Consider the following 57,671-nt stretch of genomic DNA (forward strand, 5'->3'; position numbering starts at 1 on the left):
GACCGCATCGATCAGCTCCGGCACCTCGTCCGGCAGCCGGAGCCTGGGACGGTCGCGCAGCAGCGCCCAGGTGCGCAGCAGGATCGCGTCCGCGTAGATGTTGACGGTGTATTTGGTCCACGTCGGTCCCGCCCGTTTCTCGGTCACCCCGAGCATGGCCAGCGTCAACGGTGAGTCGGGGTCGGCCCGACGGAAGCGGTGCAGACGGCCGGCCCGCTGCACAATGCTGTCCACCGGCGCCATGTCGCTGGCCATCGCGTCGAAGTCCAGGTCGAGGCTCTGCTCGAGTACCTGGGTACCGACCACGACGTACCCAGCCTTCGGCGCGCGGGTGCCGTTCTCGCCGAAGAGCTGCCTGAGTTCGGCCTCGACCCGGGCGCGCTCACCTGCGGTGAGGTGGCTGGTCAGTGTGACGACCTTCGGCTGTTGGCCCTTCGGCAGTGACGCCGCCGCTTTGGTTAACGCTGCAGCGGTGCGCTCCGCCCGCTTCACCAGGTTGTGGATGATCGCCACACCCCAGCCACGTGCCGCCTGTTCCAGCGCCCACCCGATCAGGTCCTCGTCGGAAACGGTGACGAGCCGGACTGGGCGGCCGGTGTTAATGGGGGAGGCTTCGGCGTGTACCTCGATCGGGATGCCGTGGTGGTCGAGCCAGAGCGCCCGGGGGTAGCCCGGCGGCGGCAACGCCAGGTCAAGCTGGCCGGGACGGCCGCGGCGGGCGCCCGCATACCAGCTTTTGACGAGCTCGGCCCGGCGCGTGGCCGGCAGCGTCGCCGAGAGGACGATCACCGGTACGCCGAGCCAGCCCAGCCACGCGAGCACCCGGTCCAAAATCGTGGACATGTGCAGGTCATAGCTGTGTACCTCGTCCAGGATCACCACCCGGTTGGAGAGCCCCACCAGCGGTACGGGCGCCCAGGGCCGGCGGATTCCGGCCTGGAGGATGCGGTCGATGGTGCCGACCGCCAGCGGCGCGAGCAGCCCCCGGAGCCAGGTGAACCATTCCCGAACGTGTGCGTCCTGCACCCCGCCGGGCTCGTCGCCACCAACGTCCGCCGCACCGATCGGATCGACCCGTGCCTCCTGCGCCCGCCTGCCGACGAGGTACTCAGCCGCCGTACCGTGCAGCAGCTTCGCGGTCAGACCGCGGCCGAGCTGTTTCAGTAGCTTCGTGACCACCTCGAACGCTTGGTTGCTGGTGGCCCGGGTCGGCATGGCGAGGAAGAAGCCGGCCAGCCCGAGCTGCGGGATCAGGCTCACAGTGGCCTGCAGGGCGGCCTTGGTCTTGCCCTCCCCGGTCGGCGCCTCGATCACCAGGATGCCAGACACGGTTCGGCCCGCGATGAGCTGTTCAATCGCAGCCTGGAGCGGCCGGGGTTCCTGCCCGAAGAGTTGAGCAAAGCCGGTGCCGGCCGGTGAAGACGACCAGGCGGTCCAGCCGAGCCGATCGGTCAACTGCTCCCGGGCGCGGTCGCGAGAGAGCTTGACGTACTCGGTCAGGTCGACGTCGACTCCGGCGTGGGTCTTCTTGTCGATCGAGCCGGAGGCGATCCAGTCGCTGACCGTGGTCAGGCCGGCGAGGGCGACCGTGGCGGCGGTGCTCATCCGTACGTCGGACCAGGGCAGCGAGCGCGGGTCGGGCAGTTCCAGCAGCTCCGCCGTACGGCAGACCAGCTCCTCTACCCACGGCTCCCACCGCTCGCCGCCGCTGTCGAAGGTGGCCGTTCGAGCGGCCCTGATTACCTCGGAGGAGAAGTATCGGCCGTGGTGTCCGCCGAGCGCTTGCGCTATGGCAAGAGCGGTGTCGCGCGGCGCGCCCCAGGCTTTGAGCAGGCGGAGAAAGTGGTACGCCGTCAGCACGCCGTGCAGTGTGTCGGTACGGTCGCGGCCGGTGCGCTTCGCGGCCAGTCGCGTGATTGCGGCCGAGACCTCAATGGGCAGATGGGCGCCCGCGACGTCGGCCCGGAGCGCCTGGAACGCGGGGGATAGCTTGCCAAGGTCGTGTAGCCCGCAGAAGAGAGCGACCCAGGCCCGGGCCGTACCCCCGAGCGGCGTGAACGCCTCCTCCAGATCGGCGCGGGAGACCGGCCCGACCAGCACCTCGTAGAGCAGTTCGGACACGGCGGCGGTGTCGATGGCGTGGCAGATCAGCGGATGCGGGACGATCACCTCGTCCTGTGTGTCCTGGCCAGCCTTGCCCCAGAAAGCCCGAACATCAGGCTGTACCTGCTGTACCTGCTCGGAGACCACACCTACCAGCCGGGGCTGCCGACCTTGTCCTGTTGATCCGGCTGCGCCAGCGTGACTGTACGTCGATCGGGCGGGCACGATCGTTGAGCATGCATGACTCGGCGCCATTTATACACGTGCCTGTCGAATAGATGACATAGCGTCTAGCGGTGACTTCAAGATTCATACCGATCAGGGCGGCAAGCCACCTATGGCTACGTCGCGGACCGGACCAAGCACCCGGTCAAGGCCAAGGCCCACGAGGGCAAGTTCAAGCACCGGCTCGTTCTCGACCCGATCCGGGGGCCGTCACGCAGATCTTCCAATGGCGGTCCCTCGAACGGCTCAGCCACAATGACATCGCGGACCGGCTCGACCTCGACCCTGAGTGATATCCACCGCCCGACCAGATCCCCGGCGAGGGCCGACGGCGTATCGGGGGCCTGGACCGGCGACAGCGTCCGCGAGGTGCTCGACAATCCCAAGCACACCGGATACATAGTCTGGAACCGCAGGAAGGACCCCCGCCCAAAGCGGGGCGTCAAGGGCAGAGTGAACCCGCCCAGCGCCTGGATCTGGTCCAGCCGCCCCACCCACGAGCCGCTGATAACCCGGGAAATCTTCAACACGGCGAGTGCGGTCAACCGCTTCCGGAAAAGTCACGCTCCAGCGCGACGGCCGATGTGCAACCCGAGACCGCTCGCACCTACACGCTGCGGTCCTACCTGCGCTGTGGCACATGCAACCGGCTCCGTACGGCACCAAGAGGTCGTACATCTACTACCACCGCCAGCCCGGCGACGGCGACACCGGTCGCGACCAGCAACCCCCGGTCGAAGCGGCTCCTCACTGGCCACCTCCCCGGCGTCGAGCGCGGTCGCAACCAGCGCCGACAACGCGGCCAAGATTGGCGCTGCCGACTCGACCGGCATCGACAACTCGGTGTCCTGATCGACGGTGATCCGCAGGTAAGTCGAGCACCGCCACGGCGCGATAGACTCCGACAGCCACGCCACCGCTTGCGGTGGGCTGGGCCAGTTCCCGGCGCGCAGGTTGAGCCGGAGTTCGGCCGAGCAGTGCTCACCGCCGACGAGCGCTCGATATCCGCTGATTTGGCTCCCCGGGTCGGTGGTACACCGCGACCGGTCGCACCAGCCGGGATGTGCCTGGTCAGGCACGGCAATGAACGGTTCCGGGTTTCCTTGGCTTTTCAGCCATTGACTACAGTTCCGGACCATGCTGGAGTACAAGGCCACCTGGTACGGCCGTGAGGTGATCGCGGTCGACCGCTGGTTCCCGTCTTCCAGGCTGTGCTCGGCCTGCGGAGTCCTGGCTGAACAGCTGCCGCTGCACGTGCGGAAGTGGACGTGCCGGTGCGGCACCACCCACGACCGCGACGTGAACGCGGCGCGCAACATCCTGGCCGCCGGGCTGGCGGTGTCTGCCTGTGGAGCTGGTGTAAGACCTCGACGGGAGTCTTCCCGGACGGGGCGGTCGGCGGTGAAGCAGGAACCCCCTGGGGCGATCCAGGGACTCCCTCCCGTTAGGGAGGGGAGGATGTCAACCGAACGAACTGACGCATAGGTACCGCAGCGCCGGGTCGTAGTCGGCGAGCACCACCGGACCCTCGAGCGACGCCAGCGCCTCCCAGACGCCGGTCATCGGCTGCGCGGGGTCGGCGAGCACGATCCTGTCGGCCTTCGCGTCCAGATCGGCAAGGTGGCCGCCGAGCACCAGCGTCGCCGGGCCGACGTCGCCCAGCAGCCCGGCGACGTCCTCCAGCTCGACGCCGGGGAGGATCCGCGGCACCGCGGCCTGCAGGGTGGACGGTCCGAGGTGGACGGCGACGGCGCAGTGCGCGGCCGGCACCTCCACCGGCACGCCCGGGTCGTACGGCAGCGACGCCTGCTCCACGACGACCAGCAGCCCGCGCGGATACGTGCCGGAGCGGGCGTAGTCGTGCAGCAGCCGCAGCGCCGTGTGCGCACCGGCGCGGCCCTGGTCCGACACCGCGAACGCCATCGGGCCGCCCGGGCAGAGGTGGCTGAGATACGTCGCCGTCGCCCGCCCGGGCGCGATGTCGGGGATGTCGTAGGCGAGGATCAGCGCGTCCACCGGCTCGTCCGGCAGCAGCGCGGCCGCCATCTCGCCGTACGACTGCCCGTCGTCCATCCCGCCGGCGGGGCCCAGGCCGTACGGCTCCAGCAGGTCGGTCAGGTACGTCGCCAGCCGCGCGGTGTGCGCGGCGTCGGCGGCCTGCGCGGCCGGCCCCTCGAACCGCCGCGTCACCGCGCCGCGCAGGCCCCATGGCGCCCCCGGCACCGTCACTCCTCCGGCAGCAGGTTGCCGGCGACGTAGCTGGCGAGGGTGCCGACCGTCTCGAAGTCGTCGCGGCCCAGGTCCTCGACGCTGATCTCCCGCTCCAGGCGGTCCTCCAGCTCCAGCACCAGCTCCAGGCCGGTGGTCGAGCTCATCCCGAGGTCGTCCATCAGCGTCGTGCTCTCGGAAGCGTCGGGCACCTCCCGCTTGAGCACGCGGGGGAGCAGGGCGCAGATCGTCTCCACGACGTGCTCGCGCAGCGCCGGGTCGATGGTCACGGTGTCGGACACGATAGATCCTCCGGATTTCAGTGCTGAGTCAGTGCTCGAAGACCATGGCGGAGAACGTGGCGCCGCGCCCGGCTCCGGCGGCGGCGATGACGTAGCGGTCCCCGGGCCGCAGCAGCCCGCGCTCGATCGCGGTCCGGTGGTTGATGAACGCGTCGGCGCAGAAGACGTGGCCGAAGTCGGCGACGTGGTCGAGCAGCACCCGTTCGAGCGGGAAGCCGATCCGCTTGCAGGTGCGCTGCCACGCGATGGTGTTGACGTTGTGCGGCAGGATCACCGCGATGTCCTCCAGCGCGATCCCGGCCTCGGCGACCGCGGCGGTGACCGCCTCGCCGAGCGCGTCGTGGTAGATGCGTTGGAACTCCGAGGCCACCTCCTCCTGGTCGCCGTCGAACTCGCCGCGCAGCCGCGCCACGTAGGACAGCAGTCGGTCGCGCCCGCCCGTGGCGGACACGAGGCAGGCCGCGGCGCCCTCGCCGAACATCGAGGTCTCCGGCACGAACCGCGTCTCGCCGGTGAACGCCTTCTCCCCGGCAAGCACCACGGCGAGGCCGTCGTCGCCGTCCGCGGCGAGCAGCCGCCCGGCCAGGTCGATCGCCATCAGCCCGGACGCGCACGCCTGCTGCCCGATCGCGAAGGCCTGCGCGTGCCCGAGCCCGGCTTCGGCCAGCACCTCGTGCAGCGGGTTGTGCGGATACGGCACGACCACCGGGAAGCTTCGCGCGTACAGCACGTACCGCACCCGCGCCGCCAGTTCCGGTGTCAGGGCCAGGTCGGCGAGCGCCAGGCGCAGCAGGCCGGTCAGCGGCTGCTCGGACCACGCCGCCGAGCCGATCTTGTGGTAGCGGCGGAACACGCGCACCTGCATCGGGCTCAGGTCGAACGCGTCCGCGTAGGACTCGATCGGCACCCGGTCGGCAGGCACGAACGTGCCCACCGCAGCCATTGAGGTCATACGTCCTCGCTCTCCAGAAGCCGGATCGCCTCTTGTACCGCACGTGCCTCCACCGAGCGCGCCAGCGCCTCGGCGCCCGGCGGGGCGAGCCGGCCCGCGTCGGTGAAGACGGTCAGCAGAAACCCCTCCGGCACGTCGTCCACGTCGACGCTGAGCGGGTCGAACGGGTCGTCCTGCGCCACCGTCCAGCGGAAGACTCCCGGCGGCGCGGCGCGCAGCTCGCCGGCCGTGGGCAGCGGCCCGGCGAAGCCCTGCCGAGTGCCGACGCGGCGGTCATTGAACCACACGCCGGCATCCGGGTCGACACCCGCGCGCGCGAAGAGCCCGGCCACCGCGTCCGGGTCGAGGTACGCGTACTTGTAGGCGGCCATCGCGCTCGCGCCGACCCGCCGCAGGGCCTCGGCGAACGGCTCCCCGGCCACGTCCACCGCGCAGATCCCGCGCTGGGCGACCATCGCCACCACCGTGGCGAACCCGAGCCGGAACCGGTTGCTCACCATGGGCCGCAGCACCGCGTCCCCGTCGCCGGCGCAGGCCGCCAGGGCGAGCAGCGTCATGAGCACCTGCGAGGAGTCCGCGTCGGCGCGCTCGGACAGCACGTGCAGGGCCGCCGGCAGCGCCCGGGACACCAGCTCGCCCCGGTAGAACCGCGGACCGTCCACATCGGACGACGGTCGGGCCGCCGGCAGCCGGCGCAGGGTCCGCTCCCAGTGCCGCAGCGCGGACGCGCTCTGCCGCAGCCCGTCCGGGCCGCCCTGCCAGCGGGCCTGCTCCAGCGGCGGCGTGCCGGGGTCCGCCGCCGCGGCGCCCCGGTCGGCGATCTCGGCCAGGAAGATCCGCCCGCCCAGCCCGTCGGTGACCAGGTGGGTCATCACCGTGGACAGGTGCGTCGGCGCGCCGCGGTGCCGGACCACGCCCATGCGCACCGGCCACTCCTCGACGAAGTCGTACGCGCGGGCCCGGTCCCGGGCGTCGATCGCGACGACGAACGCCTCCGGGTCGGCGTCGTCCGGGCAGTCGTACACGTCCAGGCCGATCGTGCCGCGGTCGGCGACGCTCTGCAGCGGCCGGCCGTCGTCGGTGAAGCGCAGCCGGGTGCGCATCGGCGGGTACCGCGTCATGATCCAGCGCAGCTCGTCGGCCACGCCGGCGAGGGTGGTGCCCGGGGCCAGCCGCGACCAGCCGCCGATGGGCAGCCAGGAGCGCTGCCGCAGCATCGTCAGCCAGATCTCGCGCTGGCCCCAGGAAAGCTCCCCGAGCCCCGCACCCTCGCCGGCGAAGCGCACCGGGATGCGCGCGACCGGCCGGAGCTCGAGGGGCGACGCCTTGAGGCTAGGCATTCGCCATCGCGGCGAGGTGCCGCTGGCGCATGAGGAACTTGCGCACCTTGCCCGTCGGGCCGAGCACGATGTCGTCGTCGGAGAAGACGACGACCCGCCGCAGCGTCGCCCCGGCGGCCGGGGTGAGCGCGCCGCGGACCTCCTCGGTGTGGTCCACCGACGGGTCGGAGCCCGCGTGCAGGGACAGCAGCACGTCCGTGACGACCTTGCCCTCGGCGGTGCGCGCCGACACGACCGTGCAGTCGCGCACGTCGGGCACCGCCCGCAGGATTCGCTCCTCCGACATGGCGGTGTAGAGCCACTCGCCGCCGCCGAGGTCGACGGAGTCCACGGCCCGGTCGACGTGGTAGTAGTAGCCCTCCTCGTCGCGGTACATGAGGTCGCCCGTGAGGTAGTAGCCGGCGAGCCGGTTGCGGTAGGTGTTGCCGTGGTCGTTCCAGTAGCCGGGGGCGAGCGTCGGCGACTTGAGGCCGAAGTGCCCGACGGCGCCGACCGGCACCTGCTCGCCGGTCTCGGTGTCCAGCAGCGCGACGTCGGCGAAGACGTGCGGGACGCCGACGCAGCGGCCGTAGCGCTCGGTGTCGCTGCGGTGCGTGATGTGGAAGGCGGAGTGGCCCATCTCGGTGGAGCCGAGCCCGTCGACGAAGCTGGAGCCCTTGATCCGGGTCACGCCGTCGCGGGTGACCACGTTGCGGCTGCCCGCGTTCACCAGGTGCCGGATGTGCGGCTCGTGCGCGCAGTCGCCGGTGTTGAACCACAGCGACACCGAGTCCAGCTCGTGCGCGTCGAGGTCGAAGCGGGCCAGCTCCGCCCAGGTGACCGCGAAGCCGAAGACGCCGGTGGGCTTCCACCGCTCGATCGCGTCCAGCACCGCCGCGCCGTCGTTCTGCTGGGACAGGAACAGCAGCTCCGAGCGGTTGCTCAGGGCGTGGTTGATGGTCATGATGCCGGCCGCGTGCGGCGCGGGCAGCGCGCTGAGGATGCGCTCGGTGCCCTGCGCGCGCGGGCCGCTGAGCCGGATCCGCCGGGTGGCGTGGAAGAGGCTGGCGTGCGAGTGCACGACCGCGGTCGGCATGCGGGTGGTGCCCGAGGAGTGGGTGATGGCGATCGGGTCGTCGGGGTGGTGCCGGAACGCGACCGGGGCCGCGGCCGGGTCGCCGGAGCCGGTCTCGGCCACGTCGTGCACGGCGATGCCGTCGAGGTCCTGCCCGGCCAGCCGGTCGCGGTGCTCGGCGTCGGTGAGCAGGGCGACCCCGCGCAGCTTGCGGATGTACTCGGCGGCGATCTCGCCCGGGATGTTCGGGTTCATCAGCGCCGGGATGGCGCCGAGCCAGGTCAGGCCCATCCAGTTGAGGAAGCAGTCCGCGGCGTTGGTGACGTAGATGGCGACCGGGTCGCGGCGGCGGATGCCGGCGGCGTGCAGCCACGCGGCCCGCGCGGCGGCGCGGGTGTAGAGCTCGCCGAGCGTCAGGCCCTGCCATGCCGGGATGCCGTCGACCGGGGTGTCGAACGTCATGCCGGGACCGTCCAGCGGCGCGCCGTGCTCGATGAGCTTGTGCAGCACGTTGCCGGCACCGACGCTCGGGTCGCCGGCCAGCGCCGCCCGGATGTTCGTGGACGCCATGGTCTGTCTCCTCATTTCGCCGACATGAAGGGCTTCAAGACGATCTCGGTGCCGTCGGCGCGCAGGCCGGCGGGCAGGTCCGGAAACTCGTAGCGCTGCGCGGGCCGTCCGGGCACCAGCGTCCAGGCCTCGCCGGTGCCGGAGCCGGTGACGACCGTCTGGACGGCGGCGGCGACCTCGTCCGGGCTCAGCATCGGGATCTTCTGCTTGCGCAGCAGGCGGCCGGTGATGCCGAGGAACGGGGTGTCGGTGAAGCCGGGGCAGAGCGCGTTGATGCGCACGCCGCGCGGGGTCAGCGACGTCGACATCGCCCGCACGTAGGCGACGGCGGCGGCCTTGGTCAGCGCGTACACCGGGTTGGCCTGTTCCGGTCCGAGCGCGGCGAGCGAGGCGACCACGACGACCTGACCGCCGGCCGGCAGGGCCGGCAGCGCGGCGTCGACGCCGAACACCACCCCGTCGAGGTTCACCCCGAGGGCGCGGCGGTACCGGGCGGGGTCGATGCCGGGATCGGGCGGCACGTCGGACTGAATGCCGGCGCCGCGCACGACGATGTCCAGCGACCCGTGCGCGGCGACCGCGTGCGCCACCATGGTGGCGTTGTCCGCCGGGTCGGCGACGTCGGCGCGCACCGCGGTGCCGCCGACCTCCTTCGCGACCCGCTCGGCGCCCTCGGCGTCGAGGTCGGCGACGACGACGGCGTGCCCGAGCGCGGCGAGCCGCGCGCAGATCGCCGCGCCGATCCCGCCGCCGCCCCCGGTGACCAGTGCGACGCCCATCTCAGCCCTCCTGACCCAGCTTGGCGACGTCCTCGACGGCGGCGCGGATCTGGGCGCGGCTGGGTTGCAGCGCCAGGTCCAGCTCGCGGGCGAAGGGCAGCACCGCGGCGTCCGGGCGGGTGACCCGCCGCGGCGGCGCGACGAGCCGCATGCCCTCCGCGGCGGAGGCGAGGATCTCCCCGGCGATGCCACAGGAGCGGTTCGAGTCGTCGACGACCACGAGCCGGCCGGTGCGCTCCAGCGACGCGGCCAGCCCGGCCCAGTCGAAGGGGTGCAGGGTCCGCGGGTCGAAGACCTCTACGGAGACGGTGCCGGCGAGCTCCTCGGCGACGGCGAGCGCGTCGTGGACGAGGTGGCCGACGGCGACCACGGTCACGTCGTCGCCGCTGCGGTGCACCCGGCCGACGCCGAGCGGGATCGGGGCGAGCGCGGCGAGGTCGACGTCGGCGCGCACCCCCACCGCGCCGGCCGGGGCGAACACCACGACCGGGTCGTCGTCGCGGATCGCGGAGACCAGCAGCCCGTAGGCGTCGGCGGGGGTCGACGGCACGACGGTCTTCACGCCGACGTGGGCGAAGAGGCTGTACGGGTGGTCGGAGTGCTGGCCGGCCCAGCCGCCCCGGGAGCCGGAGCTGGGCAGCAGGTAGGTGACCGGCACGGTGGCCTGCCCGCCGGTCATCAGCGAGAACTTGTGCGCCTGGTTGGCGATCTGCTCGAAGGCCAGGAACAGCAGCGCCGGGATCTGGAACTCGATCAGCGGCCGCTGCCCGCACAGCGCCGCGCCGGTGGCGAAGCTCGTGAACGCCTGCTCTGAGATCGGCATGTCCACAACCCGTTCGGGACCGAACTTCTTGTGCAGTCCGGTGGTCACGTTGCTGACCGCGACGCGCACGTCCTCGCCGAACACGCACACCGCGGGGTCGCGCTCCATCTCCGCGGCGATGGCCCGGTTGAGCGCCTTGAGGTACGACAGGATCGTCATCTCACGCCCCCGCTCTGGCCCGCAGGCCGTCCGCGTACAGGTGGTCGAGCGCACCGGCCGGGTCCGGGTGCGGGCTCTGCCGGGCGAAGTCGACCGCCAGGTCGAGCGTCGACTCGACCTCGGCGTCGATGCGGGCCCGCTCGTCCGGTGCGACCCGCGCGCCCTGGATCTCCACCGGGTCCCGGGCCGTGCCGGCCGCCAACTCCTCGTCGGTGCGGTAGCGCGGCCGGGCCGCGTGCTCCCAGGTGTGGTGGGCGTCGAAGCGGTACGCGACGCACTCCAGCAGCGACGGCCCGCCGCCGGACCGGGCGCGCTCGACGGCGGTCGCCGCCTCGTGCAGTACCGCCTCCGGGTCCGAACCGTCCACGGTGGACGCGGGAATGCCGAACGCGTGCGCGCGCCCGGTGATGGTGCCGGCGACCGCCTCCGACACCCGGGTGGTGGTGGCGAACCCGTTGTTCTCGCACACGAACACGACCGGGAGCCGCCACAGCGCCGCCAGGTTGAACGTCTCGAGCACCACGCCCTGGCTGACCGCGCCGTCGCCGAAGTAGGTGACGGCGACGCGGTCCAGGCCGGCCCGGCGCGCGGCCCAGGCCGCGCCCGTGGCGATCGGCGCGGCGGCGCCGACAATCGCGTTGGCGCCGAGGATGCCCTGCGAGAAGTCCGCGGCGTGCATCGAGCCGCCGCGGCCGCGGTTGAGCCCGGTCGCCCGGCCGGCCAGCTCGGCCATCGCGCGGGCCGGGTCCGCGCCCTTGGCCAGCACGTGGCCGTGGCCGCGGTGGGTGCTGGTGATGACGTCGCCGGGCCGCAGCGCGGCGCAGGTGCCGGCCGCGATGGCCTCCTGCCCGACGTACGGATGGATGCCGCCGACGATCGTGCCGTCGCGGACGAGCTCGATGGCCCGCTCCTCGAAGCGGCGGATCAGGCGGACCGTCCGGTACAGCCCGGCGGCGTCCATCCGTACCTGTGTCACGTCAGGTCTCCCTTACGCCGCAACGGTGTCGCGCCACACGACGGGGCAGAACTCGGGGTCCGCGTAGTCCGGCCGGCCGTCGGCCGTACGGCGCACGAGCACGTCGTGGTTGTAGGTCACGACGTCCCCGGTGGACAGCTCGAAGCGGCGGTACTCGTTCGTGCCCGGCTGGAGGTGGAACGAGATCGCCCGGCGCGGGCCGTCGCTGACGTTGGCGCCGCTGCCGTGGTACGTGCGGCAGTGGTGGAAGCTCATGTGCCCCTTGGGGATGAGCATCGGGATCTTGTTGATCTCGACCCCGTTGTGCGCCGCGTTCTGCTCGAGCATGACCTCCAGGTCGTCCCGGCTGCGCTGGGCGAAGTGCCGGGTGGTCGTGTCGTCGGCGCCGATCTCGGCCCAGCGGTTGCTGCCGTCGACCATCGTGATGGTGCCCAGGTCGACGCCGCAGTCGTGGAACGGGATGAACGCGGTGAGCATGTCGTCGGACGTGCACGTCTGCCAGTAGTGGCGGTCGAAGTGCCAGGGCACGAGGTTGGAGGGCTCGCCGGCGATCGGCGGCTTGTAGATGAGCGTCGACTGGAAGACGCGGATCTCCGCCGCCCGCGCCAGCCGGGCCGCGACCGCGCCGATGAGCGGCTTGCGCAGGATGCGCGCGATGTCGTCGCTCTCGTAGTGGACGTAGTCGTTGTGCCGCTGCACCGGCCCGTGTTCCGGCTGCCAGTAGGCCAGCCGCGCCGGGCGCGCGGGTAAGGTCCGCGAACGCTCGCCGGCGTAGAAGCGCTCACTGGCCGCGGTCAGCTCGTCGACCTCGTCGTCGGTGAAGAGCTTGCGGGTGAGGTACCACCCGTTGCGCGCGTACGCCTCGACCTCCTCGTCGGTGGGCAGCAACGCCAGTTCCTGCTCCGACAGCACGAAGTCCTGGGTCACCGGGATGCTCACAGTGCGGTCCCTTCAGAATGAGTGATGTCGCGCACCGCCGCCAGCTCTCGCTCCTTCGCCGCGTACAGCGCGGGGATGTTGCTCGTGCCGAACGTCCGCGCGCCGTGGCGGTCGATGAGCTCGTTGAAGTACGTGCGCCGGATGTGCGTCGACTTCGCGAAGATCTGGTACATCTGGCCCCAGTGGTCGCGGTCCACGAGGATGCCGAGCGGCCGCAGCTCGTCGACGGGCACGTCCACGTCGCCGAGGCGGGCCGAGAGCATGTCGTAGTAGCTGCCGGGGGTCTGCGCGAACTCGACGCCCCGGGCGCTGAGCTCCCGCACCGCGGCGACGATGTCGTGGGTGCTGAAGGCGACGTGCTGCACTCCGGCGCCCTCGTGCCAGGCGAGGAAGTCGTCGATCTGCCCGGCGCGGCGGCTGATGTCCGGCTGGATGAGCGTGAACGTCACGCCGCCGGACGGGCTCTGCACCACCTTGGACTGCATGCCCTGGTCGCCGACCTCGATGTACTCCTGGAAGATCATTGCAAAGCCGAACGCCCGCTGGTAGTAGGCGACGGCCGCGTCGAGCTCCCCGGCCGGCAGGCACACCGCGGCGTGGTCGATCGTGTGCAGCAGGTCCCCGGCGTCCGGCCCGTCCGGCGCCATCGACGTGTCGAGCAGGCCCGGCAGGAACTGCGCGCCGCCGTCGCGCTGCACGAGCCGGTGCGTCACGTCGCCGAAGCCGGACACCTCCGCCACGACGACCGACGCGCCGCCGTGCGCGATGCGCCGCGGCGCCTCGACCGCGGTCGCGCCGGCCGCGACCGCCTCGGCGAAGGCCGTCTCCACGTCGGTGCAGCCGAACGCGACGACCGCGATGCCGTCGCCGTGCTGCGCCACGTACCGGCTGGCCCGGTGCCCGCTGCTGAGGCCGGAGGTGAGCAGGATCCGGATGTCGCGCTGCCCCAGCAGCACGCTGCGCTGGCCGGTCAGGCCGGTCTCCGGGCCGCCCTGCCCGTAGACGTGGAAGCCGTACGACGCGCACAGCTGTTCGGCCACCACGCGCGCGTCGCCGACGTACAACTCGATGTGGTCCGTGTCAAGGATCTGCATTGCCTGCTTCCCTTTCGGGGTTTGTGGTTCGGGCGGATCAGGCCTTGGCCCACGGCGAGCTCGGCGGGCCGAGCACGAGGCTCACGTTGTGGCCACCGAAGCCGAAGGAGTTCGACAGCGCGTGGGTCACCGACGCGGGCCGGGGCACGCGCAGGTGGTCCAGTTCGCAGGCCGGGTCGGGCTCGTCGAGGTTGCGCGTCGGCGGCAGCACCCCGCGGCGCAGCGCCTCCACCGTCACCGCGGCCTCGGCCACCCCGGAGGCGCCGAGCATGTGCCCGGTGACGCCCTTGGTGGAGCTGACCGGCGGCGACTGGGGCCCGAACACGGAGCGGATCGCGAGCGCCTCGGCGACGTCGCCGAGCTTGGTCGAGGTGCCGTGCGCGTTGACGTAGCCGATGTCGGCCGGGTCGAGCCCGGCGTCGGCGACGGCGCGGCGCATGCACTCGGCGGCGGCGGAGCCGTCGGGGCGGGGCGTCGTCGGGTGGTGCGCGTCGTTGGTGGCGCCCCAGCCGAGCAAGTCGGCGTAGCGGGCGGCGCGGCGGGCGTCGGCGTGCTCGGGCCGCTCCAGGACGAACACGCCGGCGCCCTCGCCGAGCACCAGGCCGTTGCGGCGCCGGTCGAACGGCCGGCTCGCCTCGGTCGGGTCGGCCCAGCCACGGGCCAGCGCGCGAGCGTTGCCGAACGTGTTGGCGAGCGTGGGGAACAGCGGCGCCTCGCTGCACCCGCAGACCACGACGTCGGCCTCGCCGGCGCGCAGCAGCCGCAGCCCCTCGCCGATCGACTGGGCGCCGGCGGCGCAGGCGGTGCCGACCGAGGAGCTGTAGCCCTGCAGGCCGTACTTCATGGCGACCCGGGCCGCGCCCATGTTCGGCAGCATCCCGGGCAGCAGGTAGGGGCTGACGCCGGCCCGGCCCTTCTTGTCGCGCTGCACCGCCTGGGCGTCGAGCGTGGCGAGGCCGCCGGTGCCGGACAGGATCACCGCGACCCGGTACGGGTCCACGTCGCGGCCGACCTCGATCCCGGCGTCGGCGAGCGCGATCTCGGCGGCCCGCAGCGCCATCACGATGTACCGGTCGACGAGGCGCGCGTCCGGCCCGGGCAGCACCTCGAGCGGGTCGATCGGCGGGCCGAACGCGGCCACGTCGACCGAGCCCGCGAGGGGGTGGTCCGCCGGCGGGCTGGACAGCCCGGAACGGCCCTCGCACATGGCGTCGAAGACCTCGGCACCGGTACTCCCGACCGGCGTCACCAGACCGATGCCGGTGACCGCCGCGTGAGCGTTCATGATGCGCCTCCGTCCGCGACGAGCACCGCGGCCGCGGTCTCGCCGGTCTCGTCGTGGTCGAGTTCGATGAGCAGCACCCGGCCGGCGTCGCCGTCGGCGAGCAGCCCGCGGGCCACGTCCAGCCCGGACGCGGCGTCGCACACGCAGGCGACCGGCCCGGTCAGCGCGTGGCGCGCCGCGACGTGGCCGAGCACGGCGTTGGGTACGGACTGGAAGAAGAACAGCGGCCCGACCCGGGCGCCGGTGTCGACGGCCCGTGCGACGTGCGCCGCGCTCTCGACGTCGCCGAGGTCGCTGACCAGCACGAGGGCGGTGCCCGCGTCATCGCCGTCCGGGGGAGCGCTCTCCGGCAGCTCGGCGAGACAGCGGCCGGCGACGGCCGCGACGATCGGGTTGAAGTTCGAGTGGACGAAGCCGGCCAGCCGCGGCGGTTCGGCGTCGGCGGGACCGGGCCATCCCGCGGCGGCGAGCACCCGCAGGCCCGCCTCCGCTGCGCGCCCCCTTAACCCGTTCATGCCTCTGCGCCCAGCAGCAGCGCGGTGTTGGCGCCGCCGAAGGCGGCGTTCAGCGTGAGCGCGTAGGCGGGTGTGGCGGGCCGCGCGCCGTCGAGCACGAGGTTGAGCGGGCACTGCTCGTCGGGGGCGAGATAGCCGGCGTTGACCGGCAGCCGCCCGCCGCGCAGCGCGTGCAGCGTCACCGCGAGCTCCAGCACGCCCGAGGCCTCCAGGGCCTGGCCGTGCAGGGCCTTCGTGGACGACACCGGCACGGCGGCGGCGTGCCCGCCCAGCGCCGTGCGCAGCGCCTCGGCCTCCGCCGCGTCGCTCTGCGCGGTGCCGGAGCCGTGCGCGTTGACGTAGCCGACCTCGTCCGGACCGACCCCGCCGCGGCGCAGCGCCGCGGTGATCGCCCGGGCCATCCCGCGACCCTGCGGGTGCGGCTGGCACGGGTGGTGGGCGTCCCCGGCCCGGCCCCAGCCGGCCAGGGTGGCCAGCGGCGCGACGGTGCGGTCGCGGGCCGCGGCGGCCGACTCGAGGACCACGGCACCGGCGCCGTCGCCGAGCAACAGGCCGCGCCGGCGCGCGCTGAACGGGCGGATCGCCCCGTCGGCGGCGAACGCACGGCCGGCGTCGAAGAGCGCGAACTGGTCGGCGTCGACGAGGTAGCCCCCGGCGACGACGACCCGCGCGGCCTCGCCGCGGGTGATGATCCCGGCCGCGTCGGCGATCGCGGTGCTCGCCGCGACGCAGGCGGAGGTGTACGCGCGGGGCGCGCCGAGCCCGGCACCCGCGGCGAGAGCGGCCACGAACGCGGCGCCGCCGTGGCGGGGCCGGTCCGCGGGAGCCGAGCGGGCCAGCCGCGGGTCGCCGTGCACCGCCAGGAACAGCGGCGTGGCGGCCCGCTCGGCCGTGCTCAGCTTCGCCTCGTCGCACGCCTCGTCGACGAGCGCGGCCAGCTCGGTGGCGAGGTCCGGCGAGCCCGGCAGGGTCGCGGCCACGCCGACCCGCCGGCCGGTCACGTCGAAGCGGCCGACCGGCGCGAACGCCGGCGCGCCGGCGTCCAGCCCGGCGGCGAGCGCGCCCATGCCCCGGCCGAACGCGCTGAGCACGGCGACGCCGGTGATCAGCACGTCCGCGGTAGCCCGGGTCATCACGTTCATCACGGCCTCACCGGGAGCCCGTCTCGACCTTCAGCCCGGCCAGCACCTCGACGGCACCGCCGACGGTGGACATCCGGGCCAGTTCCTCGTCGGACAGGTCGAGCGCGGTGCCGTAGTGCTGCTCCAACTGGTGGATCAGCCACGCCAGCTCCAGCGAGTCGATCCCCTCGGCGACGTCCTCGGGCCGCCGGTCACCGTAGGTGGCCAGCATGGCGACGACCTCGTCGCGGGACGGTGCAGCGGTCACGCTCAGCTGCCCGCGGTCGCCGCGGCGGCCCGGCGCTCGGAGACGGCGGCGATGAACTCGCCGACCGTCATGCCGGCGAGCTTCTCGGCCTCGTCGTCGTCGAAGCGCACCCCGAAGCGGTCCTCGACGCGCACCGCGAGCTCGGCCAGCGACAGCGACTCCAGGTCGGCGCCGGCCGGGCCGAGCGCGGTGTCGTCGTCGACGTCGTCGGTGCTGTAGTTCATCTCGGTCAGCGAGTCCAGTAGGAACTGGCGGATCTCGGTGATGGTCTCGTCGCTCATATCTGGGCGTTCCCTTCCTTCACGGACGCCGCGACCAGCAGGGCGCGGTCGCGGACGAGCTTGCCGGTGGCCGTGCGAGGCAGCTGCTCGACGACGCGTAGCACGCGCGGGCGCTTGAAGGCGGCCAGCCGCTGCGCGAGCAGTGCCTGTACCTGCTCAGCGGTGGTGTCGTCGCGCAGCATCACGTAGGCCTCGATCGCCTTGTCGTGCGTCACGACCGCGGACGCCACCCCGGGCAGCGCCGCGAGGGTGTGCTCGACCTCGGTGAGGTCGACCTTGAGCCCGCCGACGGAGACCTGCGAGTCGTTGCGGCCCTGGATGCGGAACCGGCCGGTGGCGGGGTCGACCGTGCCGGCGTCGCGGGTGTGCAGCCAGCCGTCGGCCCAGCGGGTCGGGTCGACCAGGCCCAGGTACGGCGACTCGGCCAGCGACACCAGCAGCTCGCCGTCCTCTTCGCGCACCCGGAGGCCGGGCGCGGGGGTGAGGGCGGGGCGGTGCTCGCCGAAGAGGTCGGTCGCGATGACCCCGACCTCGGTCATGCCGTACATGTTGCCCAGGCGGATGCCGAAACGGTCCGTGAACGTCTCATGCACCTCAGCGCGCACCAACTCGCCGCCGGTGGTCATCCCGGTCAGCTGCGGCAGGTGCGGCGGCCGCGGCCCGGAGGAGAGCAGCTCGATGTGGAAGGGCACGCCGAGCAGTGTGGTCGGCTCGGGTCCGGCCGCGACGGCGGCGAGGATCCCGTCGGCCGTCATCCGCGCCGGTACGACCAGCTGCGCACCGGCGTGCAGCCCGTACAGCAGGCCGCCGACGAGCCCGAGCACGTGCACCATCGAGGCCAGGCAGACGATGCGCTCGCCCGGCTGGGGCACGCCGGCGCCGATGGCTACGTACCGCTCCAGCTCCTCGACAAGGTTGGCCGCGGTGCGCGCGATGACCTTCGACGGGCCGGTCGAGCCGGAGCTGAGCTGCACCAGCGCGTGCGGGGTGTCGGCCGGGCGGCCGGGGTAGGCGGCGACGCTCTCCTGCACGTCCTGGAACCCGCGCAGCGGCCCGCCGGTGGCGTGCTTGGCGGACACCACCGCCTGCGGGGCCAGCCGCTGCAGGGCGGCGTCGATCTCGAACGGGGTGAGGCGGTGATCCAGCAGAGCGGCCCGCGCGCCGAGGCGCCAGCAGGCGAGCAGGTTGGCGACGAAGGTCAGCGAAGGGGCCAGGCACAGCGCCACGGAGTCGCCCGGCCCGTTTCGGCCGATGCCGGCCGCGGCCAGCACCGCCTGCTTCTGCTCGACGAGGCGACGCAGCTCCGCGCGGGTCACGGGGGCGTCGAAGACGAGCGCCGGCCGGTCGGCGGGACGGCCGGCGGCATCCGCCAGCAGCACCTCGTCGACCCAGCTCGGGTCGAGGGCCGGTGCGGTCAACGGACAACCCCCTAAATCCTTGTGCGGGCGCGCCACATCGGCGGGCCGGGGGCGCCGTCACCGCCGCACGGCGGAGCGGCGCGCCAGGGCCCGCTTCCGGACACGCGCGCAGGGTTGTACGCACCGACCGGGCCGGCCAGCACTGGCCGCCGATCAGCGTGTACAACCCCCGAATGAACACACTGCGAGAGGTCGAGGAGCTGGTGGCGCCTGGTTCGGCAACGTCGCCCGAACGCCGATGCCCGGCCGCTCAACGCAGAAAATAGGCACCTCGACTAGGCATAGACCTTACGCAATCAAGCCCATTTGACAAGGGTGGGCAACCTGAACATGCGACAGGATGTCCGTTCTGTCACACGACCTCCCGTAAGAATCGTTTGGATCGATACCGTCGGCATTCCCCTGAACGCCGAGGTCAGGCCGGGTCACGGCCACATGCGAGCGCTGCACAATCGGACAATCGCCGCGGGTTCGGACACTACGGGTCGAGCTCCCACTACCGTCAGCAACGGGGCGTCGAACGCTCGTTAGGTACTTGCACTGCGGATATACAGACTTCCCAGGTATCCGGTTGCACGCAGTGTGTCGGTCGCGCACCGGTGAGAGCGCGTTCAGCAAACTTGGGCCGGTCATTGACAAGGTTCGGCACAGGGTTCATACAATGGCCGGGCTCGCCGCCTTTCCCGGCCGCGTCCCCATTCCCGGTGCTGCTCATTCGGAGATTTGCGACTGTGAAAGCCGATACCGGTTCTGCATACCCGTCCGCGCCCGCTGGGCCGGGGCTCAACGCCGCGGTCGAGCGCTATTACGACACCACCCTCGACCTGTACGAAGACCTTTGGGGCGAGCACGTCCACCACGGCTTCTGGGACGCCGGCGAACGCCCCGGCAGCGACGACGAGCGGCACGCCGCGACCGACCGGCTGGTGCGCGAGCTCGTCGATTTCGCGCGTATCCCGTCCGGCGCGCATGTGCTCGACGTCGGCTGCGGCATCGGCGGCCCCGCGCTGTATCTCGCCGGGCCCCACGGCTGCACCGTCGAGGGCGTCACGCTCAGCGCGGCGCAGGCCGCGCGCGCCAACGAGAAGGCGGCCTCGGCCGGCCTCGCCGAGCGGGCGCGGTTCCACCAGCGCGACGCGCTGGACAACGGCTTCCCGGACGCGTCGTTCGACGCGCTGTGGGCCGTCGAGAGCCTCATGCACATCGCCGACCGCGCCGCGTTCTTCGCCGAGGCCATGCGGCTGCTGCGCCCGGGCGGCGTGCTCGCCATCGCCACCTGGTCGGTGCGCGACGGCGACCTCAGCCCCGAGGAGCACCGCGTCGTCGACCAGATCCTGCGCCACCAGGTGATGCCCAGCTTCTCCTCGCTGGAGGAGCACGAGCGGCTGGCCCGCGCGGCCGGCTTCGGCGAGGTGTCCATCGTGGACTGGAGCGCCAACGTGGCCAACTCCTGGGAGCCGACCTTCGCGCAGGTGCGTGAGCTGGACAACGGCCGCGCCATGATGCGCGACCTGGCCCGCGACCGGGGCGTCGACGTGCTCGGCTTCTTCTACGCGGGGCCGCTGATGCTCAAGGGCTTCAGCACGGGCGCTGTGACGTACGGCGCGGTCCGCGCGGTGAAGCCCGCGGCGTTACCGGCCGGAGACTGAGCATGACGACGCCGACGCCGACGCAGCTTGCGGTCGCCGAGCTGCTGCGCCAGGTGACCGGCGAGGACGCGGAGTGGCTGGCCGGCATCACACCGGCGACCCGGCTCGACGGTGACCTGTTCCTCGACAGCATCGAGCTCGTCGCGCTCGGCGAGGGACTGGCCGTCCGGTTCGGGCCCGGCGTCGACCTCGCCGGGTGGGTGTCCGGGCTCGACCTGGAGGCACTGCTGGCCCTGCGCGTCGCGGACGTCGCGTCCTATGTGGACGCTGCTACCGGTGCATCACCGCGGGTCGCGGGCATATCGTCCTATGTGGACGCGTCCGGCGGTACAGGATGAGTCGGTTCGTGTTTTTGTCCCTGCCGCTGACCGGGCACGTCAACCCGATGGCGGCGGTCGCCACGGCCCTGCGACGCCGGGGCCACGAGGTGCTGTGGGCCGGGTCCGAGTCGTTCCTGCGGCCGCTGATCGGCGAGGACGAGCGGATCCACCCGATCCCGCTGCGGGCGCACCGCGGGCAGGCCGAGCGCGGACTCGACGCGACCCGCTCGCGGTGGGAGGGCTACATCGTCCCGCATGCCAAGAGCACCCGGAAGGGCGTCGAGGCCGCCGTCGCGGACTTCGCCCCGGACGTGCTTGTGGTCGACCAGCACGCGATCGCCGGCGCGATCGTCGCGCAGGCGCACGGGCTGCGGTGGGTCTCCGTCGCGCCCACGACCATGGAGCTGACCCGCCCGTTCCGCCGCGCGCTGCCCCGCGTCGAGGCGTGGATCGGCGAGCAGATGGCGGGCGCGTGGAGCGCCGCCGGCATGCTCGGGGTGCCGCCGCACGACCTGCGCTTCTCCCCGCACGGCGTCGTCGCGTTCACCGCCGGCGCGCTCGCCGGGGACCCGGCCGACCTGCCGTCCGGCGTGGGCCTCGTCGGCCCGGCGATCGCCGCCCGCGCGCCCGACCCGGACTTCCCGTTCGACTGGCTCGACCCGGGCCGCCGGCATGTGCTGGTCACCATGGGCACGCTGTCGATGGACCTGGCGAAGGGCTTCTACCAGCGCGTCGCCGAGGCCCTCGCGCCGCTGGGCGACCGGCTGCAAGCCGTCGTCGTCGCCCCCGACGGCACCCTCGCCGAACCGGCCGGCCACGTGCTCGTGCGCCGCCGCGTGCCGGTGCTGGACCTGCTGCCGCACCTGCACGCGGTCGTCGCGCACGGCGGCCTCAACACCGTCTCCGAGGCGCTGGTGCACGGCGTGCCGCTCGTCGTCGCGCCGATCAAGGGCGATCAGGCGCTCAACGCCAACGCGGTGCGGGCCGCCGGCGCCGGGCTGCGGGTCTCCTTCGACCACACCCGCCCGGACGCGTTGCGGGCCGCCCTGCTGCGCCTGCTCGACGAGCCGGCCTACGCCGCGGCCGCCCGGGCGGAGGGCGACCGGCTGACGGCCGGCGGGGGAGCCGAGGCGGCCGCCGACATCCTCGAGGCACACCACAACGATTGAGGCGATACGAGTGAAAGTACTTCGCGACACCGGGCTCATCTTCCAGCGCCACCTCCTGCTCATGGTCCGCTCGCCGCTGTGGGTCTTCCTCGGCATCGCGCAGCCGGTGGTGTATCTCGTCCTGTTCGCCCCGCTGCTCAAGCCGGCCCTGCAGTCGATGGGCGCCACGTCGATGCTCGACGCCTACCGCGTCTACGTCCCGGGCATGCTCGTCGCCCTGGCCATCGGCGGCGGCCTCTACGTCGGCTTCGGCCTGCTCGGCGACCTCGCCAACGGCGTCATCGAGCGCTCCCGGGTCACCACGGTCAGCCGGGTCGCGCTGCTGCTCGGCCGGGCGCTGCGCGACGTGGTCACGGTCATGGTGCAGTCGCTGGTCATCACCGTGCTGTCGCTGCCGTTCGGCCTCATCACGAACATCGGCAACATCCTGCTCGGCTACGCGATCCTGGCGCTGATCAGCCTGGCGGCGGCGGCCATCTCGTACGGCATCGCCATCAAGGTGAACAACCCCAACGTGCTCGGTCAGGTCATCAACAACGTGGCCCAGCCGCTGATGCTGCTGTCCGGCACCCTGCTGCCGCTCGCGCTCGCCCCGCTGTGGCTGCGCACCATCGCCGACTACAACCCGTTCAACTGGGCCGTCACCGGCATGCGGGCTCTCTACGCCGGCAACCCCGGCGACACGCACGTGTGGGGCAGCATCGTGTTCTGCGGCGCGGTCGTCATCGCCGCGGTCACCTGGTCGGCCAGCCTTTTCGCGCGCTCGGTCAAGTAGGTTAGGGGACACTCGATGATCAAGACCAAGGGGCTCAAGAAGTCCTACAAGACCCGGCAGAAGCGGCAGACCACCAGCGTCGACGCCGTCAAGGGCATCGACCTGGACGTCGCCGAGGGCGAGATCTTCGGCTTCCTCGGGCCCAACGGCGCCGGCAAGACCACGACCCTGCGCATGCTCGCCACACTCATCCCGCTCGACGACGGCGAGGCCACCATCGCCGGGGCGAACCTGCGCACCGAGCAGGCCCAGGTGCGGCGCAGCATCGGCTTCGTGGCGCAGGGCGGCGGCACCACCGACGACGTCACCGCTCGCGAGGAGCTGATCCTGCAGGCCCGCATGTACGGCTTGAGCCGCACCGAGGCCGCCACGCGCGCGGCGGAGGCGATCGCCGCCTTCGACCTCACCGACTTCGCCGACCGCAAGTGCAAAACCTACTCGGGCGGCCAGCGCCGCCGCGTCGACATCGCCCTCGGCATCATCCACCGCCCGCAGGTGCTGTTCCTCGACGAGCCGACCACGGGCCTGGACCCGCAGAGCCGCGCCCACATGTGGGACGAGATCCGCCGGCTGCGGGCCGACGGCATGACGGTCTTCATCACCACGCACTACCTCGACGAGGCCGACGCGCTCTGCGACCGCATCGCCATCATCGACCACGGCGAGGTCGTCGCCGAGGGCACGCCCGACGAGCTCAAGCGCGAGATCTCCGGCGACGTGGTGACCGTCGGCGTCGGCGAGCTGTCGGAGAAGGCCGCCGATGTGCTCAAGGACCAGCCCTTCGCCCGCGGCGTCGAGGTCCGCGACGACGGCGAGCTGCGCCTCAACGTCGACGCCGGCGACACCGCGATCCCGCAGATCATGCGCGCCCTCGAGGGCGCCGGGGTGACGCTGTCCACGATCGAGCTGCACCGCCCGACCCTCGACGACGTGTTCCTCACCAAGACCGGCCGCTCGCTGCGCGACTGAGCTTGGTGCGTTGACAAAATATCGGATAAGTCCGGACGCGTCAGCGTCTGGACTTATCCGCGTCCCCGGCGGCCGGTCCGAACCGCGCCCGGCGTGAGACCGTGCGCGCCCGGCTGCAGGGCCGATCGAGAGGCGGCACCCGCGCATTTTGAATGCGCGCGAGTATGCCCGGTCGTCCACTATTGCAATGCACTGGAGCCCTCGCGGGCAGGGCTTCCGGAATTGCCGGGTGGCAATCAAATAGGCGGCGAATCGACACCGATCGGGGATAGTTCGCGGGCGATCGCGTGCAGGAACGCCGCCACGCGCGGGCGGTCCCAGCCGGGGCGGTTCACGCGCAGGATCAGATCGAGGGAAGTCAGGCCCCGGGCGATCAGGTAGAAGCCGGGGCCGGTCGCGCGGGCCGGGTCGTACCACTCCACCGTCGCCGGCGCCCGGGTGTCCTCGGACGGGAAGCCGGGCGGGGCCAGGATCGGGTTGTAGTAGTAGCCGGGGTCAGCGCCGGCGTGCTCCGCGCGGATCGCCACGATCGCGTCGGGTGAGCAGACGCCGTTCTTCAGCGCGTTGAACGCCTTCCAGTGGGTCTTGCCCGCCGCGGCGTCGAACGGCTCGGCGGGGTCGAGGTCCAGCAGCAGCGGTGCCCACTGGTTCAGGCTCGTCACCACCCCCGCGTGCCGCTCGTCGTAGCGGTTGGCCGACATCGGGAAGAGCAGGTGCGCGCGCTCGCCGGTCGCCGCGCACAGCGCCCGGTGGTACGCCCCGAGCAGCACGCTGGCCAGGCTCACGCCGATCTTGGCGGCGGCGTCGTGCGCGTCCGGCATGGGCAGGCCGGTGTGCAGCGTGGCGCCGACCCGCTCGGGATCGCAGGCGCCGTCCGCGAGCCGGGGCGCCGCCGCGAGCGTGCGCCGCCAGTACCGCTCGGCGGTGCGCAGCCGCCCGCCGCCGTCCGCCTGCTGCTCCAGCGCCATCTCCAGCGGGCCCGGGGCCGGTGGCAGCTCCTCGCCGCCGAGCAGGCGCAGGAAGTCCTCCCGCATCACGAGCGCCGCGGCGCCGTCGGCGGCCATGTGGTTGACGATGACCAGCACCTGGGCCGGCCGCCCGGCGTCGAGCAGCAGCCAGGCCCGCCAGGGCAGCTCGCGGGTGACGTCGACGGCCCGTCGCAGCTCCCGCTGTTCGAGCTCGGCCCGCTCGGCGGCATCGGCGCTGCCCTGCCGGATCCGCTCGAGGATCTCCGCCTCCCCGTCCTCGGACAGCCACTGGCGCGGCATCCCGGCGTCGTCCACGACGAACCGGGTGCGCAGGGATCCGTGGCGCATCGCGAGCCGGGCCAGCGCGCGCCAGACGGCCGGCTCGTCCGGCGGTGCGTCCGCGGGCAGGTCCCAGACGAAGGTGAGGTTCGCCTCCCAGGTCCGGCCGACCGGCATCTTCTCGATGTCACGCCAGACCGACAGCTGGCCGACGGTGGCCGGGTAGGTCTTCACGCCGCCTCCACAGTGGACGCCGGGTCGGGTGCGGGCGGCCGGGGGAGGCCGCCCGCGGGTTCGGTCAGCCCGAGACGACCTTGCGGCCCGAGACCACCTTGCGGCCCGAGACGACCTTGTGCTTCGTGTCCGACATGTTCACCTCCTTGGACGGGCGCACACACCGGCGGCGCCGGCACGCGCGCGTGCGGCGGCGGCGATTCCCACCGACCGGTCGGGGGTAATCGCGGCGCACCAGAAAGGACAACCATTCATGGAAGCGACCATTTTCGATGGCCGAAACAAAGCATCGCCCGACTTTCAGGCGGTGTCAACCGGCACGTCGTTCGGGTATCGGGCATACCGTTCGAGAGTCGACGACAAATACATTCGGATGTTGCCCGCACCCTTTCCCGCACCCTTTTCAATTGTCGCCCCGTTGGTGGGCGTCAATGTTCGCGGGTATCGTGACGCGCCTTACGACAGCCTGATCGACTGCGGCGTGTGGAAGACGTCGCCCGGGTCGTACGCCCGCTTGACCGCCTGCAGCCGCGGGTAGTTCGCGCCGTAGTACGCCGCGGGCCAGTCCCGCAGGTCGCGGTCGGCGTAGTTCTGGTACACCTCGCCGGTCAGATGCGGCCGGAGCGCCTCGGCGAACTCGTCGACCCACGTCACGTTGGCGGCGGTCTCGTCGTCGCCGGGCCACTGCGCGAGGATCGAGACGTAGTGCAGCGCCGAGCGGTGCGCGAACGCCGTCGCGTCGGCGGGCACGCGGGCGATCGCGCCGCCGCCGAGCAGGTCGAAGCGCACCATCGAGAAGCCCGACGGCGCCTGCCGGAAGCGCTCCACGAGCACCTCGAAGGCGTCCTCGTCGAACCCCGTCTCCGAGAAGTACCCCCCGAGCCACTTCGACTGCAGCCCGTACACGATCTCCTCGCCCAGGACCGTCATCATGTCGAGGTAGCTCGTCTCGCCGATGGTGCTGAACAGCGGCTCGCCGAGCGCGTGGATGGGGGCGAAGGCCTCCTCGGCCTCGGCGGGCGGCCCGACGTACATGCCGTACATGGCGATGACCGGCTCGCCGTCCGGGTAGGGCTCGGTGGTGAGCACCATGCACAGCGCGAGCCGGTCGTCGGTGCGGCCCGCGTAGAGGTCGCGGTAGGCGCGAAAGATCTCCCGGGCCCGCTCGTACGGCCAGGCGACGATCCCGCCCACGACCGTCTTCGGCAGCGGGTTGAGCCGGTACGTCAGGCTCGTCACCACGCCGAACCCGGCCCCGCCCGCGCCGCGCAGCGCCCAGAACAGGTCCGGGTGCTCGGTCTCGTTGGCGCGCAGCAGGTTGCCCTCCGCGTCGACCAGCTCGGCCTCGAGGATGTGGTCGCAGCCGAGGCCGTGGGTGCGCGCGAGCGGCCCGTATCCGCCGCCGAGGCTGTAGCCGGCGTTGCTCACCGTCGGGCACTCGCCGCCGGGGCCGGCCAGCCCGTATTCCAGGCCGTCGGGCCCGGTGAAGGAGTGCCCGGCGTAGGTGATCTGGTCGATGTCGCGCCAGCCGATGCCGGGGCCGACCTTCACCGTGCCGCCGGCCGGATCGAACACCACGTCGCGCATGGCGCCGACGTCGACGACCACGCCGCCTTCCACAAGGGACAGCCCGCTGGCGTGGTGCCCGCCGCCGCGCACCGACAGCGGCAGCCCGCTGGCGCGCGCGAACCGGATCGCGGCGGCCACATCACCGGCGTCCGCGCACCGCGCGATCAGCGCCGGGCGGGTCCGGACCCGGGTGTTGAACAGAACCCGGGCGCCCTCGTAGTCGGGGTCGTAGGGCGTGATGAGCGAGCCGTGGAAGGACGAAAGCGCCGAGAGGTCAAGCCGCACCGGACGATCTTGTCACCGCCGCGGATCAACGGCAAGCGCCGCGAACTGCTCGACCAGGCGGCGCAGGCGGGCCACGACCGGCCGGTCGCCGAGGCGGCGCTCGAGCACGCCGAGGACCTCCCGGTAGTTCCACAGCAGCTCGTCCGCGGTGCGCGCGCTGCGCTCGAACAACATCGGGCCGAACCGGTGCAGATCGTCCACCAGGGATTGCAGGCTGCACACCTTGTCGGCGGCGATGACGAGCAGTGACTGCGGGCCGGCCTGCGAGCTCATCCGGCCCAGGTGCTCCCGCTTGCGCTCCCACCAGGTCAGGTGCGTGCGCCGGGCGGCGTCCGCGTCGGTGCAGTCGTGGACGATTCGGTACACCTCGTCGCCGAACGCCTCGCGCAGCGCCCCGCGCCCGGTCGGCTGGTCCTCGAGCACGTCGTGCAGCAGCGCGCCGATCGCGGCCGTCTCGCCGCCGCCCTCCTCGAGCACGATCGCGCACGTCGCGAGCAGGTGGGAGACGTACGGCGTGCCGGTGTTGTGCCGGACCTGCCCGCCGTGGTGCCGCGCCGCGAACGCGAGCGCCTCCTCGAACCGTGGCGACAGCACCGGCACGCCCCCTATGCGATCATGGCCGCCGTGTCCTCGAGCTGGCGGACCACCTCGGCGCGGTCCAGGCGGCGGCCCAGCTGCAGGCCGCCGCGCGGCGGTGGCTCGCCGGGCCGGTAGTAGACCTGCGAGCGGAGCCGTTCCCGGGGTCCGCGCAGGACCAGTGTGGCGCACGCCTGCCGCCGGTCGGTGACGGCCTGATGCACGATGGTGGACGTCGTTGCGTACTGGCCGTCGAGCGGCGCCCGCTCGACGAGCCGGAACGGGCGTAACGCGATGCTTCCGGAGTAGGCGACATGGGCGATTCTTCCGCCGGCGTACGGACGGTAGGTGAAGCGTCGCCACTCGGCGCTCTCCGCGGTCCCGATCGGCGCCTCGTCGAGCTCGATGAAGTGCTGGCGACCGCCGAGCAGGATCGAGCTGAACGGGAACCGGTGGTCGTGCGGCCGGGAGACGTCCTCGCCGGCGCGCGGATCGGCCGGCCAGTAGTGCAGGGTGAGCCGGCTGCCGTCGGAGTACTCCGCGGCGACGATCTTCGTGAACCCGTTCACGTGCCGGTAGGGCGCCCCGGCCGGCGGGCGCCCGGCGCGCACGTCGGCGGCGAGCCGGTCGAGCACCCCGGCGATGTCGAGGCGGTGCGGGAGCAGCGTGTCGCCCACGGCGCGTCCTTCGCAGCTTGTCGCGGTAACCACCCGGAAAGTACATATACAGCCTCCCGCGCACCGCTACGGCGGCGGGGTGTTACGGCCGAATGAAACCTCCGGAAACCGGGTGAGCACCGGGCCGTCAGCGGCGGGTGAAGCGCTCGGCGGCGTCGACCACGCGCTTGAGCGCGTCCCCGGTCGCCTCGCGCAGCAGCCGGGCGGGTGAGCGCCCCTCGACCCCGGCCGCCCCGACCTCCCGCAGCCATCCCGCGGCCGCCCCGAGCCGGTTGGCCCGCGCGAACGCGTCGGCCACCTCGACGGCGCCGTTCAGCCGCCCGGCCATCTCGGCCCGCCGGTGACGGTCGGCGCGCCAACGGTTGAACTCGCTCACGGTGGCGGCGCCGGCGACATACGCGGTCAGCTCCTCGCCCAGCAGGGCCACGCAGCGGTCGATGCCGCTCGTCGACAGGACCCCCACGGTCATATCGGAGACGCTACCCGCACCCGGCCGGCCCGGCGAGCCCACGAGCGTGCCACGCCTGACGCCACGATGACGGCGCGGGCTCAGGGCGCCGCGGGCAGGTAGAACGCCGAGACGTCCTCGGCCAGCAGGTCGAGGACGGGCACGCCGCGCTCGAGGGCGGCGGCGAACGCCGCCCAGGAGTCCAGGCGATATCCGCCCGCCTCCGGGAAATCGGCGCCGGTCAGGTAGCGCGGCAGCAGGAAGGCGTTCTGGACCAGCCAGTGCACGTAGCCGCCCTCCTCGCCCCAGCCCGGCAGGCCCCGCGTCGAGGTCAGGTAGGCGCGCAGCTCCGCCGCGGTGGTCCAGCGGACCATGCGCGACTCGTTCGTGAGGTGCCTGATGTACGGGTTGTAGAGCAGCGTGCCGCCCAGGCCGAAGTGCTCCCGGAACTGCTCCCACAGCAGGCGCTCGTCGCCGCCCGCGTAGGCCATGACCTCGGCGGCGGGCTCGGTCTCCAGGAGGTGATGCAGGTAGGACCACGTGGTGAGCGGGGTGAGCAGGCGGTTGGCGTCCTTGCTGAGCAGGGTCTGCACGATCGCGCCGGCGTTGCGCTCCAGGTCGTGCAGGGCGAGGTGCGGCACGACCTTGATCGCGGCCAGGACGCTGTACAGCGACGGGTTGCGCTCGCCGTAGAAGATGCGCGCCACCGACCACGGGTCGGTCGGACGCAGCAGCGACTCCGCCGAGCGGGCCGGCATCGAGTCGACGTAGTCCTGCAGCGACGCCACCCGCGGCGCGGCGGCCGGGTCGACGCGGCGCATCCAGCGGCGCAGGTCGGCGACGAAGGCGGCCATGAGCTCGTCGCGGCCGGTGACGCCGAAGTCGTCGAGGCAGATCGCCACGCGCACGCCGCGGGCGCTGAGCGCGGCGGCCGTGAGGGCCTGCACGGCGTTGATGAGCGACGCGCGGGCGCGCAGCCGGACCGGCCAGAAGAGCAGGCGGGGCCGTCGCGGCTCGTTGGCCCAGTCCACGCCCCAGCCGTAGCGGCGCTCCAGCTGGCGCAGCAGGGGGAGCACGCCTTCCGGGGCGGTGTTGCCGGGCTGGGAGAACAGCTCGCGCTCCCACTCCAGGTGCCGCACCCGGCGGCGGGGGTTCACGCGCGCGCCGGCCGGCGGGACCTCGAGCCGGTCGGCGAGGCCGGTGAACAGCCGGTCGCCGTCGATATCGGTGTAGAACGTGACGAGCCCGGCCAGCCGGTCGGGCAGCCGCAGCGGGGCGGCGTCGTGCAGCGCCCACAGCACCCGCACCGGGCGGGCCGAGCCGACCGCGCGCAGGGCGCCGGTGACGACGTCGTCCCAGCCGCTGTACCCCACGACGAGCACCACGTCGCCGGTGATGAGCTCGGCCAGGGCCAGGGACGTGGCCTCCGGTACGACCGAATCGGGGGCGGGGTCGTGCAGCAGCGGCGAGCGGGTCTCCACGCTGACCGGGCGCCAGAACCCGCGCAGGTGGAACACCTGGACGGCGCCGTCGCCCTCGGGCCGGCGGTCCGGGCGCCCGTCGGGGGCGACCGGGACGCTGACCGCCTGCCGGCCGGTGTGCCGGACCGCGACCTCGAAGAGCGGGTCGAAGTTGGTGGTGAGCAGGCCGTTGCCGAACTCCTCGGGGCGCCCGGCCAGCAGCCGGCCCACGGCGCGTATCCCGGCCGGCAGCTCCCACCAGTCCAGGCTGTTCTCGACCCGCTCGCCGAGGCGCAGGTCGACGCGCTGCCAGATGCCGTGCGTGGCGAGGGGAGAGGAGGCCAGGTCGGGCGCTCGGTAGCCGGCCAGGACCGCCTGCTGCGCCACGATGTCGAACTCGCCGGGGGAGCGGCGGGCGGTGAAGACGCGCCGGTACGCGAGGTACGCCTCGATCGGCAGCGCGTGCGATGGCAGCGACTCCCGGGCCTGGTGCAGCGCCTGGGTCAGCTCGCCGTCGTCGCCGAGGCCGGCGGCGTAGCGCTCGGCCAGCTCGATGAGCCCCTCCAGCCCGGGTACCGCGGGCATGGTCATCCCGGCGCCCAGCATCAGCGTGATCGTTCCTCCGTGGCGGATGGCGGAGACGATCTCCTCGATCAGCCCGTCCTCCATCTACTCCCCTCCGGCCCGGGCGTGCAGGGTCGTCCACAGCTCGCGCGGCCGGCTCGACAGCGCCTCACGCACCGCGGCGTCGCTGAGCAGCAGCAGCCCCCCGTCGATGTCGGCCTCCAGCTGCTCGGGGCCCCAGCCGAGGTAGCCGGAGAACAGCCGCAGCCCGGCGATCACCGGGGCGAGCGGCTCCGGGTCGGCCGACAGCGCGATCACGCCGAGCCGGTCGCGGACCGGCCGGAAGCGCAGCGGCGGCTCCGCGTCGGGGCGCAACCGGGCGACGGCGATGAACCCCTCGTCGCGGCTCAGCGGGCCCGCGTCGAACAGCACCGCCGGCGTGGTCAGCAGCCGCCGCCAGCCCTGCGGGATGTCGGCCGGCAGCGGGTCGGTGGTCGGCCGGTTGATCCGCACGCCGACGGCGCCGCGGGTGCGGTCGTGGCGCAGGATCAGCACCGCCGCCTGGCGCAGGTCGCGGTCCTCGACGGCGGCGGTGGCCACCACGATCCGGCCGACGAGGTCGCGGTGGTGCCGCGCGGCGTTGCGCACCAGCGGCAGCTCGTCACCGGCCGAGCGCAGCTCGGGCAGCTCGAACCCGCGCTCGCGCAGCCGGTTGGTGACCTCCCGCCAGACGGTGCGCACGTCCAGCACCGCGGGCCGGTCGGCCAGGCCGCCGCGCAGCACCCGCAGCAGCTCGCCGGTGAAGGCCGTGTGCGGCTCGCCGGGCGGGGCCTGCGCGGTGCGGTTGCGCGGCGCCGAGACCAGCAGGCACGTCTCGTCGGTGCCGGCCTGGTCGGCGACCACCCGCGTGCCGGTCTCGTCGGCGGCGAGGTGGCCGGTGGCCCGGCCCGCGTAGCAGCAGTCCAGGATCACCAGCCGGCGCCGCGCCCGGCTGCCGGCCACCGCCCGGCGGATGTGCTCGAAGGGCAGGCCGGCCTCGTACGGTACCGCCGGATCCGTGTCCCGAAGGCCCAGCACCAGGCTGCCGTCGACCGGGTCGACCAGGCCGTGCCCGGCGAAGTAGACGACGAGCATCCCCTCCGCGGCGGTCTCGTCGGCGGCCCGCCGCAGCACCCGGCCGACCTCCCGGGCGTCGTCGGGGTCGGCCAGCACGGTGCAGTGATCGGGCGCCAGCCCCCACAGGTCGGGGTCCTGCAGCACCCCGGCGAGCCCGTTGAGGTTCCGGGTGATCGCTGGTACCTCGGGGAGCGACTCGTACCGCGCCCCGCCGACGAGCACTGCCCGCGACCCGCGCGGGTCGGCCAGCTTCGCCACCGCTCAGCCGTCGAGCGCCCGGGCCGCTGCGGCGACCGCCGCCGGGTCGGCGGACTCGATGCGCACCGACACGCCGTCGGGGCCGGTCCGGGTCAGCACGACCGCCGGCGCGGCCGGCCGGGTGCGCCGCCAGTTGGACACCGCCAGCAGCAGCTGCCCGACCGACAGCCCGGTGCCGAGCACGAGGCTGATGATCTCGACGGCGGCGCCGAGCTCGCCGGGCCGGTCGGCCGCCGGCGGCCCGATCTCGGACCGAACGAGGCCGCGCTCTCCGGTCAGCCATCGTCGCAGGCTGAGCAGGGTGTCGATGTCGGGTGCCGGACCGTCGCCGAGGGCTTCGAGGTGAATCTGCAGCTGCACTGGTCAACCCGGGGTGTGGAGGGAGCGGACTTCGAACCCTATCGAACCCGCGCACCTTCTGTCACCCGATGCTCACCCGAACAGCGCACGCTGCGCGCGCCGGGCCCGGCGGCTCGTTTTGGGCAGGGCGCTCAGGGCCTGCCGGCCGTGCTCGTCGGTGCGGGCGTGCAGCAGGCCGTACGTGAAGGCGTTCTCCCCGGCCGCGTGGGCGCTGAGCGCGTAGCCGCGCAACAGGTCGCAGGTGACCAGCGCGTCCTGGTGGGCGCCGAGCACGTCCTGCATCTCGGTGAGCCGGCCGGCGAGCGTCGTGGCGCGCTTGCCGGCCAGCGGGGCCACCAGCTCCACCGCGTACCTGGCCCGCTTGTAGGCCTTGCGCGCCGCGTGCAGCCGCTCGTCGGCGGTCGGCTCGCCCGGCGCCGGCGGCCGCGTGGCGGCCCGGGCCTGCGCGCGGCGGGCCGAGGCGAGGCGGGCGTCGGCGCGGCGCACGGCCCGGCGGGCGCGGCGCATCAGCGCCTTGGCCGGGCCGGCCTTGGCGAGGCGGGCCGGGATGCGGCCGGGCTCGGCCGCGCGCGCCACGAGCGCGTCGATGTCGCCCAGCAGCGTGGTGTACCGCTCGCTGTCCAGGCCCACGGTGAGCGCCTCGCGCGCCTCGGCGGCCCGCTCGGCCAGCAGCGAGGTGATGCGCGCCGCCACCGGGCCGACGACCAGCTCGGCCGGCTCGGCGGCGACGAGGCCGGCCAGGCGCTCGGCCGTCACGTCGCGGTCGCGGACCTCGCCGAGCAGGCCGGTGACCCATTTGATCTCGTCGTGCAGGGCGTCGAGGTCCCCGGACAGGAAGGGGGCGAACGAGCGCAGGGTGGAGCGCAGCCGCCGGGTCGCCACGCGCATCTTGTGCACCGCCTCGGCGTCGCCGTCGCGCACGTGCGGGTCCTGCTCGACGAGCGCGTCGCGCTGCGTGGCCAGGTAGGCGGCCAGCGCGCGGCGGGCCTTGGAGCCGCGCGGGCGGGTGCGCTCCGGCGCGGGGTAGTCCCGGCCGAGGGCCTCGGCGAGCTTCGACGGGCTCTTCGACGGGCGGGCGCCGGCCGCGCGCAGCGCCGCGTCGAGCCGGTCGAGGGCCTCGCCGGGCCCGTCGACGAGCTCGATCTCCAGCTCGTGCCACTTGCGGGCGGTGCCGCCGCGCAGCGACTCGGTGCGGACCCGGTCGTCGGCGACGAGCGCGACGGTGCTGCCGTCGGCGGCGCGCAGGGCCCGCTCCACGCGGTGCGTGCGGATCCGCGCCACGGGGGTCAGCTCCTCGCCGCGGGCGAGCGCGCGGACCTGGTCGGTCACCGCGCGCGGCGGGGTGCCGTTGCGGCCCTTCGCCGGGGCCTGCAGCTCGCTGCGCTCCCCGCCGGCCGGGCGCTTGAGGTGCCACCCGGCGTCGTTGCCGCCGCTGCGCCGGCGCAGCGTCACCCGGCCCCGGGCCAGGCGCAGGCTCTCGGTGTCGTAGTACACGGCATCGAGCCGCTGGTCATCGGGCTCGCCGACGGCGGCGACGCCCCCGATCCCGGTCAGGTCGGGTAGCGCGAAGCCGTCCGGTAGCCGGTACTTGCGTTCCACCTCGAGCTTTCCGTCCATGATCCCTATTCTCGCAGCGAACTCGTCACCACGAGAAGATGAACGTGAGATAAACAAAAGGTGCACCACGACCTGTTGTCGCTGCTCGACGCGCATCTGGCCGAGCTCACCGCCCTCCGCCACGTCCTGTCCGCCCCCCGCCCCGTGCACCCCGGCGAGCGGTGGGCCGCGGCCGAGCGGACCGTCCACTCGGCCGAGCACTATGCGGAGGCGGCAAGCACCCTGCTGAGGCCGGCGCCGGTGTGAGGTCACGTCCGCTGCCCGGGCGCTGCCGGTCCGGCGCCCGTCTTGTGCCGGTCTGATCGGATGCGGTGCGACCGGGGTCACTCCGACCGGTTATCGGGCCGCTGCCCCCGGCGGCCGTAACCTGGGGGCGTGGAGGTCGTCAGGCAGCGGGTACGTTTCGCGATCCGGCTGCTGCGGGACTGGCGGCTCACGGTCGCGTGGGGCAAGTCGCTGCTGCGCTCCGGCGTGACCAGCTTCGTCGTCCTGGCCGTCACCTTCTGGCTGCTGCCCGGCGTGCACGCCAGCGGACCGGCGGCCCTCGTCGAGCTCACGATCCTGCTCGCGCTCATCGGCACGCTGATGCGCCTGGCGCTGCTCGGCATCGCGGTCGTCGTCGGGGGCGTGGGCGTGCTCGCCCTGGGCGTGGTCATCCAGGCCGTCGTGATGTTCGCCGCGCTGCGCCTGGGCGAGGGCGTCAGCGTCGACTCGTTCGCCGACGCCTGGGTCGCGAGCTGGCTCGCCGCCGCGCTCACCGCGCTGGTCAACTGGCTCGCCGACGCCGGCAGCGAGGACGTCTTCCTCGGCCAGGCGCTGCGGCAGATGGCGCGGCGGCACCGCGGCGTCCCCGCCACCGAGCCCGGCCTGCTCATCATCCAGATCGACGGCCTCTCCGCGCCCCTGCTGTCGTGGGCGGTCAAGGCCGGCAACCTGCCCAACCTCGGCAGGTGGCTGCGCACCGGCACGCACGCGATGGTGCCCTGGCACACCGGCATGCCGGCGACCACCCCGGCCAGCCAGGCCGGCATCATGCACGGCGACTTCGCGCAGATCCCGGCGTTCCGGTGGTACGAGAAGGACAGCGCACGGCTGGTCGTGACCAACCGCCCGCGCGACGCCGCCGACGTGGAGGCGCGCATCTCCACCGGCCGCGGCCTGCTCGCCGACGGCGGGGTGAGCATCAGCAACGTGTTCTCCGGAGACGCCACGCTCAGCCTGCTGACGTTCAGCAATGCGGCGCTGCCCGGCCGCTCCGCCCGCGGCTACCTCGCGTTCGTGGCCAGCCCCTACGGCTTCGCCCGCGCGATCGTGCTGTCGCTCGGCGAGATGCTCAAGGAGATCCAGCAGGCGCGCCGGCAGCGGTTCCGCGACGTGTACCCGAGGGTGCCGCGCACGGCCGCCTACGTGGCCCTGCGCGCGGTCACCAACGTCCTGCTGCGCGACCTCAACGTCTCGCTCATCGCCGAGCAGATGAGCCGTGGCGCGCCGGTCGTCTACTGCGACTTCGTCGACTACGACGAGGTCGCGCACCACGCCGGGCCGCTGCGCCCCGAGGCCCTGCAGACCCTCGAGGGGCTCGACCGGGTGCTGGGCACCCTGCACAAGCTGTCCCGGGTGGCCGGCCGCGACTACCGGATCGTCGTGCTCTCCGACCACGGGCAGAGCCAGGGCGCGACGTTCAGCCAGCGGCACGGCGTGACGCTCGAACGCCTCGTGGCCGACCTGGCCGGCAACGGCGGCGAGGCCTCGGCGGCGGCGACCGGCGGCCCCGACGACGAGGACTGGGGCCGCGCCAACACGCTGCTCGCCGGGGTCTCGAACCAAACCCGCTCATGCAGCCCGGTCGCGCGGTCCAAACTGAGCCCATGGCGCCCGGCCCCTCCGCTCCGCTCCGGACCGATGGCGCCCCGCCCCCAGGGCGAGGTGGTCACGATCGCCTCGGGGAACCTGGCCATGCTGTACCTCACCGACGTGCCCGGCCGCGCCGACCTGGCCACCGTCGAGGCGCTGCGCCCCGGCCTCGTCGACGGCCTGGCCAAGCACCCCGGCATCGGCCTGGTCGTCGTCGAGGGCCCGGACGGCCCGGTCGCCATCGGCCCGGCCGGCCGGCACGTGCTGCGCGACGGGCGCGTCGAGGGCGAGGACCCGCTGGTTCCCTACGGCCCGTCCGCCGCCGCCGACCTGCTCGCCCACCAGGCCATGGCGCACGTCGGGGACCTGGTGGTGCTCAGCCGGGTCGACCCCGGCACCGAGGAGGTCGCCGCGTTCGAGGAGCTCGTCGGCTCGCACGGCGGGATCGGCGGCTGGCAGACCGAGGCGGTGCTGGTCCACCCGGCCGACTGGTCGCTGCTGCCGGCCGAGCGCCGCGGCCCGGTCGCGATCCACCACCAGCTGGTCGCCTGGCTCGACGAACTGGGGCTGCGCGAGGGGTCTCCGCCGCTCGACGAGGACGCTCCCGTGTCCGGCAGAGTTCGAGGTGTTTAGATCATCTGACTCTCGTCCCTGCGCTCCAGGAGGACCCGGCCAGATGGCTGACGACGCGCTACGGCCCTGGAACTGGGAGGACCCGCAGGAGCTCGAGGGCACGATCGACCTGTTCACCGAGGATCTCGCCCGCGTCGGAAAGCTGTCGCCGGAGCTGAGCGCGGCGGTGCTGGACCGCTCGCACTTCGACCGGCTCGGCCTGACCGGCATCGAGTTCGCCGCGTTCAAGACCGCTCACCCGCAGGCCCTGGGCACCGACCTCGTCTCGCTGACCGCGGCGGACGGCACCCGCTCCGGGGCCGGGCAGGTCTACCACCGCTGGCTCTACGACTTCGAGGAGCTGCGCCACGCGCTGACGTCGGCCGGCTTCGCCGAGGACGCGATCGTCGTGCGGGCCTTCCGCGAGGGCGCCCGCCCCGACGTCGCCGACCTCGACCAGGTGCTGCGCAACGACGAGACCATCTACATCGAGGTCACGGCGTGACGTCGGCCCCGCTGCCGTTGCCGACGCCGGCCCGGCTCTGCCAGCGTCGCTCGACCCACCCGGCGATCTGACCGGCGGCGAGGACGATCACGATCGCGGCGACCACGCCCTGCCACGGCTGCGGGAACACGTTGCGGCTGAGCAGGCCGATCGCGGAGTACGTGCCGGCCCACAGCGCGCACGCGGCGACGTTGGAGACGATGAAGGTACGCCAGGACAGCCCCACGATCGCGGCCGTGAGCAGCACCGGGATCCGGCCGCCGGGCACCAGCCGGGACACCAGCAGGGCGGCCACCGGCCGCCGCCGCAGGCGCTCCCGCACGGCGCCGGCGAGCCGCCACGGCCGGCGTAGCAGCCCCAGCCGCCGGGTGAGGGCCTCACCCCCGGCGCGGCAGATGGCGAAGGTCACGGCGTCGCCGAGGTACGCTCCGAGCCCGCCAACGGCGACGACGACGGGCAGCACGAGTGGGTTGTAGTGCGCGGCCAGGACAGCGGTCCCGCTGACCGCCGCGCCGGTCGGCAGCACCGGCACCGTCGAGCCGATCGCCACCACCGCGAAGGTCACCGCGAGCGCGGCGAGCAGCCCCCCGAACGTGATCACGAAAGCGTCAGGCTCTCGCCGGGCGCGAGTACGCGCACGTCGGTCGACGGCGAGGTCGTGCGGGTGTGCGCGGCGAACTCGTCGCCGGGCCGCTCGAACCGGTCCGGCCGTACCCGCCGGCAGCCGACCGGCCACAGGGTGCCCCAGTGGATCGGCACCGCCGCCGCCGGCCCGACGAGCCGCATCGCCTCAGCGGCGCCGGCCGGGTCGAGGTGACCGGGCCCGAGCGTCCAGCCCCAGCCCCACACCGGTACCAGCGCCAGGTCGACCGGCCCGATCTCCTTCATCTCGTCGAACAGCCCGGTGTCGCCGCCGAACCACGCCGACCGCTCGCCGCCGAGCACATAGCCGAGCGCCACCGCGCGGATGCGCGACTTCGGCGTGCGCCCGCCGTCGTGCGCGGCCGGTACCGCCCGCACCGTCAGCGCGCCGACCGAGGTCTCCTGCCCGGCGCGCAGCTCGGTGAAGTCGCGCTCGCCGAGGCGGGCACGCAGGAAGGCGGCCGCCCCGCGGGGCACGATGAGCCGGGTGGCGCGCGGCAGCATCCGCAGTGACGGCAGGTCGCAGTGGTCGGAGTGCAGGTGCGACACGACGACCGCGTCCGGCGGGTGGGCCAGCAGCGGGCGCGGCCCGCGCCGCCGGTGCAGGTGCGCCAGCCGGTTGCGCAGCACCGGATCGGTCAGGATCGTGACCCCGCGCTCACGGATCGCCACGGTCGCATGGCCCCACCAGGTGACTTCCATGCAGCCATCTTCCCCTGCGGGCGGAGGTGCACGTCAGACGGCCGGCGAGCCCGGGTCGAGGGCGGCGGCGACGGTGAAGTCCTCCATCTGCCGCAGCAGCCGGCGCAGGTCCCCGATCGGCAGATAGGCGGTGTCCACCTCGGTGGTGATCTGGACCGTGCCGGGGACGTCGTCGACGTTGACCATCAGCTTCTCGTTGAAGAACGACATCGAGGTCTCCGAGACCAGCTCGGTGGCGGGCCGCGCGGCCGAGATCGCGGCCTCGTCCGGCACCTCGGCGAGCGGTCGGCCGCTGATCCGCCGGTCGTTGTAGAACACCGCCAGGTCGATCGGCTCGCCGCGCTCCTTGCCGATGCGGTCGAGGAGCGCCAGGCGGGTGCCGGGGTCGTAGTAGGCGTACTTCGACGCGCTCATCGACGCCTGGCGGGCCCGGGACACCGCCTCGGCCGCCGTGATGCCCCGCGCGTCGAGGACCACCAGGCCGTTCTGGGCGAGCGGGGAGACCACGTCGGCCAGCCCGGGGCGGAACCGGTTGCTCACGATGACCTGCGAGGCGAACGGGCCGCCGCCGACGACGCGGCCGAAGGCGACGCCGAACGCGGCCAGCAGCACCGGCGCGGCGTCGACCGACAACCGCTCGGCCAGCCGCTCGCTCGCCAGGTACATCGCGGGGGAGCGCCACACCACCTGGCGGAACCGCGCGCCCTCCGGCTCGGCGTACCCGGCGAAGCGCTGCGGCTCGATCGCGTGCAGCTGCGCCTCCCAGTACCGCATCGCGTTGTCGGTGTGCCGCCCGGCGGCGCGCTGCGCGGCGGCCAGCTCCAGCGGGCCCGTCGCCGGGTGCGGGCCGATCGTGTCGCGTTCGGCCAGCTCGCGGACCATCGTGGCCAGCCCGCTGCCGTCCGCGGCGATGTGGCAGACCATGACGACCACGTGCGTGACCGGGCCGCCCTCGCCGGCGCGGACCACGGCGATGCGGATCGGCCACTCGTGCGCGTAGTCGAAGTTGCGCGCCTTCCAGCCCGCGAACACCTCGGCGGCGAGCGCCCCGGCGGCGTCGGCGGACGCGGCGGTGTGCACCTCCAGGAAGGCCTCGCCCGAGCCGAGGACCTCCTGGGTCGTCGCCCCGTCGGGGGCGAAGCGCAGCAGGCTGCGCATCGCTGGGTACCGGCTCATGAAGAACCGCAGCTCACCGGCGAAGTCCTCGACGGTGCGCCCGTCAGGGACCGGCACGACGCCGCCCATGCTCATCGACGTGTTCACCTCGACCATGGCCCGCCAGACCTGCTGCTGACCCCAGGTCAGATCGCCGCGTCCGGCGCCGTCGCCGGTGAAGGGTACCCTGATGCGTTCCATGGGAGGTGATCGTGCCACGATCATCGACAAAGGCAAGAAAATGTATGGTTCGCCTTGGGCCCGGGGACCTACGGCAGTAGCGCGCCGACCTGTTTGACGTGCAGGCCCGCCTCACGGCCACCAGCACCGGCACCGCCCTGATCCCCGGCCTCGTGCTCGTGGGCCTGGGCGTGGCCGCGGACCTGCCGACCATGGCCTCGGCCTCCCTGGCCGCCGTCCCCCACGAGCGCAGCGGCATGGCCGGCGGCGCCATGAACACGTTCCGCCAACTCGGCTTCGCGCTCGGCGTGGCGGTCTTCGGCTCGATCTTCACCAACCGCCTCGCCTCCCACCACCCCACCACCCCGGCGTCCGCCCACGCCGCCGCCGCGGACGCGGTGAACCACGTGGTGACCGTGGCCGGCTGGATCGCCCTGGCCGGCGCCGCACTGGTCCTGCTGCTGGTCCGAACGGCCCGCCCCGCCTGGGAAACCCAACCGGCCACCACGACGAGGCCCGCACCCAGCCCCGCGGCGCACGGGGCCGTGTAGCCGGCGCGGGGTCGCCCGCTGGGCCCGAGAACCCAGCCAGGCGGCCCCGCTCCTACGCCTGCGAGCCGGGCGCGCGGCTCAGAGCCCGGCCAGGCGGGCCCGCTCCTCCGCCTCCTCATGGTCGAGCGAGTCGAGGCCGTCGAGCGCCGCCTTCTTGGCATTGAAGAGCCGGATCCACAGGCCCGCCGCCCAGGCCGCCTCCAGCTCATCGGGCCCGAACGTGCGGCCGGCCGCACGTTGGTAGCCGTCGAGGAAGGCCGCGCTCTGGTCGAGCGTCGCCGCGTGCGTCGCAACGCCCGCCGGCCACATCGCCGCCGCCACGCCGACGATGACCGCCTCGGGCTCGGCCACCGCGCTGTCCCAGTCGTGGACGGCGAGCGGCTCGTCCCCGCGCCACCAGATGTTGTGCGACTCGAAGTCGCAGTGCCCGACCACCGGCGTGCCCTCGAACCGCGCGAGCCGCCCTCGCACGGCCGTCGCCATCTCGTCGTGCCAGCTCGGTACCGCATGCAGGTCCGCGTCTCGATCGTCCGGCCACGGCCACACCGCCCCGTCGTCGTGGTGCCACCGGATCCACGGCGGCGACGGCCGCAGCGACGGTGTCTCCCGGACGTCCGGCGCCATCTGGATCAGCTTCGCCAGCAATGCCGCGAACGTCTCCGCGCCCGGCATCCGCTCCCCGCTCACCGTGCCGGCGTCTTCTGGCGCGGCGTCGGCGGCGGCTTGCGCCGTGCCCGTCGCTGCCCAGCCAGGCGCTCAGCCGCGAGTGGGGGATCATCGCAGCGGCAGCCAGGCGAGGACGTCGCGGATCTTGTCGTCCCAGAAGGCCCAGTCGTGCACTCCGGGGGAGAAGTCCGTCGTCAGCGGGATGCCGCGCTCGGCACAGGCGTCGCGGAACCGCACGTTCGACGAGTACAGGACGTCTTCGGTGCCGCAGGCGATATACAGCGGTGGCGGTTCGGAGACCTTGCCGAGCAGGTGCAACAGGTCGTTGTCGGTCCCCTCGACGGCCGGCGGGTCGCCGAAGATGCGCTGCCACATCCGCGGGTCCTCGGGCCTGTCCAGGGCGCGCACCCGGCCGGCGAGATCGAGCACGCCGGAGAGGCTGGCGGCAGCGCCGAACCTGTCGGGGTGGCGCAGCGCGAGCTTGATGGCGCCGTACCCACCCATGGAAAGGCCGGCCACGAACGTCTTCGCCGGGTCGTCGGAGAGCCGGAAGAAGCCGCGCGCCACGCGCGGCAGTTCCTCGGCCACGAACGTCCAGTACGGACGGCCCCACACCTCGTCGGTGTAGAAGCTGCGCTGCACCTGCGGCATGACCACGGCGAGGCCCAGTTCGGCCACGTATCGCTCGAGCGAGGTGCGGCGCGTCCAGATCGTGTCGTCGTCGCTGAGGCCGTGCAGGAGATAGAGGGTCGGGAACTCGCCGGTGCGACTGCTGCCGCCCATACCGATCTGCCCGGTCGTCGATTCCGGCAGCAGCACGGTCATCGACGTGCCGAACCCGAGTGTGTCGGAGAAGAAGTCGCAGCGGACAAGTGCCATGCTCATGCTCCCATCGTTCAACCCGGTCGGAACCATTCTCGGACAGGAGAGCGCTCATGCTCGCACACCGACGTGCAAACCTGGCCCTGGCCGCCCTGTCCATCGCGACGTTCACGTTCGTCACCACGGAGATCCTGCCCGTCGGGCTGCTCACCCTCATGGCCGACGACCTGCACCGGTCCAGATCACAGGTCGGCCTGTTGATGACGGGCTACGCCGCCGTGGTCATGCTCACGTCGGTGCCCCTCGCCCGGCTCACCCAGCGGGTCCCGCGCCGCCTCCTGCTCGGCGTGACGCTCGGCGTGTTCTCCGCCGCGACGCTGGTCACCGCGCTCGCCGCCGACTATGGCGTGCTGCTCGCCGTGCGGCTCGTCGTCGGACTCACCCAGGCGCTGTTCTGGTCCGTCGTCGCCTCCACCGCCACCGGCCTGTTCCCGCCGTCGCAGCGTGGACGCACCGTGGCGCGCATGTCCATGGGTGCCGCCCTCGCCCCGGTGCTGGGCGTGCCCATCGGCACGTGGCTGGGCCAGCAGGCCGGCTGGCGCTTCGCGTTCCTGGTCATGGCGGCGATCGGCGTCGTCACGTGCGCCGCCGTGGTGACCCTGCTGCCGGGTGGCAGCACCCCTCAGTCCGAGGCCGCCGCGCGCGGCAGCGCTCCCGACGCGCGGCGATATCTCATGCTTGTGCTCTGCACCGCGATCGGCGTGACCGGCATGGTGACCGCGCAGACGTATGTGACGCCCTATCTGCTGGACGTCACCGGCTTCGCGCCCGCGACGCTCGGCCCACTTCTGCTCGTGACCGGCACAGCCGGATTCTTCGGCACCGTCGTGGTTGGCCGATTTCTTGATCGGTACCCCTGGCACGCCCTCGTCATCCCGATGTCGCTCATCGTCGTGACCCTGCTGGCCCTGTACCTCCTCGGCACCCTGAGGCCCGCCGCGATCGCCGCCCTGGCCCTGAACGGCTTCGCGTTCAGCGCCATGGCCGCGGCCATCCAGAACCGCACACTGCAGGTCGCACCCGGCAGCACCGACCTCGCCTCGGCCGGCACGGGCTCCGCCTTCAATGTCGGCATCGCCACCGGCTCCTTGCTCGGCGGCCTCATCATCGACCGGGCGGGCGTCCAGGCGGTCCCCCTCGCGGGTGCCCTCATCACAGCGGCCGCCGTGGCCCTGCTGCTGGCCGAGCCCCGCCTGACCCGGGTCACTCACCGGGATGACGGCGACGAGGCCACACATCGTGGGCAGCCCGGCGAAGCGGTCAAGGTCATCGGCCGGACGGTGGCGCCTCCCGCCCGGTGCGCGGGGCGGCCGTGATCCGGGCGGCGAGCATCCTCAGCCGCCGGGGCTGGTGGCCGGCAGCGGGTCGTCGACGGCGACGCACTGCTGCCGGAAGGGGTGGTCGCGCCACAGGCATACGCGCAGCCGCACCGGGCGGCCGGCCAGGACGGTCGCGACCGCCGCGGTGGGCACGTCGTCGCGGGCATTCGCCGGGAAGGTGACGGCGCAGTCGTGCCAGGTGCCGCCGGTGCCGAAGCGCCAGCGCACGCTGGCTCCGCCGGATGCGGGGCGGTCGGCGGCGGAGCCGGCGGTGGCCCAGTAGTAGGTGCGGCCGCGCTGGTCGGCCCGCCATACGGACCCGTGCACCTCGTCGAAGTCGAGTGCCGGAGCCATCGGTACCGGCCGGCCGCCGCGCGGTGCGGTGCGGACGCCGTCGTCGGCCTGGCACGTGTTCGACGGGCCCGAGAGCGCGACCGGGACGGCGACGAGGGTGCCGGCGGCGGCGATCAGCGCCGCGACCGCGGCGGCCAGCCGTCGCCGGCGCCGCCGGCCGTGGCCTCGAGGGCGGGCGGTCGCATCGACGGGCGTGCGGCGGCCGGGGAGGCGCCGAGGTCCGCCGGAGGTCGTCGCCGGCCGCTGCGAAGCCGGCCGCTGCGAGGCTGCCGGTGGAGCTGACGCGGCTGGGGTTGAGGGGGCCGAGGGCACCGCGGGGGTCGTGGGCGATGCCGCGGCGGCGGGACCCGCCGGAACGGAAGGTACGGCGGCCCGGTCGGCGGCCTCCGCGAGGGCGATCAGCTCGGCTATCCGGGCGCTCGCCGAGCGCAGGCGGGCGGCCTCCCGCGCGGTGAGTTTGCGGCCCGCGACGATGGCGCAGGCCTGAGCCACGGCGACGACCAGCACCGGATCGGTGACGAGACCGCGGTGCCCGGCGAACAGCGCCGCCATCGTGGTGCGGTCCACGGTGACGCCCGGGGCCAGGCGGTGGGTACGAACGACCTCGGCCAGTTGGCCGCGAGTGCTCTTGGCGCGGCCTTTCGGCGGCGGACCGCCCCGTAGGCGTCTGCGGCCGGCGCGGGCGGCGGCCGCCGTCAGGACCGCGACGAGCGACTCGACGGCCTCGTCGACCGCCTGCCACCACGGCGTCACCGCATCCGCCAAACCATCCGCCCCAACAGCAGTAACGATCGGATGCCGGCAAGGCGACCCGACATCGGACGACCAGATTGTGGCGCAAACGTCCCTGCCGGATGACGACCGGGGCCGCCTTCGCGTGGAAGGCGGCCCCGCTCGCACTGCGGTCGGGTCAGCCGACGACCTTCCACGGGCCGTTGGGCTGGCCGGGGAGCTGGTTGCGGGTCCACCATTGGGCGACGTACTTCTTGCCCTGGTAGACGACGGTTTCGCCGGTGTTGAAGATGCGCGACGCGGTCCAGACGGCGGTGCCGTCAGCGGCGGTCACCACCTCCTGCCACGGGCCGTAGGGGTCACCCGGGGTCTGGTTCTGGGTCCACCAGAGTGCCTGCCACGTGGAGCCCTTGTAGGAGACCTTGTCGCCGGTGTTGTACGCCTTCGAGGCGCTCCAGGCCGGCACAGGCGGCGTCACCGGCGCGTTGAGCCCGACGACGACCGGGTTGTGGTCCGACGCGGAGAACGGCTCGCCGCCGTTGAACAGCAACGTGGCGTTGTAGTTGTAGCGGCTGTAGCCGTAGGCCACCGCCTCCTGGGCGTTGATCTGCCACACGTCGGCCCCGGTGACCAGCGCGCGGGCGGCCGCGTTGGCCAGCACGTGGTCGAGCGAGCCCTGCAGACCGTTGTAGCCGTACGTGTACTCCGACGGGGAGAGGGTGGAGCCCAGGTCGGTGTAGCCCTTGTCGTACAGCACCCGCATCGGGTCCTCGTGCGTGTAGGCGTTGAAGTCGCCGACCAGGAAGATCCGGTCAGTGCCCAGGCCCGCCGCCACCTGCGCGGCGAAGGCGGTCGTGTCCTGCGCCTGACGCACCCGGGTCGCGTTGAACGAGCCCTGGTTCACCGCCGGCGAGGACGTGTCCTCGGTGTCGCCGTCGTACAGCGGGGTCCCGCTGCCCTTCGACTTCCAGTGGTTGGCCACGACCAGGAACGCGTCGGCGTCGGTCGCGCCGGCCTTCTTGAAGCCCTGGGCCAGCGGCTGGCGGGCGATCGAGAACGGCTGGCCGGGGCCCGAGTCGCCGGTGAGCACCGTCGACGTCCCGGCGAGCGCGACCTCCGCCGGCTTGTAGATGAACGCGGTGCGGATCACGTCCTGCTGGGTGAGCGGCGGCAGCTTGTCGTCGGCCGGGGAGGGCACGTACGCCCACACGTTCGAGCTGGCGGCGGCGTTGAGCGCGTCGACGAGGCCGGCGAGTGCGGTGTCCCGCGGCTGGCCGAACTTCGCGGAGTTCTCGACCTCCTCCAGGGACACGACGCTGGCACCGAGCCGGTTGATGCCGGTGACGATCTTCGCCTGCTGCCGCTGGAAGTTGGCGTCGTTGGCGGCGCCGCGCGGGCCGGCGCTGTTGCCGGGGCCGCCGCAGGTCTTCACGGTGATGCGGTTGCCGGCCCGGTCGGTGTAGTAGGTGCAGGTGCCAAGGCCCTTGGCGACGTACGCCTCCCCGGTGGTCGGGAAGTAGTTCTGGACGTTGAACGTCGCCAGGCGGACGTTCCCGCCGACGGCGGCCGGCTGCTGGTTCACGGCCCGGGTGTCGCTGAAGGTCGCGACCGCGTGGCCGTCGTCGGTCACCTGCTGGGTCGGCTGGAGGTTCCATAGCGAGAACCGGTACTCGAGGATCAGCGGCTGGTGGAAGGTGACCTTCGAGCCGACGCGGACGGGGTTGTTCTGCGTGAGCCACGGCAGCGGCACGCCGGTGTACGTGCTGGTGCTGTAGTTCCAGCTCGCGCCGTCGTCCAGGGTCACCGTCCGGGCGGCGTTGTCGGCGACCACGGCCCGCGCCTCGGCGCTCCCGGGCGCCCCGGCGTCGGTGGGCTGACGCAGCGGGCCGTCACCGGCGGCGAGGGTGAAGGAGCCGTACCAGTTCGCGTTGTAGTTGTCCGCCACGGTGAAGTCGCCCTGGGGGGCGATCAGCTCGCCCTCGTGCGCCTCCTTCTGCGCGTCCGTCGCGAGGTGGGACCACGGGATCACGAGCGGCTTGACGGGGGGCAGCGCCGTGGCGAGCTTCGTGACCGTCGGGAAGGTGATCTCGGTCAGGCCCTGGTACTCCGCAACAGTTCCGGTGACCTGGACGCTCTCGCCGATGCTGACCTGACCGGCCGAGACCGCGCCGAACACGAAGATCGCGTCGGAGGCACCCGGCGTGGCGTCTTCGGCCTCGGTGCCGCCGGCGCCGCCGGTCTGCACGAAGAAGCCGTTGAACCCGCCGGTGGCGTAGACGGCGGTCACGACGCCTTCGGTCGTCACGGTCTTGTCGACGTACGGCGACGTGTCGGTGTTCGTGCCCTGGATCTCGGCGATCGGCAGGACCTTCGACTCGGAGGCGACGTTGAAGTCGAAGGACGCCGAGCCGCTCGCCCCGGTCGAGTCGGTCGCGGTGACCGTGACCGAGGAGATGCCGGCAGCGGTGGGGGTGCCCGAGACGACCCCGGCCGAGGAGATCGCCAGGCCCGCGGGCAGCCCGGCCGCCGTCCACGTGTACGGCGCGGTGCCGCCCGAGGCGCTGAGGGTCAGCGGCGCGATCGAGGCTCCGAGCGCCGCGTTCTGGGTGCCGGGGTTCGTCACCGTGACGGCCGCCGTGCCGCCGTCGGACGCCGCGTTCTGCGGCGTCGGGGTGGCGGTGCGGAAGTCGGCGGCGTTGTCGTCCGTGTCCGTGCCGGCGGCGTCACGCTGATAGCTCAGAACGACCGTGTTGCCGGTCGCGGCGGTTCCCTCCGGGGAGTTGCTGTTCCCCCAGCCGATCTTGTCGATGACGGTGGTGTCAGTGGGCAGCACGCCCGAGGTGCTCGCCGCGATGAACAGCGTGCCACCGCCCGCGCCCGGGTTGATGCTGCCGCCGGTGTTCAGGTCCGGTGCGGGCAGCGATGCGCCGCCGGTGCCGTTGCTCGGCAGCTGGATGAGGAAATGGCCGTGCGCGGCCACCGCCCCCGACAACGCGAACACCTGCGCGCCGGTCGGCACGACGGTGCTCGTGGGCGCGCGGTACTGCAGGGTGCTGCCGGTGAGCGAGACGGACTTCGACGTCGGGTTGTAGAGCTCGACGAACTTGTTGAGCAAGCTCGCGCCGGAGGAGCCGCCGTTGACGTACGCCTCACTGATGACCAGACCGATCCCGGCGGGAGCGGCGGACGCCGGGACGGCGAACAACGGGTAGGCCAGGCCGGCCGTGGATAAGGACAGGGCGACGGTTATCCGCCGGACGAGCGCACGGGGCATGGACCCGGACCTCCAGGTGTCGTGGTTCGGCCTCGATGACCAGCGGGCCGACCTACGGACGCTAGGCGTCCGACTTCGACCTGCCGGCGGACGAATGCTGAACAGCGTGTGACACGCTAAGGCACCTTCGCGGAACTGATCCCCTGCCATCGACCCGCGCGACGATTTGTCCGAGTTTCCGGGCGCGACCGGGCCGTTGACCTGAGCGAATTTTCACACCCGGCGGTGTCGTCCACAGTGGACATGAACGTCTCACCCGGGTGAAACGGCGGGTGAGATATCGACGAGTCGCCTTGCGGGTCGAAACACGCACAACCATGGTGGACGCCAGCGACCGTCAATGTAAAGCATCGAACGGAGACGAAGGAGAACCTCGGGTCTTGAGGACATACATGGGACAGCCGCCCCGCCGCGCAGTTCGTCGATTCGGCGTGGCACTCGCCGCCGTGGCGCTCGCGTTCGCGGCCGCACCGGCCGGATCCGCTCACGCGGACGAAGCGCCGCGGTTCACCGTATCGGCGGTCAGCGAGATCGCGATCGGCAGCGACGGCATCGGCAAGACCATCTTCTACGACGCCACCGCCGTCAACGCCGCGAACCCGCGGTTCACCATCGACGTTTCGCAGATCGCCGCGTTCGCCACCTTGACGCCGATCGACGACGACCTGTGCAAGTCGGCCGGTGGCAAGGTCACCTGTGCGCTACCCAGCGGCTCGTACGACAACTTCCTGGTGGCCTTCATCCTGGCGCCCACCGGCGGCGCCAAGGTCGGCGCGAAGGGCGCGCTCAGCCTCGTCGCGAAGGCCGGCAACACGGCCGAGGCGGCGACGGTCACCAAGGTCGCCGTCGCCGATGGTTTCGACCTCGTCGCCATCGACGGCAGCGACGGCGAGCAGCCCGCGAAGCCGGGCGACGACGTATGGATCACCGCGACGTACGTCAACGAGGGCAATCGGGACGCCGATGGCTCCGCGTTCACGTTCTGGTTCGACTCGGCCTTCGTCCCCGACGAGTACGACGGCTGCACGTACACGGACTGGAAGTCCGGTGTCGAGGTCACCTGCCCGCTCGGCGAGTCGCTCAAGCCGGGTGAGGGCGTCTCGTTCGTGACCGAGGGCGGGAGCGGTCAGACCCAGGGCTTCCACGCGAAGATCACCGCTGACGCGGCGCGTTACCACCGGGTGGACTTCATCGCCGACCCGTCCGCCGGCGGCCTGGAGCTCGCTCAGTCGCTGCGCTCCAAGGTCGGCTCGAAGAAGGCGACCGGCGGCCGGAAGTTCTCCGCCGCGGCCAAGAGCAGGCCGCAGACCCGGGGGCGGTCGGTCGAGCTCAACGGCTACGACAACCACGCCGACACCGAGTTCAGGGTCGCCAACACCATCGACATCGCCGGCATCGGCGCGACCGCGGCCGGCGGGGCCGGCGACGTGGTCAAGGTCAAGATCGGCGCCAAGAACGTCGGCAAGGGCACCGTCGACGCGCACTACGCCGGTGGCGATCCGTCATGGCGGTACTACCTCGTGGTGCCCGACGGCGCCGAGGTCGTCTCCGTGCCGGACGAGTGCGCCGGGCTGTGGCGGGAAGGCGACACCAACCACGCCGAACACGTTGCCGGCAAGCGGTTCTACGAATGCGTCAACCGGGACGAACTGTTCTCGCCGGGTAAGTCGGCCACCGTCGAGTTCGGCCTCAAGATCACGCAGGTGATCGCCGGCGCGACCGGCACCGTGTCGTTCCAGCATCCGCTGCTGCCGGAAGTCGTGTCGAAGGACGACAACCCGGCCAACGATCTCGCCGAGGTCGTCCTCAACCCGGCGGGCGTCGGCGGCGTCGGCGGCGGTTCCGGCGGTGGCGGCGCGCTGCCGCTGACCGGTGCCCAGACCGGCCTCGTCATCGTGGTGGGCGCGGCCCTGCTCGCTGGAGGCGCGATCCTGTTCGTCCTGACGCGTCGCCGGCCGGTGGTGCTCGTCACGCCGCGGGACGGCGGGGCGGAGTAGGCCGAGCCGTGTTGCCTCGGAGGGCGGCCCTTCGTCCTCCGAGGCTCCGCGGCGCGCCGGGACTCACCCCTTGCGCGGGTGCGCGCTGAAGAACTGCCAGATCGAGTCGGTGGCGTCCAACGCCTTCGACGGCGGGGGCAGCGCGAGCAGGCGCTCCGCCGCCGGCTGCGACGCACCTCCCGGCCACTGGTGTCCGGCGCCGGCGATGGTGATGAGTTCGACGTCGCGTCCGTCCGGGCAGTGGGCCGTCGACGTGGTGACCTCTCCCGTCGTACGCGTCTTCGGAGCGTCGCACCGCGCGACCTTCCGCCACGTGGCAATCTGGTCGGGCACGGATCCGGCATCGATCTTGACCGGAATCAGCCCCTTGCCGTCGTTGTTCATCTTCCCCGGCCGGCCGTCGTACGGAACGATGTCGTCGCCGGTGCCGTGGACATGGATCACGGAGATCGGGGCCGGCGACGGGCATTGCCCGAGCAGCTTCCCCGCCACCACCCCGATCGCGGCGAACATGGTGGTGTCGCAGGCCAACCGGTAGTCGAGCATCCCGCCGTTGGAGATCCCGGTGGCATAGATCCTGGCCGGATCGATCGGCAGGCCGTCGGAGACGGCGGCCACCATGGCGCGGATGAACGCCACGTCGTCGACGCCGCCGCTGACCGAAGGGCCGCAGCATTCGGCGCTCACGACCCAGGATCGGAAGAGCCCGTCCGGGTATGCGACCACGAAGCCCTTACGGTCCGCCTCGGCATTCCAGCCGTACGCCATCTCCGCCTGGCGGCCGTCGCCGAGGGCGCCGTGCAGCATCACCACCAGCGGTACCGGCTTCGACATGGACAGCTTGGCCGGCCGGTACAGACGGAACGTGCGTTTCTTGCCGTCGACGGTGATGTTGTGGTCGGTCGACCCCACGGCGACGGCCGGGTTCTTGGGTTTGGGCGAGGCCGCCGCGGACCTGGCCGAAGCGGTCGGCGTGGCCGTGTCCCGCCCCGGCGAACGTGCCGCGTCGCAGCCGATCAGCACGATTAGCACGCTCACGGCCGCCACCGCCCACGCGGCACGCCTGATGGACCCCTCACTTGTGATTCGCCGGTTCAAGATGCAACTCCTCGCTGGTGACCGCCGGCCGGTCGGCGCCCTGCACCGACCGGCCGGCGGGACGAGACTCCGCTCGCGGAACGCGTCAGTTCCCTGAGCGGAGGTTGTATGCCTTTGCCCGGATGTTGGCCGAGGTCCGGAGCCGGACCAGCTCCCAACCGCCCTCGGGGACCTTGTCGGTCTTGTCGGTGCGCAGGTTCATCGGGTTGGCCATGCCGAGGTAGATGCCCGATCCGTCGGCGACCATGGTGCGGATCCCGTAGTTGAGGTAGTTGCCGAGCCCGGTGGTGTCCACCGCCTTCGCCGGTCGCTGCGGGTCGGTGAACGCCCACAGGTCGCCGCCGTACGACTTGGGATCCGGGGTGCCGAACGCGGCCTGCACCCCGGGCCGGGCAGCCGCCGGCGAGTACCTGCTGATGTAGCCCCAGTCCATGGTGCCGACGTACAGCGCGCCCCCGGTCACCACCATCGACCAGGTGTAGTTGTTGTAGGCGTTGCCGAAGCCCGACGCGCCGAACTTGGGCTTGTACCCGGTCGAGGCGAGCCGCCAGGCGCCCGCGCCATCGCTGGCCTTCGGGTCGTACGCGGGCAGCTGCGACTCCCCGTACAGCAGGTCGACCGACGCGCGGTTCTTGTCGAGGTCGCCGGCGCGGAAGATGCTCGCCGTGCGCTGCGTGTTCTTCACCGCGAGCGCGCCCTGTTGCTGGTTCGCCGGCTTGTAGCGGCTCACGAACGCCTGCGTGGCCTTCAGCGGCACGTGCATCGTTCCCCAGTACAGGTATCCGCCGTAGGAGGCGAGCGCGCCGAGGCCGTACGTCCGGGCCACGAGCGGGTCCGGCTCGTAGCTGTTCACGCTCCACACCTGCTTCCAGGCGTTGGCGTCGGACTCGGTCAGGCCGGGTCGCCCGTCGGCCAGGCGCGGGCTGATCCACACGGCGGCCGAGTTCGCCTTCGTGTACCCGCCGGCGCTGGGCCAGGTGGTGACGGCGATCCGGCCCTGGTGCACGACGAGGTCCGCGACCTGCGCCGGCAGCTTGGCCACCACCGTGAACTTGAACGGGTTGGACTTGTCGCCGGAGAATCGCAGCACCGCGCCCCCGCCAATGCCGTCGGGCCCCAGACCGACGCCGGCGTACAGCACCCCGTCGGCCACGACGAAGTGCCGGATGTTGCCGTACTGGTTGATGCTGGTCGACCCGAGGTACCGGCCCGAGGCGCTGTCGAAGGCGAAGAGGTTGATGCCGAGCAGGCTGGGTCCGCCGAGCAGCACGACGCCGTTGTGCGAGCCGGCCGCGCGGATCCCGACGGTCGTGTTGATCCGCTGGCTGTCGGTGTTGGACGCCTTGTTGATATCGCCGGTCTTGTCGGTCAGCTGCTTCGACGACGTCTGGTAGAGGTACACCTTCGGCGGGCGCCAGTCACCCAACGGCGCGGCCAGGCCCTGGGTCTTCTTGCTCAGCTGGCTGGAGCCGTACTCGCACACGTAGTCGTCGTTCTGGACCGGCGCGGTCTGCCCGAGACTCGTGCCCAGCGTGAGGCACTGGACGTTGGCACCCGTGCCGAACCAGACCCGGTCGCCCGACTTGGTCATGCCCCACACGTAGGACTGGTTCACCTTCTGCTGCCCGCTCTTGCAGGGCGGCCCCGCTGGGTACGGCTGGTCGACGCCGGCGAAACACTCGTCCGGCGCGGCCTTCGCCAGCAGTTCCGGTCCCGAGCTCACCCTTGTCGTGTCGGCTCGGACGGCGGCGCCGGCGGCCGGGGTGGTGGCGAACACCGGTATGGCCGCCAGGATGGCGGCGGGTAGCAGAGATCGGGCGAAGAACCGGATCCTGTGCATGCTTGTCCTCTCTTCAGGTACAGGACCGTCGGCGGCAGGGCGCCGCGGACGGTTCGGGAAGGCCGGCTGACGAGACCAGGAACCCACTGACGGGCAGGGCTTCCGCAGGCTCGTATCGATGACGGCTTCGACGAAGAACGATGTGTCCGCACCCTGGGCCGAGCGGGCGGCGGAGCCTGCCACATACGCCCGCACAGGTTTCGAGTCCGGCTGGGACGGCCAGTGATCCGGACGGTCTGTGCCATGCGTGCAGGTCAGCCCAAGGCGTCTACCTCCAGGTTTGTATCAGACGGCCGTCGCACCCACGGGACGATCGGCGAAGAGAGTTCTGAATTTCCGGGGACGGACGCGACCACGGTGCTGTACGAATGATGAGTCGCGGCCATCGCGTGCTGGAAGGTGCCGCGGACGGGCCGGCTGCGGACGCCGGCGGGCGCGCACGCCATACGTGAGCATGTTTCTTCGGCCGGACGGCCGGAACTTCTTTGCCGGAACACCCAACTGCCTCGGCGCGCAGTGCTGCGTCGCCGGGCCAGTGTGCGCCTGTGCCATCCCATGCTTCCGGCACACCTGACCCACATCAACGGGAGCCTGATGAGTACTGCATTCGGCGGCAACGATCTGGTTGTCGCCATCAATCCGTGCGGCGCGGTGGAGCCTGGTCCTCGGATCGTGGCGGCCGCCGGTGCCGGTGGCGGGATCGGCGTGCTCGATCTGGCCGGGGGCGACCGCCGGACGATGCGGGCGCTGGAGAAGGCGGCGTCGTGGTCGGCGGGGCCGATCGGGGTGCGGGTGCCGGCGGGTTGCTCCGCCACGATGGCCGACGTGGAGCGCGCCGCGACAGACCGGGTGAGCCTGGTGGTACTGCCGGCGAACGGCGGGTGGCCGCTGCGTGAGGCGGTGCGGCGGTATCGGGTGCTCGTGGAGGTGACCAGCCGTGCGCAGGCGCGTGCGGCGGCCGCGGCCGGCGCGCACGGGTTGATCGCGCGGGGTTCCGAGGCGGGCGGCGTATGCGCCGAGCTGAGCACGTTCGTGTTGTTGCAGCAGCTGCTGGCCGATGAGGCGCTGACCCTGCCGGTGTGGGCGGCCGGGGGCATCGGGCCGCGCACGGCGGCCGCGTCCGTGGTCGGCGGGGCGGCCGGAGTGGTGCTGGACAGCCAGCTCGCGCTAATGCCGGAGTCGGACCTGCCGGACGACGTGCGGGCCGTGATCGGGCGGATGGACGGCTCGGAGACGGTGCTGCGCGACGACGTGCGCGGACTGCGCCGCGACGGCCGGCCGGACGGCACCGGCGAGCTGCTGCCCGTGGGCCAGGACGGCTGGATGGCGGCGGAGTTCCACAAGCGCTGGGGGAACACGACCCAGGCGATCCGCGGCATCCGCACGGCGATCGAGGCCGCGGCCGGCGACGCCGAGGCGGGCGAGACGCTGGCGCCCGGCGCACCGCTGGCGCGGGAGCTGGGCGTGCGCATCCCGGTGGCGCAGGGGCCGATGACGCGGGTCAGCGACCTGGCCGGCTTCGCGGAGGCGGTGGCCGATGACGGCGCGTTGCCGTTCATCGCGCTCGCGCTGGCCACCGGCGAACAGTCCCGGCGGATGCTGCGGGAGACCGCGCAGCGGCTGGGGGAGCGCCCGTGGGGGGTCGGCGTGCTCGGCTTCGCTCCGCAGGACGTGCGGGCGGCGCAGCTGGCGGCGGTGATGGAGGTCAGGCCGCGGGTTGTGATCATCGCGGGCGGCCGGCCCGCGCAGGCGAAGGCCCTCGAGGCGGACGGCATCAACGCGTTCCTGCACGTTCCGTCGCCGGGGCTGCTGCGGCAGTTCCTGCGGGCCGGGGCACGGCGGTTCGTGTTCGAGGGCGCCGAGTGCGGCGGGCACGTCGGTCCGCGTACGAGCTTCGCGTTGTGGGAGGCGCAGGCCCTGGCGTTGGAGGAGTACCTCGACGACGCACCGGCCGGGACCGCCGCGCAGGTGCAGGTGTTCTTCGCCGGCGGTGTCCACGATGCCCGCTCGGCGGCGATGGTGGCGGCGATGGCCGGGCCGCTGACGCGCCGGGGGGTGCGCGTGGGGGTGCTGATGGGCACCGCGTACCTGTTCACGCGGGAGGCGGTCGAGCGCGGGGCGATCCAGCCGCTGTTCCAGCGCGAGGCGATGGGGGCGACCGGCACGGCGTTGCTGGAGACGGCCCCGGGGCACGTGACGCGGTGCCTGCACACGCCGTACGTCGACGACTTCCACCGGATGCGGCAGGAGCTCGCCGCGGCGGGGGTGACCGGCCGGCAGGTGTGGGAGCAGCTGGAGATGCTCAACGTCGGCCGGCTCCGCATCGCCAGCAAGGGCAAGCGGCGCCAGGGCGACGCGCTGGTCGCCGTGGACGAGGCGGGCCAGCGCGCCGAGGGCATGTTCATGGCGGGCCAGGTCGCCGTGCTGCGCGACACCCAGACCACCGTGGCCGCCCTGCACGCCGATGTGACCACGGGGGCGCAGCGATTCCACGCCGTCCGGGTCGCCGCGCTCACGGCGACGCCCGGGCCGGACGCCGCGGCGGCCGAGCGGGAGTCCTCGACGCCCCTGGACATCGCCGTCGTCGGCATGTCGTGCGTCCTTCCGGGCTCACCGGACCTGGCCACCTTCTGGCAGACGATCCTCGACGGCCGCGACGCGATCACCGAGGTGCCCGCCCAGCGCTGGTCGGCGGACACCTACTACGCGCCCGAGGTGGAGCCGGGGCAGGCGGGCCGGATCAGCGTGTCGAAGTGGGGCGGCTTCATCGAGCCGGTGCCGTTCGACGCGATCGGCTACGGCATTCCGCCGGCGGCGCTGGCCAGTATCGACCCGGCCCAGCTGCTGGCGCTGGAGGCGGCGCGGCAGGCGCTGGCCGACGCCGGCTACCGCCACGACTCGCCGGGTGCCGACCATTCGCGCACCGGGGTCGTCTTCGGTGCCGAGGCGGGCAGCGACCTGAGCAACGGCAAGGTGCTCCGCACGACGCTGCCCGCCTATCTGGGTGAGGTCCCGGCGGAGCTGGCGGACCAGCTGCCCGCGGTCACGGAGGACTCGTTTCCCGGTGTACTGACGAACGTGATCGCCGGGCGGGTGGCCAACCGGCTGGATCTGGGCGGGCCCAACTTCGCCGTGGACGCCGCCTGCGCCTCCGCGCTGGCCGCGATGGACGCCGCCTGCAAGGAGCTGACCACCGGCGGCAGCGACCTGATGATCTGCGGTGCGGTGGACCTGCACAACGGCATACACGACTACCTCATGTTCAGCTCGGCGCACGCGCTGTCGCCGACCGGGCGATGTCGCTCCTTCGACTCCACCGGCGACGGGATCGCGTTGGGCGAGGGGGTCGCCTGTGTCGTGCTCAAGCGGCTCGCCGACGCGCGGCGCGACGGTGACCGCGTCTACGCGGTGATCAAGGGGCTGGGCGCGGCCAGCGACGGGCGGGCGCTGGGACTGACCGCGCCGCGTGCCGAGGGCCAGCGCCGGGCGCTGGACCGGGCGTACACGCAGAGCGGCGTCTCACCTCGTCAGGTGGGTCTGCTCGAGGCGCACGGCACCGGCACCGTGGTCGGTGACCGTACCGAGCTGCAGACGTTGACCCGGTTGTTCACCGAGGCCGGCGCGCGGCCGGGCGACTGCGCGCTCGGTTCCGTCAAGTCGCAGATCGGGCACACCAAGTGCGCCGCCGGTCTCGCCGGGGTGATCAAGGCAGCGATGGCGCTGTACACCGGGGTGCGGCCGCCGACGGCCAACCTGACCCGCCCGAATCCGGTCTGGGACGCGGGAACCAGCCCGTTCGCCTTCTACACCGAGGCCCGCCCGTGGGCGGTACCGGCGCAGCGGCGCATCGCCGGGGTGAGCGCGTTCGGTTTCGGCGGCACCAACTTCCACGTGGTGCTCGCCGCGCACCCGCACACGCCCGAGCCGCGCCACGCCCGTGACGAATGGCCGGCCGAGTTGTTCTGTTTCCGCGGCCGGGATCGGGCGGCCGCGCACCAGGCGGCGGGCAGGCTCGCCGGCCTGCTGGACACCGCCGACCGATACGGCCGGCCGTGGCGACTGCGCGACCTGGCCGCCACCGCCGACGCGCAGGCCGACCCGCGCTCCGGCCCCGTCCAGGTCGCCATCGTCGCCCGCGACGCCGGCGAGCTCGCCCAGTTGCTGCGCCGCGCGCTCGCCGGCGAGCACGACCCGGGCCGGGGGCTGATCCAGCCCCCACCGGGCACGGCCACGGGCAAGGTGGCGTTCCTGTTTCCGGGCCAGGGCAGCCAACGACCCGGGGCCCTGGCCGAGCTGTTCGTCAGCTTTCCCGAGCTGCGCGAGTACCTCGAACTCGGGCAGGAGTCGGCGGACCTGCTGTTCCCGCCGGCCGCGTTCGACGCGGCCACCGAGCGCGAGCAGCAGCAGCGGCTCCTCGACACCCGGGTGGCCCAGCCCGTGCTCGGCATCGGCGGGCTCGCCGTCGGCCACCTGCTGCGCCGGCTCGACATCCGTCCCGACCTCGCCGCGGGACACAGCTACGGCGAGCTCGTCGCGCTGTGCGTGGCCGGCGCCTACGAACCCGCCACGCTGCTGCGGCTCAGCCGGCGCCGCGCCGAGGCGATCCTCGACGCCGCCGGCGACGATCCGGGCACCATGGCCGCGGTCAGCGCCACCGCCGAGCGGATCGTCCAGGTCCTGGACGACGCCGGCCTCGCCGGCCGGGTCGTTCTGGCCAACCAGAACTCGCCCACCCAGCAGGTGATCTCCGGCCCGACACCGGCGGTGCAGTCGGCGGTCACCGCGTTGAAGGCCGCCGGCCTGACGACACACCGGCTCAACGTCGCCTGCGCCTTCCACAGCCCGCTCGTCGCCGGCGCCGTGGAGCGCTTCGCGCGGGTGCTCGCCGCCGAACCGGTCGCCGCGCCGGACGTCGCGGTCTGGTCCAACCGCACCGCCGCCGCCTACCCCGCGAACGCCGATGCGGTGCGGCACGAGCTCGCCGCCCAGGTCGGCGCGCCGGTGCGCTTCGCCGAGCAGATCGAGGCCATGTACGCGGCCGGTGCCCGAACGTTCGTCGAGACGGGCCCCGGGCAGGTACTCACTCGCCTCGTCCAGGCCATCCTCGGCGATCGGCCACATCTCGCGGTCGCCTGCGACCGTGGCGCCGGCGAAGGGCTCCGCGACCTGCTCACCGCGGTGGCGCAGCTGGCCTGCGCCGGCGCGCCGGTGCGCACGAGCTGGCTGTTCCACGGCCGCGACACCGCCGAGGCCACCCCGGCCGGGCCGGACAACCGTCCCTATTGGACAGTGGACGGCCAGCTCGTCCGCGACCGCGACGGCAACAGCATCCCCGGTGGGTTGACGCCCTCACGACGCATCAAGGAGTTGTCCATGACCGCAACCATCGAACCCTTCGCCGACGGCCGCGACGACCGGGTCGCGCGACAGGGCCAGGACGAGATGCTCGCCGAGTTCCTGCGAACGAACCGCGAGCTGATCGCCTCGCAGCGCGATGTCATGCTCGCCTACCTCGGCCACGACAGAGCCGGCGGATCCGCGCTCTCGCCGGTCCCGCCGGCGCCGGCATCCGTCAGCCCGCCGATACCGATCTCGCCGAGGCC

At 72.9% G+C, this 57,671-nt stretch carries 50 protein-coding genes (2 of these 50 cut by a window edge); 14 read left to right on the top strand and 36 right to left on the bottom strand.

What is annotated here, in order from left to right; translation table 11 throughout:
* Positions 1-2,358, bottom strand: the 5' portion of a protein-coding gene (cas3, locus tag ABT297_RS12735; protein WP_350548186.1) for a CRISPR-associated helicase Cas3'. The gene continues 225 nt to the left of window position 1, outside the view; only the first 2,358 of its 2,583 coding nucleotides appear in the window; its start codon is at positions 2,356-2,358; its stop codon lies beyond the left edge, outside the window.
* Between the two features lie 225 nt (positions 2,359-2,583).
* Here cas3 and ABT297_RS12740 point away from each other — a divergent pair, with 225 nt between their 5' ends.
* Together ABT297_RS12740 and ABT297_RS12745 are read left to right on the top strand one after the other, a co-directional pair.
* Positions 2,584-3,180, top strand: a complete 597-nt coding sequence (locus tag ABT297_RS12740) for a recombinase family protein (protein WP_350548187.1) — start codon at positions 2,584-2,586, stop codon at positions 3,178-3,180.
* 285 nt (positions 3,181-3,465) lie between these two features.
* Positions 3,466-3,813 carry a zinc ribbon domain-containing protein gene (locus tag ABT297_RS12745; RefSeq protein ID WP_350548189.1) on the top strand — a complete coding sequence of 116 codons (348 nt, stop codon included), beginning with the start codon at positions 3,466-3,468 and terminating at the stop codon, positions 3,811-3,813.
* Here the strand turns inward: ABT297_RS12745 and ABT297_RS12750 are convergent.
* From ABT297_RS12750 to ABT297_RS12825, 16 genes are read right to left on the bottom strand one after another with little or no spacing between them, the layout of a single operon-like run.
* The gene (locus ABT297_RS12750; protein ID WP_350548191.1) at positions 3,790-4,551 is read right to left on the bottom strand and encodes a 2-hydroxy-acid oxidase; all 762 of its coding nucleotides are present in this window, start codon (positions 4,549-4,551) and stop codon (positions 3,790-3,792) included. The genes ABT297_RS12745 and ABT297_RS12750 overlap by 24 nt on opposite strands.
* 2 nt (positions 4,552-4,553) lie before the next feature.
* Complete coding sequence (locus ABT297_RS12755; protein ID WP_350548193.1) at positions 4,554-4,838, bottom strand: acyl carrier protein; 285 nt, start codon at positions 4,836-4,838, stop codon at positions 4,554-4,556.
* Positions 4,839-4,866: 28 nt separating this feature from the next.
* A complete protein-coding gene (locus ABT297_RS12760; RefSeq protein WP_350548195.1) occupies positions 4,867-5,790 on the bottom strand; it encodes a 3-oxoacyl-[acyl-carrier-protein] synthase III C-terminal domain-containing protein in 924 nt (307 codons plus the stop codon).
* The gene (locus ABT297_RS12765; RefSeq protein WP_350548197.1) at positions 5,787-7,130 is read right to left on the bottom strand and encodes a condensation domain-containing protein; all 1,344 of its coding nucleotides are present in this window, start codon (positions 7,128-7,130) and stop codon (positions 5,787-5,789) included. Before ABT297_RS12765 ends, ABT297_RS12760 begins: the two co-directional genes overlap by 4 nt.
* A complete protein-coding gene (locus tag ABT297_RS12770) occupies positions 7,123-8,754 on the bottom strand; it encodes a class I adenylate-forming enzyme family protein (RefSeq protein ID WP_350548199.1) in 1,632 nt (543 codons plus the stop codon). The genes ABT297_RS12765 and ABT297_RS12770 overlap by 8 nt, the downstream gene beginning before the upstream one ends.
* A gap of 11 nt (positions 8,755-8,765) precedes the next feature.
* Positions 8,766-9,533 (bottom strand): SDR family NAD(P)-dependent oxidoreductase, encoded by a 768-nt coding sequence (locus tag ABT297_RS12775; RefSeq protein WP_350548201.1) that lies wholly within the window; start codon positions 9,531-9,533, stop codon positions 8,766-8,768.
* Position 9,534: 1 nt separating this feature from the next.
* Entirely contained in the window at positions 9,535-10,515 is a 981-nt protein-coding gene (locus ABT297_RS12780; protein ID WP_350548203.1) for an alpha-ketoacid dehydrogenase subunit beta, read from the bottom strand.
* 1 nt (position 10,516) lies between these two features.
* On the bottom strand, positions 10,517-11,476 hold the full coding sequence (locus ABT297_RS12785) for a thiamine pyrophosphate-dependent dehydrogenase E1 component subunit alpha (RefSeq protein WP_350548305.1): 960 nt from the start codon (positions 11,474-11,476) through the stop codon (positions 10,517-10,519).
* A 27-nt stretch (positions 11,477-11,503) separates the two neighbouring features.
* On the bottom strand, positions 11,504-12,424 hold the full coding sequence (locus ABT297_RS12790; RefSeq protein ID WP_350548307.1) for a phytanoyl-CoA dioxygenase family protein: 921 nt from the start codon (positions 12,422-12,424) through the stop codon (positions 11,504-11,506).
* A 2-nt stretch (positions 12,425-12,426) separates the two neighbouring features.
* Positions 12,427-13,524: a 4-hydroxyphenylpyruvate dioxygenase gene (hppD, locus tag ABT297_RS12795; protein ID WP_350548205.1), complete on the bottom strand. Its 1,098-nt coding sequence runs from the start codon at positions 13,522-13,524 to the stop codon at positions 12,427-12,429.
* Between the two features lie 37 nt (positions 13,525-13,561).
* Positions 13,562-14,809, bottom strand: a complete 1,248-nt coding sequence (locus ABT297_RS12800; protein WP_350548207.1) for a beta-ketoacyl-[acyl-carrier-protein] synthase family protein — start codon at positions 14,807-14,809, stop codon at positions 13,562-13,564.
* Positions 14,806-15,324 carry a hypothetical protein gene (locus tag ABT297_RS12805; protein ID WP_350548209.1) on the bottom strand — a complete coding sequence of 173 codons (519 nt, stop codon included), beginning with the start codon at positions 15,322-15,324 and terminating at the stop codon, positions 14,806-14,808. Before ABT297_RS12805 ends, ABT297_RS12800 begins: the two co-directional genes overlap by 4 nt.
* Positions 15,321-16,457, bottom strand: a complete 1,137-nt coding sequence (locus ABT297_RS12810; RefSeq protein WP_350548211.1) for a beta-ketoacyl-[acyl-carrier-protein] synthase family protein — start codon at positions 16,455-16,457, stop codon at positions 15,321-15,323. Before ABT297_RS12810 ends, ABT297_RS12805 begins: the two co-directional genes overlap by 4 nt.
* A 16-nt stretch (positions 16,458-16,473) precedes the next feature.
* The gene (locus ABT297_RS12815; RefSeq protein WP_350548309.1) at positions 16,474-16,677 is read right to left on the bottom strand and encodes a phosphopantetheine-binding protein; all 204 of its coding nucleotides are present in this window, start codon (positions 16,675-16,677) and stop codon (positions 16,474-16,476) included.
* Between the two features lie 38 nt (positions 16,678-16,715).
* Positions 16,716-16,994, bottom strand: a complete 279-nt coding sequence (locus tag ABT297_RS12820; RefSeq protein WP_350548213.1) for an acyl carrier protein — start codon at positions 16,992-16,994, stop codon at positions 16,716-16,718.
* On the bottom strand, positions 16,991-18,412 hold the full coding sequence (locus ABT297_RS12825) for a class I adenylate-forming enzyme family protein (protein WP_502885560.1): 1,422 nt from the start codon (positions 18,410-18,412) through the stop codon (positions 16,991-16,993). Before ABT297_RS12825 ends, ABT297_RS12820 begins: the two co-directional genes overlap by 4 nt.
* Positions 18,413-19,143: 731 nt before the next feature.
* On the opposite strand from ABT297_RS12825, the gene ABT297_RS12830 reads away from it, so the two are divergent.
* The 5 genes from ABT297_RS12830 to ABT297_RS12850 are packed head-to-tail and all read left to right on the top strand — an operon-like array spanning position 19,144 to position 23,294.
* Complete coding sequence (locus ABT297_RS12830) at positions 19,144-20,061, top strand: methyltransferase domain-containing protein (protein ID WP_350548214.1); 918 nt, start codon at positions 19,144-19,146, stop codon at positions 20,059-20,061.
* Positions 20,062-20,063: 2 nt separating this feature from the next.
* Entirely contained in the window at positions 20,064-20,399 is a 336-nt protein-coding gene (locus ABT297_RS12835) for an acyl carrier protein (protein WP_350548215.1), read from the top strand.
* A gap of 8 nt (positions 20,400-20,407) precedes the next feature.
* On the top strand, positions 20,408-21,550 hold the full coding sequence (locus tag ABT297_RS12840; protein ID WP_350548218.1) for a glycosyltransferase: 1,143 nt from the start codon (positions 20,408-20,410) through the stop codon (positions 21,548-21,550).
* Positions 21,551-21,560: 10 nt separating this feature from the next.
* On the top strand, positions 21,561-22,325 hold the full coding sequence (locus tag ABT297_RS12845) for an ABC transporter permease (RefSeq protein ID WP_350548219.1): 765 nt from the start codon (positions 21,561-21,563) through the stop codon (positions 22,323-22,325).
* A 15-nt stretch (positions 22,326-22,340) separates the two neighbouring features.
* Positions 22,341-23,294, top strand: coding sequence for an ATP-binding cassette domain-containing protein (locus ABT297_RS12850; RefSeq protein ID WP_350548221.1), 954 nt, complete (start codon positions 22,341-22,343; stop codon positions 23,292-23,294).
* A gap of 236 nt (positions 23,295-23,530) precedes the next feature.
* Here ABT297_RS12850 and ABT297_RS12855 read toward each other — a convergent pair whose 3' ends face one another.
* From ABT297_RS12855 to ABT297_RS12900, 10 genes are all read right to left on the bottom strand, one after another.
* Entirely contained in the window at positions 23,531-24,775 is a 1,245-nt protein-coding gene (locus tag ABT297_RS12855; protein WP_350548223.1) for a condensation domain-containing protein, read from the bottom strand.
* Positions 24,776-24,839: 64 nt separating this feature from the next.
* Positions 24,840-25,022 (bottom strand): hypothetical protein, encoded by a 183-nt coding sequence (locus tag ABT297_RS12860; RefSeq protein ID WP_350548225.1) that lies wholly within the window; start codon positions 25,020-25,022, stop codon positions 24,840-24,842.
* 209 nt (positions 25,023-25,231) lie between these two features.
* Entirely contained in the window at positions 25,232-26,629 is a 1,398-nt protein-coding gene (locus ABT297_RS12865) for an FAD-binding oxidoreductase (protein ID WP_350548227.1), read from the bottom strand.
* A gap of 12 nt (positions 26,630-26,641) precedes the next feature.
* Positions 26,642-27,229 (bottom strand): HD domain-containing protein, encoded by a 588-nt coding sequence (locus ABT297_RS12870; RefSeq protein WP_350548229.1) that lies wholly within the window; start codon positions 27,227-27,229, stop codon positions 26,642-26,644.
* A 5-nt stretch (positions 27,230-27,234) separates the two neighbouring features.
* Complete coding sequence (locus ABT297_RS12875) at positions 27,235-27,882, bottom strand: hypothetical protein (RefSeq protein WP_350548231.1); 648 nt, start codon at positions 27,880-27,882, stop codon at positions 27,235-27,237.
* A gap of 127 nt (positions 27,883-28,009) precedes the next feature.
* A complete protein-coding gene (locus tag ABT297_RS12880; protein ID WP_350548233.1) occupies positions 28,010-28,351 on the bottom strand; it encodes a hypothetical protein in 342 nt (113 codons plus the stop codon).
* 80 nt (positions 28,352-28,431) lie between these two features.
* A complete protein-coding gene (locus ABT297_RS12885; protein ID WP_350548235.1) occupies positions 28,432-30,459 on the bottom strand; it encodes an SIR2 family protein in 2,028 nt (675 codons plus the stop codon).
* Positions 30,460-31,728: a YqgE/AlgH family protein gene (locus ABT297_RS12890; RefSeq protein ID WP_350548237.1), complete on the bottom strand. Its 1,269-nt coding sequence runs from the start codon at positions 31,726-31,728 to the stop codon at positions 30,460-30,462.
* 3 nt (positions 31,729-31,731) lie between these two features.
* Entirely contained in the window at positions 31,732-32,088 is a 357-nt protein-coding gene (locus ABT297_RS12895) for an effector-associated constant component EACC1 (protein WP_350548239.1), read from the bottom strand.
* A gap of 72 nt (positions 32,089-32,160) precedes the next feature.
* Complete coding sequence (locus tag ABT297_RS12900) at positions 32,161-33,705, bottom strand: CYTH and CHAD domain-containing protein (protein WP_350548241.1); 1,545 nt, start codon at positions 33,703-33,705, stop codon at positions 32,161-32,163.
* A gap of 60 nt (positions 33,706-33,765) precedes the next feature.
* Here ABT297_RS12900 and ABT297_RS12905 point away from each other — a divergent pair, with 60 nt between their 5' ends.
* The 3 genes from ABT297_RS12905 to ABT297_RS12915 all read left to right on the top strand — a co-directional run bounded on the left by ABT297_RS12905 (position 33,766) and on the right by ABT297_RS12915 (position 36,676).
* Positions 33,766-33,951: a hypothetical protein gene (locus ABT297_RS12905; RefSeq protein WP_350548243.1), complete on the top strand. Its 186-nt coding sequence runs from the start codon at positions 33,766-33,768 to the stop codon at positions 33,949-33,951.
* A 129-nt stretch (positions 33,952-34,080) separates the two neighbouring features.
* Positions 34,081-36,192, top strand: a complete 2,112-nt coding sequence (locus ABT297_RS12910; protein WP_350548245.1) for a phage holin family protein — start codon at positions 34,081-34,083, stop codon at positions 36,190-36,192.
* Positions 36,193-36,235: 43 nt separating this feature from the next.
* Complete coding sequence (locus ABT297_RS12915; protein ID WP_350548247.1) at positions 36,236-36,676, top strand: hypothetical protein; 441 nt, start codon at positions 36,236-36,238, stop codon at positions 36,674-36,676.
* Here the strand turns inward: ABT297_RS12915 and ABT297_RS12920 are convergent.
* From ABT297_RS12920 to ABT297_RS12930, 3 genes are read right to left on the bottom strand one after another with little or no spacing between them, the layout of a single operon-like run.
* Positions 36,666-37,277 carry a DedA family protein gene (locus tag ABT297_RS12920; protein WP_350548249.1) on the bottom strand — a complete coding sequence of 204 codons (612 nt, stop codon included), beginning with the start codon at positions 37,275-37,277 and terminating at the stop codon, positions 36,666-36,668. The two genes, ABT297_RS12915 and ABT297_RS12920, sit on opposite strands and share 11 nt — an antisense overlap.
* A complete protein-coding gene (locus tag ABT297_RS12925; protein ID WP_350548251.1) occupies positions 37,274-38,020 on the bottom strand; it encodes an MBL fold metallo-hydrolase in 747 nt (248 codons plus the stop codon). Before ABT297_RS12925 ends, ABT297_RS12920 begins: the two co-directional genes overlap by 4 nt.
* Before the next feature lie 33 nt (positions 38,021-38,053).
* Positions 38,054-39,376 (bottom strand): condensation domain-containing protein, encoded by a 1,323-nt coding sequence (locus ABT297_RS12930; RefSeq protein ID WP_350548253.1) that lies wholly within the window; start codon positions 39,374-39,376, stop codon positions 38,054-38,056.
* 98 nt (positions 39,377-39,474) lie between these two features.
* Here ABT297_RS12930 and ABT297_RS12935 point away from each other — a divergent pair, with 98 nt between their 5' ends.
* Positions 39,475-39,906 carry an MFS transporter gene (locus tag ABT297_RS12935; protein WP_350548255.1) on the top strand — a complete coding sequence of 144 codons (432 nt, stop codon included), beginning with the start codon at positions 39,475-39,477 and terminating at the stop codon, positions 39,904-39,906.
* Between the two features lie 78 nt (positions 39,907-39,984).
* Here the strand turns inward: ABT297_RS12935 and ABT297_RS12940 are convergent, their stop codons facing one another.
* Both ABT297_RS12940 and ABT297_RS12945 read right to left on the bottom strand, forming a co-directional pair.
* Positions 39,985-40,593 carry an aminoglycoside phosphotransferase/kinase family protein gene (locus ABT297_RS12940; protein WP_350548257.1) on the bottom strand — a complete coding sequence of 203 codons (609 nt, stop codon included), beginning with the start codon at positions 40,591-40,593 and terminating at the stop codon, positions 39,985-39,987.
* Positions 40,594-40,680: 87 nt separating this feature from the next.
* Complete coding sequence (locus tag ABT297_RS12945; RefSeq protein ID WP_350548313.1) at positions 40,681-41,451, bottom strand: alpha/beta hydrolase; 771 nt, start codon at positions 41,449-41,451, stop codon at positions 40,681-40,683.
* A gap of 56 nt (positions 41,452-41,507) precedes the next feature.
* On the opposite strand from ABT297_RS12945, the gene ABT297_RS12950 reads away from it, so the two are divergent.
* Positions 41,508-42,770: an MFS transporter gene (locus ABT297_RS12950; protein WP_350548259.1), complete on the top strand. Its 1,263-nt coding sequence runs from the start codon at positions 41,508-41,510 to the stop codon at positions 42,768-42,770.
* 18 nt (positions 42,771-42,788) lie between these two features.
* On the opposite strand, the gene ABT297_RS12955 is transcribed toward ABT297_RS12950, so the two are convergent.
* Together ABT297_RS12955 and ABT297_RS12960 are read right to left on the bottom strand one after the other, a co-directional pair.
* Positions 42,789-43,880: a hypothetical protein gene (locus ABT297_RS12955; RefSeq protein ID WP_350548261.1), complete on the bottom strand. Its 1,092-nt coding sequence runs from the start codon at positions 43,878-43,880 to the stop codon at positions 42,789-42,791.
* A gap of 157 nt (positions 43,881-44,037) precedes the next feature.
* On the bottom strand, positions 44,038-47,133 hold the full coding sequence (locus ABT297_RS12960; protein WP_350548263.1) for an ExeM/NucH family extracellular endonuclease: 3,096 nt from the start codon (positions 47,131-47,133) through the stop codon (positions 44,038-44,040).
* A 431-nt stretch (positions 47,134-47,564) separates the two neighbouring features.
* Here ABT297_RS12960 and ABT297_RS12965 point away from each other — a divergent pair, with 431 nt between their 5' ends.
* Positions 47,565-49,130 carry an LPXTG cell wall anchor domain-containing protein gene (locus ABT297_RS12965; RefSeq protein WP_350548265.1) on the top strand — a complete coding sequence of 522 codons (1,566 nt, stop codon included), beginning with the start codon at positions 47,565-47,567 and terminating at the stop codon, positions 49,128-49,130.
* A 63-nt stretch (positions 49,131-49,193) separates the two neighbouring features.
* Here the strand turns inward: ABT297_RS12965 and ABT297_RS12970 are convergent, their stop codons facing one another.
* Both ABT297_RS12970 and ABT297_RS12975 read right to left on the bottom strand, forming a co-directional pair.
* Positions 49,194-50,168 carry a CE1 family esterase gene (locus ABT297_RS12970; RefSeq protein WP_350548267.1) on the bottom strand — a complete coding sequence of 325 codons (975 nt, stop codon included), beginning with the start codon at positions 50,166-50,168 and terminating at the stop codon, positions 49,194-49,196.
* A 145-nt stretch (positions 50,169-50,313) separates the two neighbouring features.
* Positions 50,314-52,068, bottom strand: a complete 1,755-nt coding sequence (locus tag ABT297_RS12975) for a hypothetical protein (protein ID WP_350548269.1) — start codon at positions 52,066-52,068, stop codon at positions 50,314-50,316.
* 594 nt (positions 52,069-52,662) lie between these two features.
* Here ABT297_RS12975 and ABT297_RS12980 point away from each other — a divergent pair.
* On the top strand, positions 52,663-57,671 hold the 5' portion of the coding sequence (locus ABT297_RS12980) for an SDR family NAD(P)-dependent oxidoreductase (RefSeq protein ID WP_350548271.1). The gene runs 2,389 nt beyond the window's last position; 5,009 of the gene's 7,398 nt are visible here — the first part of the coding sequence; it begins with the start codon at positions 52,663-52,665; its stop codon lies off the right edge, out of view.

Source organism: Dactylosporangium sp. NPDC000555 (assembly GCF_040300025.1).
Classification (GTDB): domain Bacteria; phylum Actinomycetota; class Actinomycetes; order Mycobacteriales; family Micromonosporaceae; genus Dactylosporangium.

Bases quoted from the DNA above. Each gene is read 5' to 3' on its own strand.
- ABT297_RS12770 (WP_350548199.1), bottom strand. From the start codon at position 8,754: ATGGCGTCCACGAACATCCGGGCGGCGCTGGCCGGCGACCCGAGCGTC.
- ABT297_RS12785 (WP_350548305.1), bottom strand. From the start codon at position 11,476: ATGGACGCCGCCGGGCTGTACCGGACGGTCCGCCTGATCCGCCGCTTC.
- ABT297_RS12835 (WP_350548215.1), top strand. From the start codon at position 20,064: ATGACGACGCCGACGCCGACGCAGCTTGCGGTCGCCGAGCTGCTGCGC.
- ABT297_RS12960 (WP_350548263.1), bottom strand. From the start codon at position 47,133: ATGCCCCGTGCGCTCGTCCGGCGGATAACCGTCGCCCTGTCCTTATCC.
- ABT297_RS12945 (WP_350548313.1), bottom strand. From the start codon at position 41,451: ATGGCACTTGTCCGCTGCGACTTCTTCTCCGACACACTCGGGTTCGGC.
- hppD (WP_350548205.1), bottom strand. From the start codon at position 13,524: ATGCAGATCCTTGACACGGACCACATCGAGTTGTACGTCGGCGACGCG.
- ABT297_RS12805 (WP_350548209.1), bottom strand. From the start codon at position 15,324: ATGAACGGGTTAAGGGGGCGCGCAGCGGAGGCGGGCCTGCGGGTGCTC.
- ABT297_RS12900 (WP_350548241.1), bottom strand. From the start codon at position 33,705: ATGGACGGAAAGCTCGAGGTGGAACGCAAGTACCGGCTACCGGACGGC.
- ABT297_RS12740 (WP_350548187.1), top strand. From the start codon at position 2,584: ATGACATCGCGGACCGGCTCGACCTCGACCCTGAGTGATATCCACCGC.
- ABT297_RS12745 (WP_350548189.1), top strand. From the start codon at position 3,466: ATGCTGGAGTACAAGGCCACCTGGTACGGCCGTGAGGTGATCGCGGTC.
- ABT297_RS12775 (WP_350548201.1), bottom strand. From the start codon at position 9,533: ATGGGCGTCGCACTGGTCACCGGGGGCGGCGGCGGGATCGGCGCGGCG.
- ABT297_RS12930 (WP_350548253.1), bottom strand. From the start codon at position 39,376: ATGGAACGCATCAGGGTACCCTTCACCGGCGACGGCGCCGGACGCGGC.
- ABT297_RS12810 (WP_350548211.1), bottom strand. From the start codon at position 16,457: ATGACCCGGGCTACCGCGGACGTGCTGATCACCGGCGTCGCCGTGCTC.
- ABT297_RS12780 (WP_350548203.1), bottom strand. From the start codon at position 10,515: ATGACGATCCTGTCGTACCTCAAGGCGCTCAACCGGGCCATCGCCGCG.
- ABT297_RS12975 (WP_350548269.1), bottom strand. From the start codon at position 52,068: ATGCACAGGATCCGGTTCTTCGCCCGATCTCTGCTACCCGCCGCCATC.
- ABT297_RS12815 (WP_350548309.1), bottom strand. From the start codon at position 16,677: ATGCTGGCCACCTACGGTGACCGGCGGCCCGAGGACGTCGCCGAGGGG.
- ABT297_RS12880 (WP_350548233.1), bottom strand. From the start codon at position 28,351: ATGACCGTGGGGGTCCTGTCGACGAGCGGCATCGACCGCTGCGTGGCC.
- ABT297_RS12925 (WP_350548251.1), bottom strand. From the start codon at position 38,020: ATGGAAGTCACCTGGTGGGGCCATGCGACCGTGGCGATCCGTGAGCGC.
- ABT297_RS12820 (WP_350548213.1), bottom strand. From the start codon at position 16,994: ATGAGCGACGAGACCATCACCGAGATCCGCCAGTTCCTACTGGACTCG.
- ABT297_RS12950 (WP_350548259.1), top strand. From the start codon at position 41,508: ATGCTCGCACACCGACGTGCAAACCTGGCCCTGGCCGCCCTGTCCATC.
- ABT297_RS12885 (WP_350548235.1), bottom strand. From the start codon at position 30,459: ATGGAGGACGGGCTGATCGAGGAGATCGTCTCCGCCATCCGCCACGGA.
- ABT297_RS12800 (WP_350548207.1), bottom strand. From the start codon at position 14,809: ATGAACGCTCACGCGGCGGTCACCGGCATCGGTCTGGTGACGCCGGTC.
- ABT297_RS12765 (WP_350548197.1), bottom strand. From the start codon at position 7,130: ATGCCTAGCCTCAAGGCGTCGCCCCTCGAGCTCCGGCCGGTCGCGCGC.
- ABT297_RS12915 (WP_350548247.1), top strand. From the start codon at position 36,236: ATGGCTGACGACGCGCTACGGCCCTGGAACTGGGAGGACCCGCAGGAG.
- ABT297_RS12850 (WP_350548221.1), top strand. From the start codon at position 22,341: ATGATCAAGACCAAGGGGCTCAAGAAGTCCTACAAGACCCGGCAGAAG.
- ABT297_RS12760 (WP_350548195.1), bottom strand. From the start codon at position 5,790: ATGACCTCAATGGCTGCGGTGGGCACGTTCGTGCCTGCCGACCGGGTG.